The 57,671-nt window shown below is 55.0% G+C and carries 52 protein-coding genes and 1 rRNA gene (1 of these 53 running past the window's edge); 19 read left to right on the top strand and 34 right to left on the bottom strand.

Features of this window, described 5'->3' with window-relative positions:
- The 4 genes in view from gyrB to dnaA are tightly spaced (at most 28 nt apart) and all read right to left on the bottom strand, a layout consistent with a single transcriptional unit that may run on beyond the window.
- On the bottom strand, window positions 1-2,181 hold the 5' portion of the coding sequence (gyrB, locus tag ACOTXT_RS08850) for a DNA topoisomerase (ATP-hydrolyzing) subunit B (RefSeq protein ID WP_008500168.1). It extends 231 nt beyond the left edge of the window; the window shows 2,181 of its 2,412 coding nt (coding positions 1-2,181); its start codon is at window positions 2,179-2,181; its stop codon lies off the left edge, out of view.
- A 28-nt stretch (window positions 2,182-2,209) separates the two neighbouring features.
- Window positions 2,210-3,283, bottom strand: coding sequence for a DNA replication/repair protein RecF (gene recF / locus ACOTXT_RS08845; protein ID WP_008500169.1), 1,074 nt, complete (start codon window positions 3,281-3,283; stop codon window positions 2,210-2,212).
- Entirely contained in the window at window positions 3,283-4,383 is a 1,101-nt protein-coding gene (gene dnaN / locus ACOTXT_RS08840) for a DNA polymerase III subunit beta (protein ID WP_008500170.1), read from the bottom strand. The genes recF and dnaN overlap by 1 nt, the downstream gene beginning before the upstream one ends.
- 4 nt (window positions 4,384-4,387) lie before the next feature.
- Window positions 4,388-5,782, bottom strand: a complete 1,395-nt coding sequence (dnaA, locus tag ACOTXT_RS08835) for a chromosomal replication initiator protein DnaA (RefSeq protein ID WP_010426558.1) — start codon at window positions 5,780-5,782, stop codon at window positions 4,388-4,390.
- A 599-nt stretch (window positions 5,783-6,381) separates the two neighbouring features.
- Here dnaA and rpmH point away from each other — a divergent pair.
- The 9 genes from rpmH to ACOTXT_RS08790 all read left to right on the top strand — a co-directional run bounded on the left by rpmH (window position 6,382) and on the right by ACOTXT_RS08790 (window position 13,901).
- Complete coding sequence (gene rpmH / locus ACOTXT_RS08830) at window positions 6,382-6,522, top strand: 50S ribosomal protein L34 (protein WP_000831330.1); 141 nt, start codon at window positions 6,382-6,384, stop codon at window positions 6,520-6,522.
- Window positions 6,523-6,538: 16 nt separating this feature from the next.
- Window positions 6,539-6,898 carry a ribonuclease P protein component gene (gene rnpA / locus ACOTXT_RS08825; protein WP_021242673.1) on the top strand — a complete coding sequence of 120 codons (360 nt, stop codon included), beginning with the start codon at window positions 6,539-6,541 and terminating at the stop codon, window positions 6,896-6,898.
- Window positions 6,862-7,119 carry a membrane protein insertion efficiency factor YidD gene (yidD, locus tag ACOTXT_RS08820; protein ID WP_001307474.1) on the top strand — a complete coding sequence of 86 codons (258 nt, stop codon included), beginning with the start codon at window positions 6,862-6,864 and terminating at the stop codon, window positions 7,117-7,119. The genes rnpA and yidD overlap by 37 nt, the downstream gene beginning before the upstream one ends.
- A 2-nt stretch (window positions 7,120-7,121) precedes the next feature.
- Window positions 7,122-8,765 (top strand): membrane protein insertase YidC, encoded by a 1,644-nt coding sequence (yidC, locus tag ACOTXT_RS08815; protein ID WP_008500173.1) that lies wholly within the window; start codon window positions 7,122-7,124, stop codon window positions 8,763-8,765.
- 72 nt (window positions 8,766-8,837) lie between these two features.
- Window positions 8,838-10,202, top strand: coding sequence for a tRNA uridine-5-carboxymethylaminomethyl(34) synthesis GTPase MnmE (gene mnmE / locus ACOTXT_RS08810; RefSeq protein WP_248275410.1), 1,365 nt, complete (start codon window positions 8,838-8,840; stop codon window positions 10,200-10,202).
- Between the two features lie 111 nt (window positions 10,203-10,313).
- Entirely contained in the window at window positions 10,314-11,489 is a 1,176-nt protein-coding gene (locus ACOTXT_RS08805) for an MFS transporter (RefSeq protein ID WP_139962862.1), read from the top strand.
- Window positions 11,458-12,429 carry an HTH-type transcriptional regulator YidZ gene (gene yidZ, locus ACOTXT_RS08800; protein ID WP_044597420.1) on the top strand — a complete coding sequence of 324 codons (972 nt, stop codon included), beginning with the start codon at window positions 11,458-11,460 and terminating at the stop codon, window positions 12,427-12,429. Before ACOTXT_RS08805 ends, yidZ begins: the two co-directional genes overlap by 32 nt.
- Window positions 12,430-12,551: 122 nt before the next feature.
- Window positions 12,552-13,298, top strand: coding sequence for a 4'-phosphopantetheinyl transferase family protein (locus ACOTXT_RS08795; protein WP_023326370.1), 747 nt, complete (start codon window positions 12,552-12,554; stop codon window positions 13,296-13,298).
- 36 nt (window positions 13,299-13,334) lie between these two features.
- A complete protein-coding gene (locus ACOTXT_RS08790; RefSeq protein WP_045372098.1) occupies window positions 13,335-13,901 on the top strand; it encodes an NADPH-dependent FMN reductase in 567 nt (188 codons plus the stop codon).
- 91 nt (window positions 13,902-13,992) lie between these two features.
- Here the strand turns inward: ACOTXT_RS08790 and adeP are convergent, their stop codons facing one another.
- Entirely contained in the window at window positions 13,993-15,330 is a 1,338-nt protein-coding gene (adeP, locus tag ACOTXT_RS08785) for an adenine permease AdeP (protein WP_139152656.1), read from the bottom strand.
- Window positions 15,331-15,495: 165 nt separating this feature from the next.
- Between adeP and yieH the strand changes: the two genes are divergently transcribed.
- Window positions 15,496-16,161 carry a 6-phosphogluconate phosphatase gene (gene yieH, locus ACOTXT_RS08780; RefSeq protein ID WP_039267121.1) on the top strand — a complete coding sequence of 222 codons (666 nt, stop codon included), beginning with the start codon at window positions 15,496-15,498 and terminating at the stop codon, window positions 16,159-16,161.
- Between the two features lie 31 nt (window positions 16,162-16,192).
- Here yieH and ACOTXT_RS08775 read toward each other — a convergent pair whose 3' ends face one another.
- From ACOTXT_RS08775 to asnC, 25 genes are all read right to left on the bottom strand, one after another.
- Entirely contained in the window at window positions 16,193-17,341 is a 1,149-nt protein-coding gene (locus ACOTXT_RS08775; protein WP_087450469.1) for an esterase, read from the bottom strand.
- A 160-nt stretch (window positions 17,342-17,501) separates the two neighbouring features.
- Window positions 17,502-18,227, bottom strand: a complete 726-nt coding sequence (phoU, locus tag ACOTXT_RS08770; RefSeq protein ID WP_008500182.1) for a phosphate signaling complex protein PhoU — start codon at window positions 18,225-18,227, stop codon at window positions 17,502-17,504.
- Between the two features lie 26 nt (window positions 18,228-18,253).
- Window positions 18,254-19,027, bottom strand: a complete 774-nt coding sequence (pstB, locus tag ACOTXT_RS08765; protein WP_008500183.1) for a phosphate ABC transporter ATP-binding protein PstB — start codon at window positions 19,025-19,027, stop codon at window positions 18,254-18,256.
- Between the two features lie 47 nt (window positions 19,028-19,074).
- Complete coding sequence (gene pstA / locus ACOTXT_RS08760) at window positions 19,075-19,965, bottom strand: phosphate ABC transporter permease PstA (RefSeq protein WP_421625302.1); 891 nt, start codon at window positions 19,963-19,965, stop codon at window positions 19,075-19,077.
- The gene (gene pstC, locus ACOTXT_RS08755) at window positions 19,965-20,924 is read right to left on the bottom strand and encodes a phosphate ABC transporter permease PstC (RefSeq protein ID WP_421625301.1); all 960 of its coding nucleotides are present in this window, start codon (window positions 20,922-20,924) and stop codon (window positions 19,965-19,967) included. The genes pstA and pstC overlap by 1 nt, the downstream gene beginning before the upstream one ends.
- Window positions 20,925-21,052: 128 nt before the next feature.
- Entirely contained in the window at window positions 21,053-22,093 is a 1,041-nt protein-coding gene (gene pstS / locus ACOTXT_RS08750) for a phosphate ABC transporter substrate-binding protein PstS (protein ID WP_008500186.1), read from the bottom strand.
- 245 nt (window positions 22,094-22,338) lie between these two features.
- The gene (stgD, locus tag ACOTXT_RS08745; RefSeq protein WP_023326365.1) at window positions 22,339-23,415 is read right to left on the bottom strand and encodes a fimbrial protein StgD; all 1,077 of its coding nucleotides are present in this window, start codon (window positions 23,413-23,415) and stop codon (window positions 22,339-22,341) included.
- A gap of 9 nt (window positions 23,416-23,424) precedes the next feature.
- Complete coding sequence (locus tag ACOTXT_RS08740; RefSeq protein ID WP_055321070.1) at window positions 23,425-25,944, bottom strand: fimbria/pilus outer membrane usher protein; 2,520 nt, start codon at window positions 25,942-25,944, stop codon at window positions 23,425-23,427.
- An 18-nt stretch (window positions 25,945-25,962) separates the two neighbouring features.
- Entirely contained in the window at window positions 25,963-26,646 is a 684-nt protein-coding gene (locus ACOTXT_RS08735) for a fimbrial chaperone (RefSeq protein ID WP_023326363.1), read from the bottom strand.
- A gap of 71 nt (window positions 26,647-26,717) precedes the next feature.
- On the bottom strand, window positions 26,718-27,296 hold the full coding sequence (locus ACOTXT_RS08730; protein ID WP_055321069.1) for a chaperone-usher fimbrial major subunit: 579 nt from the start codon (window positions 27,294-27,296) through the stop codon (window positions 26,718-26,720).
- A gap of 428 nt (window positions 27,297-27,724) precedes the next feature.
- Window positions 27,725-29,554, bottom strand: a complete 1,830-nt coding sequence (glmS, locus tag ACOTXT_RS08725; RefSeq protein WP_055321867.1) for a glutamine--fructose-6-phosphate transaminase (isomerizing) — start codon at window positions 29,552-29,554, stop codon at window positions 27,725-27,727.
- A 225-nt stretch (window positions 29,555-29,779) separates the two neighbouring features.
- Window positions 29,780-31,150, bottom strand: a complete 1,371-nt coding sequence (gene glmU, locus ACOTXT_RS08720) for a bifunctional UDP-N-acetylglucosamine diphosphorylase/glucosamine-1-phosphate N-acetyltransferase GlmU (protein ID WP_059363311.1) — start codon at window positions 31,148-31,150, stop codon at window positions 29,780-29,782.
- A 138-nt stretch (window positions 31,151-31,288) separates the two neighbouring features.
- Window positions 31,289-31,708: a F0F1 ATP synthase subunit epsilon gene (locus ACOTXT_RS08715; protein WP_006177560.1), complete on the bottom strand. Its 420-nt coding sequence runs from the start codon at window positions 31,706-31,708 to the stop codon at window positions 31,289-31,291.
- A 20-nt stretch (window positions 31,709-31,728) separates the two neighbouring features.
- Window positions 31,729-33,111, bottom strand: a complete 1,383-nt coding sequence (gene atpD / locus ACOTXT_RS08710; RefSeq protein ID WP_003862362.1) for a F0F1 ATP synthase subunit beta — start codon at window positions 33,109-33,111, stop codon at window positions 31,729-31,731.
- 31 nt (window positions 33,112-33,142) lie between these two features.
- Window positions 33,143-34,006, bottom strand: coding sequence for a F0F1 ATP synthase subunit gamma (gene atpG, locus ACOTXT_RS08705; RefSeq protein WP_008500191.1), 864 nt, complete (start codon window positions 34,004-34,006; stop codon window positions 33,143-33,145).
- A gap of 51 nt (window positions 34,007-34,057) precedes the next feature.
- Window positions 34,058-35,599, bottom strand: a complete 1,542-nt coding sequence (gene atpA, locus ACOTXT_RS08700; RefSeq protein ID WP_003862367.1) for a F0F1 ATP synthase subunit alpha — start codon at window positions 35,597-35,599, stop codon at window positions 34,058-34,060.
- A 12-nt stretch (window positions 35,600-35,611) separates the two neighbouring features.
- Window positions 35,612-36,145: a F0F1 ATP synthase subunit delta gene (atpH, locus tag ACOTXT_RS08695; RefSeq protein ID WP_008500192.1), complete on the bottom strand. Its 534-nt coding sequence runs from the start codon at window positions 36,143-36,145 to the stop codon at window positions 35,612-35,614.
- A gap of 14 nt (window positions 36,146-36,159) precedes the next feature.
- On the bottom strand, window positions 36,160-36,630 hold the full coding sequence (gene atpF, locus ACOTXT_RS08690; RefSeq protein WP_003862370.1) for a F0F1 ATP synthase subunit B: 471 nt from the start codon (window positions 36,628-36,630) through the stop codon (window positions 36,160-36,162).
- Between the two features lie 48 nt (window positions 36,631-36,678).
- Window positions 36,679-36,918: a F0F1 ATP synthase subunit C gene (gene atpE / locus ACOTXT_RS08685; protein ID WP_000429386.1), complete on the bottom strand. Its 240-nt coding sequence runs from the start codon at window positions 36,916-36,918 to the stop codon at window positions 36,679-36,681.
- 49 nt (window positions 36,919-36,967) lie between these two features.
- Entirely contained in the window at window positions 36,968-37,783 is an 816-nt protein-coding gene (atpB, locus tag ACOTXT_RS08680; protein WP_008500193.1) for a F0F1 ATP synthase subunit A, read from the bottom strand.
- 8 nt (window positions 37,784-37,791) lie between these two features.
- Window positions 37,792-38,172: a F0F1 ATP synthase subunit I gene (atpI, locus tag ACOTXT_RS08675; protein ID WP_008500194.1), complete on the bottom strand. Its 381-nt coding sequence runs from the start codon at window positions 38,170-38,172 to the stop codon at window positions 37,792-37,794.
- 616 nt (window positions 38,173-38,788) lie between these two features.
- Window positions 38,789-39,412: a 16S rRNA (guanine(527)-N(7))-methyltransferase RsmG gene (gene rsmG / locus ACOTXT_RS08670; protein WP_008500195.1), complete on the bottom strand. Its 624-nt coding sequence runs from the start codon at window positions 39,410-39,412 to the stop codon at window positions 38,789-38,791.
- A gap of 107 nt (window positions 39,413-39,519) precedes the next feature.
- A complete protein-coding gene (gene mnmG / locus ACOTXT_RS08665; RefSeq protein ID WP_008500196.1) occupies window positions 39,520-41,409 on the bottom strand; it encodes a tRNA uridine-5-carboxymethylaminomethyl(34) synthesis enzyme MnmG in 1,890 nt (629 codons plus the stop codon).
- A gap of 374 nt (window positions 41,410-41,783) precedes the next feature.
- Complete coding sequence (gene mioC, locus ACOTXT_RS08660) at window positions 41,784-42,233, bottom strand: FMN-binding protein MioC (protein WP_008500197.1); 450 nt, start codon at window positions 42,231-42,233, stop codon at window positions 41,784-41,786.
- A 90-nt stretch (window positions 42,234-42,323) separates the two neighbouring features.
- Window positions 42,324-42,782: a transcriptional regulator AsnC gene (gene asnC / locus ACOTXT_RS08655; protein ID WP_008500198.1), complete on the bottom strand. Its 459-nt coding sequence runs from the start codon at window positions 42,780-42,782 to the stop codon at window positions 42,324-42,326.
- 151 nt (window positions 42,783-42,933) lie between these two features.
- Between asnC and asnA the strand changes: the two genes are divergently transcribed.
- Window positions 42,934-43,926, top strand: coding sequence for an aspartate--ammonia ligase (gene asnA, locus ACOTXT_RS08650; RefSeq protein WP_023345140.1), 993 nt, complete (start codon window positions 42,934-42,936; stop codon window positions 43,924-43,926).
- Here asnA and viaA read toward each other — a convergent pair whose 3' ends face one another.
- Both viaA and ravA read right to left on the bottom strand, forming a co-directional pair.
- Window positions 43,927-45,378: an ATPase RavA stimulator ViaA gene (gene viaA, locus ACOTXT_RS08645; RefSeq protein WP_008500200.1), complete on the bottom strand. Its 1,452-nt coding sequence runs from the start codon at window positions 45,376-45,378 to the stop codon at window positions 43,927-43,929.
- Window positions 45,372-46,868, bottom strand: coding sequence for an ATPase RavA (gene ravA / locus ACOTXT_RS08640; RefSeq protein ID WP_055321870.1), 1,497 nt, complete (start codon window positions 46,866-46,868; stop codon window positions 45,372-45,374). Before ravA ends, viaA begins: the two co-directional genes overlap by 7 nt.
- 222 nt (window positions 46,869-47,090) lie before the next feature.
- On the opposite strand from ravA, the gene kup reads away from it, so the two are divergent.
- The 7 genes from kup (at window position 47,091) to rbsR (ending at window position 55,028) form a co-directional block, all read left to right on the top strand.
- Window positions 47,091-48,959 (top strand): low affinity potassium transporter Kup, encoded by a 1,869-nt coding sequence (kup, locus tag ACOTXT_RS08635; RefSeq protein ID WP_021242659.1) that lies wholly within the window; start codon window positions 47,091-47,093, stop codon window positions 48,957-48,959.
- Window positions 48,960-49,175: 216 nt separating this feature from the next.
- Window positions 49,176-49,595 (top strand): D-ribose pyranase, encoded by a 420-nt coding sequence (rbsD, locus tag ACOTXT_RS08630; RefSeq protein ID WP_008503495.1) that lies wholly within the window; start codon window positions 49,176-49,178, stop codon window positions 49,593-49,595.
- Between the two features lie 7 nt (window positions 49,596-49,602).
- Complete coding sequence (gene rbsA / locus ACOTXT_RS08625; RefSeq protein WP_021242658.1) at window positions 49,603-51,108, top strand: ribose ABC transporter ATP-binding protein RbsA; 1,506 nt, start codon at window positions 49,603-49,605, stop codon at window positions 51,106-51,108.
- 4 nt (window positions 51,109-51,112) lie between these two features.
- The gene (gene rbsC, locus ACOTXT_RS08620; RefSeq protein WP_021242657.1) at window positions 51,113-52,078 is read left to right on the top strand and encodes a ribose ABC transporter permease; all 966 of its coding nucleotides are present in this window, start codon (window positions 51,113-51,115) and stop codon (window positions 52,076-52,078) included.
- A gap of 27 nt (window positions 52,079-52,105) precedes the next feature.
- On the top strand, window positions 52,106-52,996 hold the full coding sequence (rbsB, locus tag ACOTXT_RS08615) for a ribose ABC transporter substrate-binding protein RbsB (RefSeq protein WP_008503498.1): 891 nt from the start codon (window positions 52,106-52,108) through the stop codon (window positions 52,994-52,996).
- A 106-nt stretch (window positions 52,997-53,102) separates the two neighbouring features.
- Entirely contained in the window at window positions 53,103-54,032 is a 930-nt protein-coding gene (rbsK, locus tag ACOTXT_RS08610) for a ribokinase (protein ID WP_055321871.1), read from the top strand.
- A 3-nt stretch (window positions 54,033-54,035) separates the two neighbouring features.
- On the top strand, window positions 54,036-55,028 hold the full coding sequence (gene rbsR, locus ACOTXT_RS08605) for a ribose operon transcriptional repressor RbsR (RefSeq protein WP_021242654.1): 993 nt from the start codon (window positions 54,036-54,038) through the stop codon (window positions 55,026-55,028).
- Here the strand turns inward: rbsR and mdtD are convergent.
- A complete protein-coding gene (gene mdtD / locus ACOTXT_RS08600) occupies window positions 54,994-56,427 on the bottom strand; it encodes a multidrug transporter subunit MdtD (RefSeq protein ID WP_021242653.1) in 1,434 nt (477 codons plus the stop codon). The genes rbsR and mdtD overlap by 35 nt on opposite strands.
- Window positions 56,424-57,131 carry a FadR/GntR family transcriptional regulator gene (locus tag ACOTXT_RS08595; RefSeq protein WP_032654257.1) on the bottom strand — a complete coding sequence of 236 codons (708 nt, stop codon included), beginning with the start codon at window positions 57,129-57,131 and terminating at the stop codon, window positions 56,424-56,426. Before ACOTXT_RS08595 ends, mdtD begins: the two co-directional genes overlap by 4 nt.
- 453 nt (window positions 57,132-57,584) lie before the next feature.
- Between ACOTXT_RS08595 and ACOTXT_RS08590 the strand changes: the two genes are divergently transcribed.
- Window positions 57,585-57,671 (top strand): 16S ribosomal RNA (locus ACOTXT_RS08590); the annotation flags it as partial.

Genomic DNA, 57,671 nt, shown 5'->3' with positions numbered 1-57,671 from the left:
TTTCACCAGCCAGTCCAGCGCCTGCTCGAAGCTGGCTACCGGCTGACGACGTTCGCCACGTTCGATGAACGCATCGTCTTCGATCAGGCCGCGCAGCTTCTCGCCGAGCGTGCAGATACGACGGTATTCCGGACCGGTGACAAACTCGTGCTCCAGCGGGTAGTCGGTGTCGACGCCGTGGGTACGCACGCGAACGATCGGCTCGAACTGACCGTCAGCGTTCTGCTGAACATCGCATTTCCACTGGCTGCCGTGCTGCTCTTTTTCGTTCAGATCGGTCACCAGAGCGTTCACCCAGCGGGTGACGGTCTGCTCGCTGCTCAGATCGGCTTCGGTCAGGGTTGGCTGATAAACCAGCTCCTTCAGCAGCGTTTTCGGATAACGACGTTCCATACGCGTAATCATTTTCTGCGTAGCGTTGAACTCGGACACCAGACGCTCCAGCGGCTCACCGGCCAGTGCAGGGGCGTGCGAGTTCGCGTGCAGGGTCGCACCATCAAGCGCGATTGCGATTTGGTACTGATCCATCGCTTCGTCGTCTTTGATGTACTGTTCCTGCTTGCCTTTCTTCACTTTGTACAGCGGCGGCTGGGCAATGTAGACGTGGCCACGCTCAACGATTTCAGGCATCTGACGATAGAAGAAGGTCAACAGCAGCGTACGGATGTGCGAGCCGTCGACGTCCGCATCGGTCATGATGATGATGCTGTGGTAGCGCAGTTTGTCCGGGTTGTACTCGTCACGGCCAATGCCGCAGCCCAGCGCGGTGATGAGCGTCGCCACTTCCTGAGAAGAGAGCATCTTGTCGAAACGGGCTTTCTCAACGTTGAGGATTTTACCCTTCAGCGGCAGAATCGCCTGGTTCTTACGGTTACGGCCCTGCTTCGCAGAACCGCCCGCGGAGTCCCCTTCCACGAGGTACAGTTCGGAGAGCGCCGGATCGCGTTCCTGGCAGTCAGCCAGCTTGCCCGGCAGGCCGGCTAAGTCCAGCGCGCCTTTACGACGGGTCATTTCACGGGCTTTACGCGCCGCTTCACGGGCACGCGCCGCATCAATAATTTTGCCCACCACGATTTTCGCGTCGGACGGGTTTTCCAGCAGGTATTCGCTCAGCAGTTCGTTCATCTGCTGCTCAACCGCCGATTTCACCTCAGAAGAGACCAGCTTGTCTTTGGTCTGTGAGGAGAACTTCGGATCCGGCACCTTCACGGAAACCACGGCAATCAGGCCTTCACGGGCATCGTCACCGGTGGCGCTGACTTTCGCTTTCTTGCTGTAGCCTTCTTTGTCCATGTAGGCGTTCAGGGTACGGGTCATCGCCGCACGGAAGCCTGCAAGGTGGGTACCACCGTCACGCTGTGGAATGTTGTTGGTAAAGCAGTAGATGTTTTCCTGGAAACCGTCGTTCCACTGCAGCGCCACTTCAACGCCGATGCCGTCTTTTTCGGTGGAGAAGTAGAAGATATTCGGGTGAATAGGCGTTTTGTTCTTGTTCAGATACTCAACAAACGCCTTGATACCGCCTTCGTAATGGAAGTGGTCTTCTTTGTTGTCACGCTTGTCGCGCAGGCGAATCGAGACGCCGGAGTTCAGGAACGACAGTTCACGCAGGCGTTTCGCCAGGATGTCGTACTCGAACTCGGTGACGTTGGTGAAGGTTTCGAGGCTCGGCCAGAAACGCACCATGGTACCGGTTTTGTCGGTTTCGCCGGTAACGGCCAGCGGTGCCTGCGGCACGCCGTGCGTGTAAAGCTGACGGTGAATTTTGCCTTCGCGCTGGATAACCAGCTCCAGCTTCTGCGAGAGGGCGTTTACTACCGAAACACCTACGCCGTGCAGGCCGCCGGAAACTTTATAGGAGTTATCGTCGAACTTACCGCCTGCGTGCAGGACGGTCATGATCACTTCCGCCGCGGAGACGCCCTCTTCCGGGTGAATACCGGTTGGGATGCCACGGCCGTCATCGGTGACGGAGACGGAGTTATCCGCATGGATGGTGACCACGATGTCTTTACAGTGACCCGCGAGCGCTTCGTCGATAGCGTTATCTACCACCTCGAATACCATGTGGTGCAGACCGGTGCCGTCATCCGTGTCGCCGATATACATACCCGGGCGCTTACGCACCGCATCCAGCCCTTTCAGGACTTTGATACTGGAGGAGTCATAAGAATTCGACATCAACGTTTCTCGCTCATTTCAACTTGGGTTAATCCGTTATTTTACCCTTTTCCACGGTAAACATCTTCGAATTTTCGTCCGACATGTCCATAACGTGTTCAGCGCTAATGGCGCTGACGAAAACCTGCGACTGCGTGGCTTTTAAGCGGCTGGCAAGCAGCCCGCGCCGCGCGTCGTCAAGTTCCGAGGCAAAATCATCTATCAGGTACAGGCAGCGTCGCCCGCTCTCGCGGGTGAGGAACTCCCCCTGCGCCAGGCGCAACGCACACATCAGGAGCTTGAGCTGCCCGCGCGACAGCGTGTCTTCCACCGGCGCACCGTCGGCACGAATGCGGAAATCCGCCTTGTGCGGGCCGTGCGCGGTGTAGGTCAACATGCGGTCGCGCTCGAAGCTTCTCTCTAACACCTCGGCATAGTCCGTCTCTTTCTCCCAGCCGCGCTGGAAGGAGAAGGTGAGAGAGAACTCGGGTAAAAACTGTTTGCAGGTGTCGGCCATGTCTTCGGCAATACCTGCGCTGTATTCGGCACGCCAGTTGCTGATTTGTTCCGCAAGAGGGATTAACTCCATGTCCCACGGACGCAGCTGGGCGTAGCGCGTCACCTGGCGCAACGCGGCGTTACGCTGCTTGAGCAGACGCTTCAGGTTGCTCCAGGCGTTAAAGAATCCGGCTTCGTTGTGAAAGCATCCCCAGTCGAGGAACGCTCTTCTGTATTTGGGGCCGCCGTTGAGTAAAGTAAACCCCTCGGGCGTGATCAGCTGCATCGGCATCAGCAGTGCCAGCTCGGCCACCTTGTGGCCGTCGGTACCGTCGATGCGCACCTTGCTGTCGCCCTGCTTGTCTTTGGTCAGGCCGATGGCGGTCTCCCGCTCCTCGCCCTGCAAACGCCCGTGCAGAACAAAAGATTCCTGCTCGTGGCGAATCACGCGACCAATCTGCAAACTGCGAAACGCCCGACCGTGGCCGAGCGTATAGATGGCTTCCAGCACGCTGGTTTTGCCGCTGCCGTTCGCGCCAACCAGGAAATTAAAGCCAGGGGATAAAGCGAGATCCGCGCTTTCGATGTTGCGAAAGTCGCGGATCAACAGACGGGTGAGCGACATTACAGTCTCATTGGCATGACAACATAGGCAGCCGACTGTGATGCGGCATCTTCAATCTGTACGCTCGAAACGGAGTCGGTCAGCAGGATGCGCACGTTCTCGCATTTCAGCGCGTTCAGCACATCCAGCACGTAGCTAACGTTGAAGCCGATTTCCATCTCAGCCCCGGCGTAGGTGACGTCCAGAATCTCTTCTGCCTCTTCCTGCTCCGGGTTGTTGGCGGTGATTTTGATCTGGTTTTCACTCACGTACAGGCGCACGCCGCGGAATTTCTCGTTAGAGAGAATAGCCGCACGCGCAAACGCCTGCTTGAGGCTATCGCAACCGGCTTCCAGCGTTTTGTCCGGGTTCTTCGGCAATACGCGGCGATAATCCGGAAAACGACCGTCAACCAGCTTCGATGTGAAGACAAAGTCGCCCACGTGAGCGCGGATGTTATTGCTGCCGATCTGCACGCGCAGCGGCGTGTCGCCACCGTCGAGCATACGCATCAGCTCAATCACCCCTTTACGCGGCACGATCACCGAATGGTTTGGCAGCGAGTCGCCAATCGGCATGGAACAGACCGCCAGACGGTGGCCGTCGGTCGCCACGGTACGCAGCTCTTCACCTTCGGTTTCGAACAGCATGCCGTTTAAGTAGTAACGCACGTCCTGATGCGCCATGGAGAACTGGGTGGCTTCAATCAGACGCTTCATCGTCGCCTGCGGCAGGGTGAATTCCACTTCGCTCTGCCAGTCGTCCAGGTTCGGGAAGTCCGCTGCAGGCAGCGTGGAGAGCGAGAAACGGCTGCGGCCAGAGCGCACCAGCATACGGTCGCCTTCCAGCTGCACGGCGATTTCAGCGCCTTCCGGCAGCCCGCGGCAGATATCAAAGAATTTACGTGCCGGAACCGTGGTCGCGCCCGCGTCGTGCGGCTGCGTCAGCGTAACGCGCGCGATCATTTCCATTTCCAGATCTGTACCGGTCAGCGACAGCGTACCGTCCGCGACCTGAAGCAGCAGGTTTCCGAGAATAGGCAGCGTTGGGCGGCCGCCTAATGGGCCACTCACCTGTTGCAGCGGTTTTAATAAATGTTCACGTTCAACGGTAAATTTCATAGCGTCACGATGATAATGTTCTGATTAGATTGGAAAAATCTTCTTTTATGTCGTGGCTTTCTTCGCGTAACTGCTCAATCTTGCGACAGGCGTGCAGCACGGTCGTATGGTCACGGCCACCAAACGCATCGCCGATTTCCGGCAGACTGTGGTTGGTTAACTCCTTTGCCAGCGCCATCGCCATCTGACGCGGGCGCGCCACCGAGCGGGAACGACGTTTAGACAGTAAATCTGCCACTTTGATCTTGTAGTACTCAGCCACCGTCTTTTGAATATTGTCGATAGTGACCAGTTTTTCCTGCAATGCCAGCAAATCACGCAGCGCTTCACGCACAAAATCGATGGTGATCGCACGACCGGTAAAGTTGGCATTGGCGATAACGCGGTTCAGTGCCCCTTCGAGCTCACGCACGTTGGAGCGCAGACGCTTGGCAATGAAGAACGCCACTTCACCCGGCAGGCGAATGTCGTTTTCATCGGCTTTCTTCATCAGGATCGCGACGCGGGTTTCCAGCTCCGGTGGCTCGATCGCCACGGTCAGGCCCCAGCCGAAGCGGGATTTCAGACGATCTTCAACGCCGTTGATCTCTTTTGGATAACGATCCGAGGTCAAAATGATCTGCTGATTGCCTTCCAGCAGGGCATTGAAGGTGTGGAAAAATTCTTCCTGCGATCGTTCTTTATTGGCAAAGAACTGAATGTCATCGATCAGCAGCGCGTCAACGGAACGGTAGTAGCGTTTAAACTCTTCGATCGCATTGTTTTGCAGGGCTTTAACCATGTCCTGAACGAAGCGTTCGGAGTGCATATACACCACTTTGGCATTGGGCTTGCGCGCCATAATGCCGTTGCCCACCGCGTGCAGCAGGTGCGTTTTACCGAGACCCGTGCCGCCATACAGGAACAGCGGGTTGTAGGCCCCACCTGGGTTATCAGCAACCTGGCGAGCCGCCGCGCGCGCCAGCTGGTTCGACTTACCTTCAACGAAGTTATCGAACGTGTGTTTGACGTTTACGTTAGAGCGGTAGGTTGGCTCAGCCGGTGCAGGAACATTATCCCAACCCTGACGAGCAGGAGCGACGCGAGGAGCCGGCGCGGGTGCGGCCTGAGCAGGCGCAGCCACATTCACGGTTTCACGTACGGTTTGGGTGACCGGCTTTGTGCCCACTTCAAAGCGCAGCTGTGGGGCATCTGACCCGCAGAAATCGTTCAGCAGTCCATTGATGTTATTAAGGTACTTGTCCCTTACCCAATCGAGCACAAAACGGTTTGGCGCGTACAAAGCCAGCGTGTTATCGCTCAGTTCCGCCTGCAACGGGCGGATCCACATACTGAATTCTGTGGCTGGTAACTCATCCTGCAATCGGGCAAGACACTGCTGCCAAAGCGAAAGTGACACGGCGGACTCCACTCGAACAATAAAAGAAAACTATTGAATATTCATGATTGTTGGCGCACATCGGCATGACCCTGTGTAAAGGGGGACGTGCGAATTGCTATCTGCAATTTATCCTGACCAGGATCCTGGGATCCCGATCGGGACCGCGGATCATAGCCTAAACTGAGCCAGAGATCTTCTGTTTCTCACAGATTCTTCCCGATTTATCCACAGGAAGATCAGAAACCGGTTAAGTGTAAACGATCCTGGCGCGAGTGCCCCACGATTTAGCCCGCATATTGGAAAAATTAATGAGCACAGCCAATTTATTGCTTAAATGATCTAACGAAGATCCGGGACGATCCTTGCGCTTTATCGGTGAGCCCGTATAATCCTCGACCCGGCGCGTGATGCTCATCTTCCTGCGTCGTCCGTTGCTCATTTTCCACGCGAAAACGTGCGGAAATACGCGGGAAATAAGGAAAGAGAATTGACTCCGGAGTGTACAATTATTACAATCCGGCCTCTTTAATCACCCACGCTGAGGCGTTAGTCGTTCGAAACTCGTTCGGGTATACGCAAAAGTCAGTGAATTTATTCAAGTTTAGGTAGAAATCGCCATGAAACGCACTTTTCAACCGTCTGTACTGAAGCGCAACCGTTCTCACGGCTTCCGTGCTCGTATGGCTACTAAAAATGGTCGTCAGGTTCTGGCACGTCGTCGTGCTAAAGGCCGCGCTCGTCTGACCGTTTCCAAGTAATAAAGCTAACCCCTGAGTGGTTAAGCTAGCATTTCCCAGGGAGTTACGTTTGTTAACTCCCGCTCATTTCACTTTCGTCTTCCAGCAGCCACAACGGGCTGGCACGCCGCAAATCACCATCCTCGGCCGCCAAAATTCGCTGGGGCATCCCCGCATCGGTCTCACAGTCGCCAAGAAAAATGTTAAGCGTGCGCATGAACGCAATCGGATTAAACGTCTGACGCGTGAAAGCTTCCGTTTACGTCAGCACGAACTGCCTTCAATGGATTTCGTGGTGGTGGCGAAGAAAGGGGTTGCCGACCTCGATAACCGTGCTCTCTCGGAAGCGTTGGAAAAATTATGGCGCCGCCACTGTCGCCTGGCTCCCGGGTCCTGATAGCCCTCATTCGGGTCTATCAACGCCTGATTAGTCCGCTACTCGGGCCGCACTGCCGTTTCACACCAACATGCTCAAGCTACGGAATTGAGGCATTGCGCAGGTTTGGAGTGATAAAAGGCAGTTGGTTGACGGTGAAACGCGTATTAAAATGCCACCCTTTACACCCCGGTGGAGACGACCCCGTCCCCCCAGGACCCTTTGATACCAGAGAACACTAACGATGGATTCGCAACGCAATCTTCTTATCATCGCTTTGTTGTTCGTGTCTTTCATGATCTGGCAGGCATGGGAGCAGGATAAAAATCCTCAACCCCAGCAGCAGACCACGCAGACTACGACCACCGCAGCGGGTAGCGCCGCCGACCAGGGCGTACCGGCCAGTGGCCAGGGGAAACAGATTACGGTTAAGACCGATGTGCTTGAGCTGACAATCAACACCCGTGGTGGTGATGTTGAGCAGGCGCTGCTGTTGACCTACCCGAAAGAGCTGAAGTCTAACGAACCGTTCCAGTTACTGGAAACCACGCCTGAGTTTATCTACCAGGCGCAGAGCGGCCTGACCGGTCGTGATGGCCCGGATAACCCGGCTAACGGTGCGCGTCCACTGTATAACGTCGAGAACGACACCTTTGTGCTGGCTGATGGCCAGAACGAACTCGTTATCCCGATGACCTATACCGACGCCGCAGGCAACACCTTCACCAAAACCTTCACCCTGAAGCGCGGTGAGTATGCGGTGAACGTGGGCTACAGCGTACAGAACGCCAGTGCGAAACCGCTGGAGCTGTCGACCTTTGGCCAGCTGAAGCAGTCCATCAATCTGCCGTCTCACCGTGACACCGGAAGCAGCAACTTTGCGCTGCACACCTTCCGTGGCGCGGCGTACTCCACGCCTGACGCGAAGTACGAGAAATACAAATTCGACACCATTGCCGATAACGAAAACCTGAACGTCAGCGCTAAAGGCGGTTGGGTGGCGATGCTGCAGCAGTATTTCGCGACGGCGTGGGTGCCAAATAACGACGGTACCAACAACTTCTATACCGCGAACCTGGGTAACGGCCTTGCAGCCATCGGCTACAAATCTCAGCCGGTTCTGGTACAGCCGGGTCAAACCGGTAAGCTAGCCAGCACCCTGTGGGTTGGCCCGGAAATTCAGGACAAAATGGCCGCTGTTGCGCCGCACCTGGATCTGACCGTGGATTACGGTTGGTTGTGGTTCATCTCTCAGCCGCTGTTTAAGCTGCTGAAGTTCATCCACAGCTTCCTGGGTAACTGGGGCTTCTCCATCATCGTTATCACCTTCATCGTTCGTGGCATCATGTACCCGCTGACTAAAGCGCAGTACACCTCCATGGCGAAGATGCGCATGCTGCAGCCGAAGATTCAGGCAATGCGTGAGCGTCTGGGCGATGACAAACAGCGTCAGAGCCAGGAAATGATGGCCCTGTACAAAGCAGAGAAAGTGAACCCACTGGGTGGTTGCTTCCCGCTGCTGATTCAGATGCCAATCTTCCTTGCGCTGTACTACATGCTGATGGGTTCCGTTGAGCTGCGCCACGCGCCGTTCGCACTCTGGATCCATGACCTGTCCGCACAGGACCCGTACTACATCCTGCCGATCCTGATGGGCGTGACGATGTTCTTCATCCAGAAGATGTCGCCGACCACCGTGACCGACCCGATGCAGCAGAAGATCATGACCTTTATGCCGGTCATCTTCACCGTGTTCTTCCTGTGGTTCCCGTCAGGTCTGGTGCTGTACTATATCGTCAGCAACCTGGTGACCATCATCCAGCAGCAGCTGATTTACCGTGGTCTGGAAAAACGTGGCCTGCATAGCCGCGAAAAGAAAAAGTCCTGATCCGATAAGTTAACGCTAAAATAAGGGCGGTCGATTGACCGCCTTTTTTATTTGTATTGAACGAGAGCAACCATGAGCCATAACGACACTATCGTCGCCCAGGCAACCCCACCGGGACGCGGTGGTGTAGGCATTCTGCGTATCTCCGGCCTGAAGGCACGCGAGGTGGCCGAAGCGGTGCTGGGTAAACTGCCAAAGCCGCGCTACGCTGATTACCTGCCGTTTAAAGATACCGACGGCACGCCGCTGGACCAGGGCATTGCGCTGTGGTTCCCCGGCCCGAACTCCTTTACCGGTGAAGACGTGCTGGAGCTTCAGGGCCACGGCGGCCCGGTTATCCTCGACCTGCTGTTAAAACGTATCCTGACCCTGCCGGGCCTGCGCATTGCGAAGCCGGGCGAGTTCTCCGAACGTGCCTTCCTCAACGACAAGCTCGACCTGGCGCAGGCTGAGGCCATTGCTGACCTGATCGACGCCAGTTCTGAACAGGCGGCCCGCTCTGCTCTGAACTCGCTGCAGGGCGCATTCTCCGCGCGTGTGAATCACCTCGTGGAAGCACTTACTCACCTTAGGATCTACGTGGAAGCGGCTATCGACTTCCCGGACGAGGAGATCGACTTCCTCTCTGACGGCAAAATCGAAGCCCAGCTCGACCAGGTGATGGCCGATCTCGACGCCGTTCGTGCAGAAGCGCGCCAGGGCAGCCTGCTGCGTGAAGGGATGAAGGTGGTGATTGCCGGACGCCCGAACGCCGGTAAATCGAGCCTGCTGAACGCCCTGGCGGGCCGTGAAGCGGCAATCGTAACCGACATTGCCGGCACCACTCGCGACGTGCTGCGCGAGCACATCCACATCGACGGCATGCCGCTGCACATCATCGATACCGCCGGTCTGCGCGATGCCAGCGACGAAGTTGAGCGCATCGGTATCGAACGCGCCTGGCAGGAGATCGAGCAGGCCGACCGCGTGCTGTTTATGGTGGACGGCACCACGACCGACGCCGTTGACCCGGCAGAGATCTGGCCGGACTTTATTGCCCGTCTGCCGGCCAAACTGCCGATCACCGTGGTGCGTAACAAAGCGGACGTGACCGGCGAAACCCTCGGTATCAGCGATGTGAATGGTCACTCACTAATTCGCCTGTCGGCGCGGACCGGTGAAGGCGTGGACGACCTGCGTAACCATCTCAAGCAGAGCATGGGCTTTGACACCAGCATGGAAGGCGGCTTCCTGGCGCGTCGCCGTCACCTGCAGGCGCTGGAAGAGGCGGCACGCCATCTTGACCAGGGCAAAGCGCAGCTGATTGGCGCGTGGGCAGGTGAACTGCTGGCGGAAGAGCTGCGTCTGGCGCAGCAGAATCTGAGCGAGATCACCGGGGAGTTTACGTCGGACGATCTGCTGGGACGGATCTTCTCGAGCTTCTGTATCGGTAAGTAATTCCCGCTAATCCATGGTGATTTCCTCCTGGGAAATCACCATTGTCCAAATGGCAACTCGCCTAATCCCTTTTCACCCCCTATCCTGCATGCCTGCATCTATGGGGGGTTTATGGCGCGTTTTCTGTTTTGTAGTTTCGCATTAGTTCTGCTTTATCCGTCCGGTATTGATATGTATCTGGTGGGATTACCGCATATCGCCCGCGATCTGGGCGCCAGCGAAGCGCAGCTGCATATTGCGTTTTCGGCCTACCTCGCGGGGATGGCGTCGTCGATGGTCTTTGCCGGGAAGATCGCGGATAAAGCAGGCCGTCAGCCTGTCGCTATCGCCGGTGCCATCGTTTTTGCCCTGGCATCCCTTCTCTGCTCACAGGCGCAAAACAGCACCGTGTTTCTGGCCGGGCGCTTTATCCAGGGCATCGGTGCGGGCGGTTGCTACGTGGTGGCGTTTGCCATTTTGCGCGACACCCTAAGCGCCCAGCGTCGCGCCAAAGTGCTGTCGATGCTGAACGGCATTACCTGCATCATCCCGGTGCTGGCCCCGGTCGTGGGTTATCTGATCATGCTGAAATTCCCGTGGCAGAGCCTGTTCTGGACCATGGCGGCCATGGGCGCGCTGGTGTTTGTCCTATCGATTGCCGTGCTGAAAGAGACCCACCCGGGCTCGCAGAATACCGGCCATACCGCGACCATTCATCCAGCAGAGAAGCTTCTAAACCGCTTTTTCCTCAGCCGTCTGGCCGTGACCACGCTAAGCGTGGCGGTGATCCTGACCTATGTAAACGTTTCCCCGGTGTTGCTGATGGAGACCATGGGCTTCGATCGCGGTGAGTATTCCACGGTGATGGCATTAACCGCGATGGTCAGTATGGCCGTTTCGTTTTCGACGCCGTTTGCGCTGAATATCTTCCGCCAGCGCACGCTGATGCTGACCTCACAGGTTTTATTCATGGCCGCAGGCGCGATCCTGGCGACCACCAGCTCACATGCGGTGATGCTGGTGGGCATTACGCTCATTTGTGCCGGGTTCTCGGTTGGCTTTGGCGTGGCGATGAGCCAGGCGCTCGGCCCGTTCTCGCTGCGGGCAGGCGTGGCGAGTTCGGTGCTGGGGATCGCGCAGGTCTGCGGCTCGTCGCTGTGGATTTGGCTGGCAGCCGTAGTTGGCCTGAACGCGCTGAATATGCTGATCGGGGTTCTGATTGGCTGTAGCATAGTCTGCATTACCTTACTTATGGTCATCCAGCCCGCGGCGCACTATGAAGAAGCCCATCAGCAGTCTCGATCTTAACCTGTTGCTGTGCCTGCAGCTTTTGCTGCAGGAGCGCAGCGTTACCAAGGCGGCGAAGCGGATGAACGTGACGCCGTCGGCGGTGAGTAAATCACTGGCCAAGCTGCGCGATTGGTTTGACGACCCGCTGTTTGTCAAAACGCCGCTAGGGCTGCTGCCGACGCCGCTGACGGTGAGCCTGGAGCAGGATCTGGCTGACTGGATGCAAATCGGCAACCAGATCCTCGATAAATTCCATCATGATTCTCCGGGCGGGCTGACGTTCGTGCTGGCCGCGGAAACGCCGCTGATGCTGATCCGCTTCAATACCCTGCTGGAGCAGGTGAACCAGCGCTATCCGCAGGCGACGGTGAAAATGCGCCAGTGGGATTACGACTCGCTGGACGCGATTACGCGTGGCGAGGTGGATTTGGGCTTCACCGGGCGTGAAACGCATCCGCGATCCCGCGAGCTGCTTAAGCTGATGCCGTGGTTTATCGACTACGAAATCCTGTTCAGCGACCGCCCCTGCGTCTATCTGCGCGAGGATCATCCGGCGCTTCAGCAAGAATGGAATCTGGAGACCTTCCTGCGCTATCCCCACATCAGCATCTTCTGGGAACGCAGCGATACCTGGGCGCTTGATGAGGTGTTAAAGGAGATGGGACGCGAACGCACTATCGCCATGAGCCTGCCGGGCTTCGAACAGGCGATGTTTATGGCGGCGCAGCCCGGCCATCACTATATCGCCACCGCCCCGCACTACTGTCACCACTACAATGAACTCCACCAGCGTAAGCTGATCGCGCTTCCGATCCCCATTGATGAGGAGCAGGCGGATAAATTGACCGTGCCCTTCACGCTGATCTGGCATAAACGGAACAGCCATAATCCCAAAATTCTCTGGCTGCGGGAGACCATCAAGGCGCTGTACGGTGCGAGCGATCCAATTTTTGCCTAAGAAAATGTAAAGTTCGGTCCTAAGGCTTCTCTTACTTCCATTTACTGATTAAAACAGGAGGCAAGTTAAGCGATAATCATGTAACCGTTTAACCGATTACGACCATTATCAAGGAGCGAAAAATGGCTACGCACTTTGCAAGAGGGATACTTACAGAAGGACGTCTCGTATCGGCAAGAATTTCTTCAGCCTGTCACCGTGAAGCACTCACCCTTCCGGAGCATCGCAGGTCGCGTTTTTTAGCGTCCCGAGCGCTTCTCGCAGAACTGATGTTTATGCTGTACGGCACCAGCGAGCTGCCGGACATCATTACCCAGCCAGAAGGCCGCCCGGTCTTTGCGGACCCGGATCTCCCTCGTTTTTCCATTGCCTACACGGGCAATATCATTGGGGTCGCGCTGACCACCGAAGGGGACTGTGGGCTTGATATGGAGCTTCAGCGCGCGACGCGCAGCTTCCACGGTGGTAACGCGCATGAAGACTATCCGCTCTCCAGCAATGAGAAGCTGTGGGTACGCAACCAGAACGATCCTGTTGAAGCCAGAGCTCAGCTCATTACCCTGCGCCAGAGCATTCGCAAGCTCTGCGGATGCGCCTCAGACGACGCCAGCCTGCTGCAGCTGTTGCCTGGTTCCGGACGTCTGCGCGCCGCCCAGGCCACGCTGGTAGAAGCGCTCTGCGACGCGGAGGATGTGCTCATCTGGTCCATCGCGGTGACCCCCGCCATCGAACGCATGAAAATCTGGGAATTTGACAGTCAACAGGGATGGCGTAGCCTTCCTGATGTGCCCGAGCGCGCCAACGAGCCCGCCGCACGTCTGATGCGATTAACCAGTTTACCGGCAGAAAAAGCATTCACCCTTAGCTGATCCAATCAGGGTCATCATGATGAAACAGGAGTAATCATGTCTGATACGTTGAAAATTGTTACGTTACTGGGAAGCCTGCGCAAAGGTTCATTTAACGGGATGGTAGCCCGCACGCTGCCACAGCTGGCACCTGCAGGTATGGAAATTAGCGCCCTGCCGTCTATTGGCGATATTCCGCTTTATGATGCTGACGTACAGCAGGAAGAAGGGTTCCCGCAGAGCGTTGAAGCGCTGGCAGAGCAGATTCGCCAGGCTGACGGCGTGGTCATCGTCACGCCAGAGTACAACTACTCTGTACCTGGTGGTCTAAAGAATGCCATCGACTGGCTGTCCCGTTTACCTGAGCAGCCGCTGTCAGGCAAACCGGTGTTGATCCAGACCAGCTCCATGGGCGCGATTGGCGGCGCGCGCTGCCAGTATCACCTGCGTCAGATCCTGGTCTTCCTCGATGCGATGGTGATGAACAAGCCGGAATTTATGGGCGGAGTGATTCAGAACAAGGTCGACCCGCAAACGGGTGAGGTGGTGGATCAGAGCACGCGCGATCATCTGTCTGGCCAGCTGACGGCGTTCGGGGATTACATTAAGCGGGTTAAAGCCTGATAAAAAAGCCCGGTGGCGCTAGCGCTTACCGGGCCTACACTCGTCAGTAGGTCAGGTAAGCGAAGCGCCACCTGACACCACAAACCACACCTTAGTGCGCGTCAATAAACACAATCTTCAGTACAAACAGCAGCGCCACAACGATGACGCACGGACTGAGGTCGCGGAAGCGGCCGGTACCGATCTTCATTACGCAGTAAGAGATAAAGCCCAGCGCGATACCTTCGGTAATCGAGAAGCTGAACGGCATCATCACGGCGGTAATAAACGCCGGCACCGCTTCGGTTAAATCATCCCACTTCACGCGCGACAGGCTGGAGGTCATCAGCACACCCACGTAGATCAGCGCACCCGCTGCAGCGTACGGAGGCACCATGCCCGCCAGCGGAGAGAGGAAGATCACCAGCAGGAACAGAATACCCACGACAACCGCCGTCAGACCGGTACGGCCGCCCACGGAGACGCCGGAAGAGGATTCAATGTAAGCGGTCACAGACGAGGTCCCGATAAATGAGCCGGTCACAGAGGAGATACTGTCCACAAACAGCGCCTGCTTCATGCGCGGGAATTTGCCTTTCTCATCTGCCAGACCCGCTTTGTCGGTCACGCCGATCAGCGTACCGGAGGAGTCGAACAGGTTCACCAGCATGAAGGAGAAAATCACGCCCGCCAGGCCCAGGTTCAGGGAACCCGCCAGATCAACATGACCAACAACGGTAGAGACGCTCGGTGGCGCGGAAACGATGCCGTTATAGTGAACGTCGCCCAGCATCCAGCCCAGCAGCGTGGTCACCACGATGGAGACCAGCACCGCCGCATGAATATTGCGGGAAGCCAGGATGGCGATGATAAAGAAGCCCAGCACGCCCAGCAGCACGTTATGCGAGGTCAGGTGACCGATGCTCACCAGCGTATCCGGGTTCGCCACGATCACGCCGGCGTTTTTCAGCCCCATCATCCCGATAAACAGACCGATACCGCTGGTGATGCCCACGCGCAGGCTCACGGGAATGTTCGCAATCATCCAGTAACGCACGCGGAAAATGGTCAGCAGCAGCAGGCCAATCGCACCCCAGAAGATGGCGCCCATACCCACCTGCCACGGCAGCCCCATCGCCTGAACCACCACGAAGGCAAAGAACGCATTCAGACCCATCGCCGGGGCCAGCGCGACCGGCAGGTTAGCGAACACACCCATCAGAATGCTGCCGAGGGCCGCGATCAGACAGGTAGTCACGAAGACGGCGCTGGTATCCATGCCAGCAACGCCCAGAATTTGAGGGTTAACAAAAACGATATAGACCATCGTCAGGAAGGTGGTGAAACCGGCGATCACTTCGGTGCGTGCCGTCGTGCCGTGCTCGCGCAGTTTAAACACGCGCTCAAGCAGACCCTGACCAGATGTCTGGGTAGTGTGTTGTTGACTCATCATCAATTTCCGAACAAGGAGGGAAAATTCGTCGCTATCCTATACCAAAATGCGACAATAGTGGCGGTTACATGATACTTTTTTCATTGAATTTGCTTATACGGCAACGATTGCGTTCCGGTGAACTGCCGTACGTAAACGTTAAACTGGTTAAAAGGGAAAGGCATGTCCGGAATTGAAGCGGTATTTTTCGACTGCGACGGTACGCTGGTCGACAGTGAGGTCATTTGTTCCCGCGCGTATGTGGCCATGTTCCAGGAATTTGGCATTACGCTGGAACTCGACGAGGTGTTTAAGCGCTTTAAGGGCGTGAAGCTCTACGAGATCATCGACATCATTAACGAAGAACACGGCGTCGTTCTGGATAAAGCGGCTCTGGAACCGGTGTACCGCGCCGAGGTTGCGCGCCTGTTCGATTCGGAGCTGGAGGTGATTCCGGGCGCAAACGCGCTGCTGGATGCCATGACGGTGCCGATCTGCGTGGTCTCCAACGGGCCGGTCAGCAAAATGCAGCACTCGCTCGGCAAGCTTGAGATGCTGCACCACTTCCCGGAAAAACTGTTCAGCGGCTACGATATCCAGCGCTGGAAGCCGGACCCGGCACTGATGTTCCATGCGGCAAAGGCGATGAACGTTAACGTAGAGCACTGCATTCTGGTGGATGACTCGTCTGCGGGCGCGCAGTCGGGGATTGATGCGGGAATGGAGGTGTTTTACTTCTGCGCCGACCCGCACAACAAGCCGATCGATCATCCAAAAGTCACAACCTTCACCGATCTGGCGCAGCTACCCGCGCTGTGGAAGGCCCGCGGGTGGAATATTACGCGTTAAGCAGACCCTCCCGGCAGGGAGGGCGACAGGTTTATCTGAAGAGCTTTTGAACAAACTCAGCATAGGCCGGACGCCAGACGTCCATTTCGTGGTTCAGACCGGGGTACATTTTATAGTCGAATTTGATGCCCTGCTTTTCCAGCTCCGCTTTCAGACCAGCGATATCTTTGCCGGTCACCGAATCGCGCTCTCCCACAACGACGGTGAAGTTATGCAACTGCCGGTTAATGGCCTCAGGCTGCTTAAAGCGTGCGGCCACGCCTTCGTCAGGCACGGTTGTCGTGGTAACGCCGCTGAACGTTCCCAGCCAGCCGAAGCTCTCAAGATGATTCATCCCGGAGACCAGCGCCTGATAACCGCCCTGTGACAATCCCGCCAGTGCCCGGCCTGCCGCATCTTTACGCACGTTGAAGCGTGTATCCACCAGCGGAATAATCTCGCTCATCAGTTCACGGTCTGCGGCTTTCGCATTGAGCGGATAGAAAGACTTCCGTCGTTCTGCCGGTGGGAAGTTCTCGGGGATGGCCTCAGTGCTCTCCGTCTCGGTGTCGGGTACCACCACCAGCATCGGTTTGATTTTCCCTTCGGCCATCAGGTTATCCATGATTTGCGGCAAACGGCCCTGGTCGATTGCCGAGAGTCCTGTATCGCCAAAACCATGGTAGAAGTAGAGCACCGGTAAGGGTTCCCCTGTGCCGTTGTAGCCAGGGGGAGTCCATACATAGACGCGGCGCTCTGACTTGAGTGACGGCGAGTGCCAGGTCAAGGTCGTCAGATCGCCATGCGGTACAGGACGATCGTCGAGAATACTGCCCGGAACCAGAATCAGGCTGGTGTTCACCTGCCGCTGGGGTTTTTGATAGCGGCTTCCCGTGTCAACTGAACGGAAACCATCGATGTCGAAATAATATTCGTAGAGATTCGGGGCCATCGGCTCGCTTTTCCATGACCAGACGCCATTTTTCTCTTTCGTCATATCATGGGAAACCTGGCTTTCAGGCATTGACCCCGTCACCACGGAGACTCGCGTTGCGCCGGGTGCAAACAGGCGAAACGTAATGCTTTTATCCGCATTAACCTGGGTCACATAGTGGCTGACCGGGGTAGTCTGGTCAGGTGTGACCGGCAACGGTGCGGCAATCACGTCTGTTCCAGTACCGATCCCGATGCTGATGGCCATCGCCAGGCACGCTAATGAATTTTTCATATACCATCCTTTGCTGTTTTTTCGTCTCACGTTAGCGCGTTTCGAACGTCAGGCAACGGATGAAGGGGAAAATTGTGATTACACTAGAAATAACAACGCCGGTGAGTACCGGCGTTGTTATCAGATGACAGGATTACTCTTTCGGATCTTTACCCGCCAGCAGCTTGTCCAGCTCGTCGCCGCCCACGTGACGGAAGTCCTGACCCTTCACGAAGTAGAAAATGTATTCGCAAATGTTCTGGCAGCGGTCGCCGATACGCTCGATAGAACGCGCGCAGAACAGGGCCGTCAGCACGCTCGGGATCGTGCGGGAATCTTCCATCATGTAGGTCATCAGCTGGCGTACGATGCCTTCATACTCCTGATCGACCTTCTTGTCTTCACGGTAGATACGCACCGCTTCGTCCAGATCCATCCGCGCAAAGGCATCCAGCACGTCGTGCAGCATCTGCACGGTGTGGCGGCCCAGCGACTCCAGGCTGACCAGCAGCGGCTGATGCTGCTGCGAAAACTTCTCCAGCGCGGTGCGGCAGATTTTATCGGCGACGTCACCAATACGTTCCAGCTCGGCGATGGTTTTGATGATCGCCATCACCAGACGCAGGTCGCTCGCCGTCGGCTGACGTTTCGCGATAATGCGCACGCAGGCTTCGTCGATAGCCACTTCCATCATGTTGACGTTTTTATCGCCTTCAATGACGCGCTTCGCCAGCTCGCTGTCCTGGTTGTGCATCGCCGTAATCGCATCAGAAAGCTGCTGCTCGACCATGCCGCCCATGGTCATCACCTGGGTGCGAATGCTTTCCAGCTCTGCGTTGAACTGGCCGGAAATGTGTTTATTAAGATTGAGGTTGTCCATGGTTTCTCCACATGCACTAAGGCAAATCAACCGTAGCGGCCAGTAATATAATCTTCGGTTTGTTTCTTCGCGGGCTTAGTGAACAGATCGTCCGTGTTACTGAACTCAATCAATTCACCCAGGTACATAAACGCCGTGTGATCGGAGCAACGCGCAGCCTGCTGCATGTTGTGGGTCACGATAACCACGGTGTAATCCTGCTTCAGCTCGGTGATCAGTTCTTCAATACGACCGGTTGAAATCGGGTCCAGCGCTGAACACGGCTCATCCAGCAGCAACACTTCCGGGCGAATCGCAATACCGCGCGCAATGCACAGACGCTGCTGCTGACCACCGGAGAGAGAGTACCCGCTCTGGTGCAACTTATCTTTGGTTTCGTTCCATAATGCGGCCTTGGTCAAAGCCCACTGCACGCGCTCATCCATATCGGCACGGGAGAGCTTTTCAAACAGGCGAACGCCAAAGGCGATGTTGTCATAAATGGACATCGGGAACGGCGTGGGTTTCTGAAACACCATCCCCACTTTCGCGCGCAGCAGGGCAATATCCTGAGCCTGGGTCAGAATGTTTTCGCCGTCGAGGATGATTTCCCCTTCAGCGCGCTGCTCCGGATAGAGCGAATACATTTTGTTAAAGGTACGCAGCAGCGTGGATTTCCCACAGCCGGACGGACCGATAAATGCCGTGACCTGGTTCTTCGCGATATCCAGGTTGATGTTCTTCAGGGCATGGAATTTGCCGTAGTAGAAGTTCAAATCACGAACCTGAATCTTACCCGGGGCAGTATCAACCATACTCATTGACTCATTTCCTCATTCGGCGCCGCGAGCTGCCGCGCCGTAAAAAATTAACCGTGTTTCTTCTTCGCGAAAATGACGCGCGCCAGAATGTTCAGCAACAGTACGCAAAGGGTAATGATCAGCACCTCGGCCCAGGCCAGCTGCTGCCATTCCGCGAAGGGGCTCATCGCAAATTTAAAGATCGTCACCGGCAGGTTGGCGATCGGCTGCATCATGTCCGTGCTCCAGAACTGGTTGGAGAGGGACGTAAACAGCAGCGGCGCCGTTTCACCCGCAATACGCGCCACCGCCAGCAGGATACCGGTCATGATCCCGGAGACCGACGCCTTCAGCGTAATCGCAGAGATCATCTTCCATTTTGGCGTACCCAGCGCGTAAGCCGCTTCACGCAGGCTGTCCGGCACCAGTTTCAGCATGTTCTCGGTGGTTCGAATCACAATCGGCACCTGCAGCAGCGCCAGCGCAATCACACCCGCCCAGCCGGAGAAGTGTTCCATCTGCGCCACCACCACGGTGTAAACGAACAGCCCCACGACGATAGACGGGGCTGACAGCAAAATGTCGTTAATGAAACGAATCACTTCCGCCAGCAAGGATTTACGACCGTATTCCGCCAGGTAGATACCCGCCATAATGCCCAGCGGCGTGCCGAAGACCGTGGCCCAGAGGATCAGCAACCCGCTACCCGCCAGGGCATTCGCCAGGCCACCACCCGCCGTGTTCGGCGGCGGCGTCATTTCGGTGAACAGCGAGAGTGACATTCCGTCAATCCCGCGAACGACCGTTGAGAAGAGGATCCAGACAAGCCAGAACAGACCGAATGCCATCGTCGCCATAGAGAGCGTCAGGGCAATGCGGTTTTTCATGCGGCGTCTGGCCTGCATTTTGCGGCGGGATTCCGCCAGTTCAGCAGTAGCTTGCATTTCGAGAGTGGCCATTAGCGTGCTCCCTCATTTTTAGCGAGACGCATAATCATCAGCTTGGAAATCGCCAGAACAATGAAGGTAATAACGAACAGAATCAGACCCAGCTCCATCAGCGCCGCGACGTGCAGACCCGATTCCGCTTCCGCAAACTCATTCGCCAGTGCAGAGGTAATACTGTTACCCGGCATATAAAGCGACGCGCTGTCGAGCTGGTAGGTGTTACCGATGATGAAGGTGACCGCCATGGTTTCACCCAGTGCACGACCCAGGCCCAGCATCATGCCCCCGATCACCCCATTTTTGGTGAACGGAAGAACAATGCGCCAGATCACTTCCCAGGTGGTGCAGCCGATGCCGTAGGCCGACTCTTTCATCATCACCGGCGTTTGTTCGAAGACATCGCGCATGACCGCCGCAATGTACGGAATAATCATGATGGCGAGGATCACACCCGCCGCCAGAATGCCGATACCAAAAGCCGGGCCAGAGAACAGGGCCCCCACAAACGGAATGGCAGAGAGGACGTTACCCACCGGTTCCTGGAAGTACGTGGCGAACAGCGGCGCAAAGATAAACAGGCCCCACATGCCGTAGACGATACTTGGGATGGCCGCCAGCAGTTCGATGGCGATACCCAATGGGCGACGCAGCCAGCCCGGCGCGAGCTCCGTCAGGAACAGGGCGATACCGAAACTTACCGGAACCGCAATCAGCAGGGCGATGAACGAGGTCACCAGCGTGCCGTAAATCGGCACCAGTGCACCGTAGATATCGTTCGGCGCATCCCACTCTTTACTCCACAAGAAGGAGAAACCGAATTTCTGGATGCTCGGCCAGGAGGAGAAAATCAGAGACACGATAATGCCGCCCAGCAGCAATAGCACAATCAGCGCAGCCAGTTTGACCAGCGCGCTGAAAATCATGTCACCTTTTTTACCCGGAGGGTTAAATGCAGGCTTGGTTGCAGCCATAAATTACTCTTCTGTTTGAGACGTTTTTACGAATATGCCCGGTGGCGCTGACGCTTACCGGGCCTACAGAGTAAACCGTAGGGCGGGTAAGCGCAGCGCCACCCGCCATCTTCGTTAAATATATCCTGTTAGTACAGCGCTTTACCGCTGCTGTCTTTCACGTTGGTTTTCCATGCAGCGCGAATCTGCTCAACCACGTTGTCTGGCAGGGTGGCGTAATCCAGAGCGTTAGCCTGTTTGCCGCCGTTTTTGTATGCCCAGTCGAAGAACTTCAGCACTTCAGCGCCCTGTTCAGGTTTCTTCTGCTCTTTGTGCACCAGGATGAAGGTGGTAGAGGTGATTGGCCACGCCCCTTCGCCCTTCTGGTTAGTCAGATCCTGCGCGAAGGATTTGCTCCAGTCAGCGCCTTTGGCGGCATTAGCAAAGTTCTCTTCGGTCGGGCTAACCGGTTTGCCGTCGGCAGACACCAGTTTGGTGTAGGACAGGTTGTTCTGCTTCGCGTACGCATACTCTACGTAGCCGATGGAGCCAGGCAGACGCTGTACGAACGCGGCGATACCGTCATTACCTTTACCGCCCAGACCGGTAGGCCAGTTAACGGTAGAGCCGGAGCCGACTTTAGATTTCCACTCTTCGTTCACTTTCGCCAGGTAGCTGGTGAACACGAAAGAGGTACCAGAACCATCCGCGCGGCGAACCACGGCGATGTTCTGAGAAGGCAGCTTCAGGCCTGGGTTGAGTTTGGCGATCGCTTCGTCATCCCATTTTTTGATTTTGCCCAGGTAGATGTCACCCAGCGTTTTGCCGTCCAGCACCAGCTCACCCGACTTCACGCCCGGCAGGTTGATCGCCAGAACCACGCCACCGATCACGGTAGGGAACTGGAACAGGCCTTCCTGAGCCAGTTTGTCATCAGACAGCGGAGCATCTGATGCGCCGAAATCAACCGTGTTCGCGGTAATTTGTTTTACGCCACCGGAGGAGCCGATACCCTGATAGTTAACCTTGTTACCGGTTTCTTTCTGGTAGGTATCCGCCCATTTGGCATACACCGGCGCAGGGAAGGTTGCACCAGCGCCAGTCAGGCTTGCTTCTGCAAATACAGAGAACGCGCTCAGAGATAAGGTCGCGGCGACAACAGTTGCGACAGTGGTACGCATAACTTTCATAATGTCTCCTGCAAGATTTTCGTAAATCGTTGTTTAGTGGCTACGATGAGCAAAATAGGACAAACAGGTGACAGATAAATGTACGAATTATGACAGTTTTATGACAATGCTGGTGCTAAAAATAAGTCACTGATAATAAATGATATTTATTCAGGATGGCGTCATAGAGTTGTCATACAGAAAGGGATAAGCCTGGTACAAAAGGGGGAAAATGACAACGGCTGTCATAAACAGCCGTCGGATGATTAATGTTCAATTTCCAGCGTGACCGTCGCGTACGCTTCAAACGTTCCAGGTTTTGGCTGAGCCCCCGTTGCGCTTGCAGGCGCAGCGGAAAAGGTAAGCGAATTGTTTTCGGCGCCGTTGTTGTTTTCGCCCCTATCCATGTCCATCCTGCCGCCGTTGACGCTGACCTGACGATCCCACTTGTCGTATACCACAATGCCTACATCATCATTGCCGTTGACTTTCATCATCGTGGCATCGGCGTCAACAGGGTCTCCATGGAAAGTGGAGTAGACAATATTCTCATCCAGCATGCCTGTGCACTGTACCTGAATCGTCTTTTTTACCTTGTGACTCGTCACGGCGGTGCCTTTGGTAGCGGAAAATTCCGGGGCCGGGATTTTGCCAAAATCTATCTCAAGCGTCTGCCCGGGCGCTATCTCGCAGTTTTGCGGCACGACGATATCGCCAGCGATTTTGATCTCTGCCATTTTTTCGGTGCTGGAGGTCGAGGAGGCCGCATCCAGCCCTCCATAAAGATCGGCGACTATCGTACCTGGCACACTCACCCGGCCAATAAACGGCTTGTTAATTAAGAATGATATTTTTATTTGTGAACCGGTATTGAGTGTTGGTTCGCTCCCTTCCTCGCCAGGCGCATAACAATAGGAGCTATGAGACATTACGTTTGGTTCTGCACTGAAAGGTACCGGTATATATTCTCTGCCAAGCACAAGTATCGACGTGGCGATGCTGAGGTTGTTATTAAGGGTAAAATAGGTATACCCGTTCTTTACCACATCTTCACTTAACGGCGATCGTGCGGTGTAGTAGATTTGGCGAAAGCCCGTAGAGTAATGCGTAAGACAGTTGCATTGCGCTTTGTAACTCGTAGATGAACTGAGCGTTTCCAGATCCCTGATCTCTGTACCTGCTTTATTTTTATCCGCCGGGATCGACTGCCCGTTCAAATTAAGGTTATAGATATAAGCGCCACCTTCGGAGTGACAAATCCCGTCGCCCGTGGTGTACGCCTTGCATACTGGCGTCATAAATATTATCAACGCGCTTAAAAACAGAGGTGTCCTGAATTTCATCTTATTTCCCTATTGGCATACTGCCGATATTTGTATCAGTTCAACGCCTTCTGGCGGGGTAAAATGGTAGTTAACCGGGCAGGTCACCGTGTTATCTGCACCCCACTTCAGGACAAACGCCCCCTCTTCCGGCATGCCGGACAGATAAAGCTCGCCATTTTCGCCCACAATGCCGGTTACGCTGCCGCGGGGTAAATCAGCCGAGGCCATTGCGCCAAACGGCACCGGTTTGCCACTCTTCTGCCGCACATTGAACAGGACGCGATAGCCCACGTGAGTGACAAACTCCGCCCGTACCACCGCGCCGCGCGTCGGGATAACGCTGAGGATACTGTTGTCGATTTCGACGTTGGCCTTCGCAAAGTAATCGCTGTCGATCTCCACTCTGTTTTCATCGTAGGCATTGAGCTGCGTCTGTACCGTATAGCCGCGCCAGTCCGTCGCCTTACCCGTACCATTCTCCAGCGCCAGGCCGGAAGCTCCCGGGGCTTTAACCAGCGCGACGGTTTCCCCCAGCTCCTGAGAGAAAGTTATGCCATCGCTGTGGGCCAGAATCCCGCCCTTCATTCCATAGTTGAGGCGCTGGTTGTCCTGGGTATAGTCGTAACTGGCGTTTACCGAACCATATGTGCCGTCATAGCCCACCCCTGCGCTGTTGTTGTAATCTTCGTTATCCGCATCGTAAGACTGCTGAACGTTCCAGGAGAGGTTGTGCGCATCCAGCGCGTTACCGCTCAGCCCCACCTGGTGCATCCCTTTTCCATGGTTGTTTTGGGTGTACCCATAGTTGACGTAGCTATCATGCAGCCAGCCTGACAACGGTATGGAGAGAGAGAGCATAAAAATCTGTTCGCTGCCCTGGCTGTCGCCGATGTCAGTGTCGGTGCTATTTTGGGCCGAGGTGAGTGAATCGGTGTAGTTCCAGGAGACGTTCCAGGAAATAGAGCGCCAGCTATTGCTGTAGCCCAGCTGCACCAGCCGCTCGACTTCATTCGTCTTCCAGTACTGCTGGCGGCTAAGGGTAAGATAAATATTTCCCATCCCGTCGCCAAAGGTCTGCGTCCATGTTCCCTCCAGACGGCTACGGCGGTTACCTGTCGTCCAGAAGTCGCTCTCGTTATTCTGCCGGGACGCCCATTCGTTCAGGGTGTAGTAGCCCTCTGTGGAGTAGCGGTAGCCCACCAGCCGAAACGTTGTGTTAGTTTCATCAAAACGTTTGGAATAGAGAAAACGGTAAGATTGCCCGCTTTCGTCATCGTTCTCAAACCGCGCGCGGGCATGCGTTACGTCCAGCGAAATGGCGCCCAGCGAACCCATATCTTTCCCCACGCCAAGCGCGGCGGAGGTGTAATCGCTGGTTCCCTGCACGCCCCCGTAGAGGGTAATACCCGCAGGAAAACCGTGTAACACCTGCGCCTGAAAAACGGTCGGCTGAAAATCGTTTTGATCGCGCAGTTCACCCGCGCTGATATCGACATCGGTTTGGTCTTCACGCTTCAGGATCGCCAGTGAGGCGTAAGGCTGGGTAAAATGTTGCTCGCTGCCATCCTCTTCTTTGATGGTAACATCCAGATCGCCACCCGAATTGGTAGTGTTTAAATCCTTGAGCGCAAACGCTCCCTGCGGTACGGCAGACTGGTAAATGATGTAACCGTTTTGCCGCACAATCACGGTCGCATTGCTTTTCGCCACGCCGCGAACCACTGGCGCAAACCCCGTCAGGCTCGAAGGCAGCATGTCATCATCCGTATAGAGACGCATACCACGCAGTTGCGTGCTGTCAAACACGTCGCTTGCGGTCCACGTATCCCCCAGCATGATTTGGCTGCGTAACGCGGCGATATCGCGCTGTAAATAGGTATTGATCGAATGATACGAAGACTCGCCATCGGCCACGTTTAGCGTACTGTAGTTACGTAAACGCCATGCCCCCAGGTTGGCACCGTTGCGCAGGTTCAGATAATAAAAATCGTCGTTAACATCCTCGTTCGAATGCACCGTGCTGGAGCCGGAAAAATCGTAGTTCACCATAAGCGCATTGATGCCCTCATCCCAGCGTGAGGGACTGATATAGCCGCGCGCCGATACATCAATATAGATTTGCGGCAACGTGACGTTAAGCTGGAGTTTATCCGTATCAAACGTCCAGGTTGAGCCGGGAACGAGCGGCGCGGGGTTCAGACAGGCTTTGTCATCTATGTCGTTAAGGGCCTTGATAGCCGCCACTTTTACCCCAAGCTCAGCGAGCACGGTTTTGACGTCTGAGAAGCAAGGATGAAGGTTGCTGGTGGCAGTATCTTCGACAAAGGTTACCTCCCGGCGGTCAACATATTCGCCGTTAACATGAATACTGACCTTATAGTTCCCGGCAGGTAGATTGTTCGCGCGGTTAAACTGGTGGATATCAACGTCCACAGGATGATCGATTTCAAGCAACGCAGGGTTAAACATATCCCTCGCGGCCGCCTCGCCGGATAAACCAAGCACCATCCCGGAAGCAAGCGCGATGAAAATACGGGAACACTCCATAAATAAACCATCCTTTGCTTAAAGCGCAGCTTTTAAATCCTGACTAATCGCACCGAAATCATTCACATACCGCCACACCAGCGCATGGCCATTCACGCCTTCCGGTAAGGGTAAACGCAGGGTTTCAAAGGGATGGACGATATTGAGCGGCACATCTTTGCCGTCCACTGTCACATTCATAACGTTGATATTTAGCGGCGTGGGATTTTCAACTACCAACTGCCGATTTTCTCTGTGCCACTTCACCTGCGTGGCGGCGCGCTCCGGGGTGATGTTCAACGAGGCCGGACGCCAGATCAGCTTGATACGTGTCTTGATGGCGATTTCCATCGCGTTCGGCTTATTGCTCGCCGGGGGAATATTTTTGATGTTCAGCCAGAACACCGACTCCCGATCCTGCGGTAAATTGCCCTCGGTTTTCATAATGCGCAGAATTTTTTCCTGCCCAGCCTCCAGACGAGATACCGGTGGAATGACGGTAAACGGTGGTTTTTTCGCGGTTCCTGTATTACTGAAGGGGTCAACCCATGTTTGAATAAGATAAGGGATAGCCGCTTCGTTATTTTTGACAGTAATGGTTGCGTCGGATTTATCACTCGAATAAATCACTCGTGTGCCACCGATAACCACACCTGCCGATGCCAGTGTAGAAATACCCGTAAGACAACACGCTAATAATACATTCACTATACGCCCTGGCATAATCCAATGTCCTTATATATAAAGGAGCCTGTTAATAAATTCTTAACAGGCTCCGAATCCATAACCGCTGATTATTTCAGGTATTCAATAGTAAACTGAGAGTCAGCATTCGCAGTACCCGGCGTCACTGTTGCCAGAGTCTGGACGAATTTCGCCTTGAATCCCATATCCGCTTTACCATCTGCAATGGCAACGTATTTAGAATTGTTATACAACGGGATCGCGGTATCATCGCTCAGGTTGAACAGTTTAATCGCCACGCCCGTCGCGGCAATGGCGTCGCCGCTGCCAGTGAACTCGCCGTCCGTACCGTCTTCGTTCACCGGCGTACCGATTGAGAGATAACCTTTACCGATGGTATCTTTATCTTCCGTCCCGTCAAAGCGTACCGCCGCCTGAGTATAGGTTGCCGGGCAGCCTTCCAGACGGATGTGGAAATCTTTAACAGACGCGGTGGAATCAATACCCGCGAAGGTTTTTACCGATATACGACCAATATTAACAGTCTGATTACTGGTATCAGTCGTGACTGTACAAGTAGAATCAATCACCTCGCCACGGAAATGAACAGTACCGTCAGCCGCTAATGTCGCACCTGAAAACAGGGCGGAAGATAAAACCAGCGAAGTGGCTATAACGTTTAATTTCATGAAACTCTCCATAATTTATATTATTTGTATGCGTTTCATTTACACATTCAAATAAAACACACCATCCTTTAAAGCGTGGCGATAGTACAATTCATTCCTGCCCTAAGACAAACACGTTTTCTCTCATGAAATATCTTTAAAATAAAATAATAAAAACGAAAAATAAAAAACCCCTTACAAATAAGAATAAAAAATAATTAATAAATGCTATTGATGTCTCTTTTCTGTTTTTTTGAGAATTTATCAATATCTTTTCTTTGCCACCGCTAAATATGATTATTTTTTAAGCAGAAATCGGCGAGACAATCAGATGACGCAATAATGTAAGGAAACATGAAAAAAGAAACAGGCTGCGATAAAAAGAAGTAATCGCTGAGGGGAGGACTATGAGGCTGCCAGAATACTGGCAGCCTCGGGTAGGCTGGAGATTATTCTACGGTAACGGACTTCGCCAGGTTACGCGGCTGGTCAACGTCGGTGCCTTTGATCAGCGCCACGTGATAGGCCAGCAGCTGCAACGGAACGGTGTAGAAGATCGGCGCAATCACCTCTTCCACATGCGGCATCTCGATGATGTGCATGTTGTCGCTGCTGGCGAAACCGGCATCTTTATCAGCAAAGACGTACAACACGCCGCCACGGGCGCGGACTTCTTCGATGTTGGACTTCAGTTTTTCCAGCAGTTCGTTGTTCGGTGCCACGACGATAACCGGCATATCCGCGTCAATCAGCGCCAACGGACCGTGTTTCAGCTCGCCTGCCGCATAGGCTTCAGCGTGAATGTAAGAGATCTCTTTCAGCTTCAGCGCGCCTTCCAGCGCAATCGGATACTGATCGCCACGGCCCAGGAACAGGGCGTGATGTTTGTCAGAGAAATCTTCCGCCAGAGCTTCAATGCGTTTGTCCTGGGAGAGCATCTGCTCAATACGGCTCGGCAGCGCCTGCAGACCGTGAACGATGTCATGCTCAACAGAGGCATCTTCACCTTTCAGACGCGCCAGTTTCGCCACCAGCATCAGCAGAACCGTCAGCTGAGTGGTAAACGCCTTGGTGGAGGCCACGCCGATTTCGGTACCCGCTTTGGTCATCAGCGCCAGATCGGATTCACGCACCAGCGATGAGCCCGGCACGTTACAGATGGCCAGAGAACCCAGATAACCCAGCTCTTTAGAGAGACGCAGCGCCGCCAGGGTATCTGCCGTTTCACCTGACTGGGAAAGGGTGATCATCAGGCTGTTACGACGCACGGCAGATTTGCGATAGCGGAACTCAGACGCAATTTCTACGTCGCACGGCACGCCCGCCAGAGATTCAAACCAGTAGCGAGAGACCATACCGGAGTTGTAGGAGGTGCCGCAGGCCACGATCTGAATATGCTCAACCTTGCTGAGCAGTTCGTTCGCGTTTGCGCCCAACTCGCTCAGATCCACTTCACCATGGCTGATGCGCCCGGTCAGGGTGTTTTTGATGGCGTTTGGCTGCTCGTAAATCTCTTTCTGCATGTAGTGACGGTAAGCGCCTTTGTCGCCCGCGTCGTACTGCAGATTCGATTCGATCTCCTGACGTTTCACCTGCTCGCCTTTGGTATCGAACACGGTCACGCTACGGCGAGTCACTTCGGCGATATCCCCCTCTTCGAGGAAGATAAAGCGACGGGTGACCGGCAGAAGTGCCAGCTGATCGGAAGCGATAAAGTTTTCACCCATGCCCAGACCGATAACCATCGGGCTACCGGAACGCGCGGCCAGCAGCGTGGACGGGTCGCGGGAATCCATGATCACCGTACCGTACGCACCGCGCAGCTGAGGAATAGCACGCAGCACCGCATCACGCAGCGTACCGCCCTGCTCAAGTTCCCAGTGCACCAGGTGAGCAATCACTTCGGTGTCAGTTTCAGAGACGAAGGTGTAGCCGCGCGCTTTCAGTGCTTCACGCAGCGGTTCGTGGTTTTCGATAATGCCATTGTGCACGACCACGATGTGTTCAGACACATGCGGGTGCGCGTTGCCTTCAGACGGTTCGCCGTGCGTCGCCCAGCGGGTGTGCGCAATACCGGTTCCCCCGCGCAGCGGATGTTCTTCCGCGGCCTGGGCCAGCATCTGCACTTTACCGAGACGGCGCAGACGGGTCATATGACCTTCTGCATCGACGACAGCCAGACCGGCAGAGTCGTAACCACGGTATTCCAGACGACGTAAACCTTCGAGAAGGATTTCAGCAATATCACGCTGCGCAACTGCGCCAACAATTCCACACATAATTTTAGATTCCGAATTTAGGCATAATGCCTGCGTTGTCGCTGACCTGTATTTGCCCTTTCCGGGCGCCCCGAGCCTTGTAGAGAGTGGGGTTATTTTTATGGGTACTGCTTGTGGGGGGAGATATATATTTATCTCCTCACCCGGGTTTGCCTGATGACGGCTACGCCTTATCAGGCCTACTCAATCTTAGGGCGGGTAAGCGTAGCGCCACCCGCCTTGTTGTTACTTCTTCTTCACAGGACGTTTCCAGCCCTGCTTGTGCACCTGCGGCACACGGCTTAATACCAGTTCGTTATCGGCGATATCGCGCGTAACGGTTGTCCCGGCGGCAATCGTTACGCCGTTACCCACGGTAACAGGCGCCACCAGCTGGGTGTCGGAACCGACAAACACATCATCACCGATGATGGTTTTAAACTTATTGGCGCCGTCATAGTTACAGGTGATTGTGCCTGCGCCAATGTTGACGTTGTCACCAATTTCCGCGTCGCCCAGATAGGTTAAATGACCGGCTTTTGAGCCTTTACCCAGACGCGCTTTTTTCATCTCAACGAAGTTGCCCACGTGAGCGCCTTCCAGCAGCTCAGCGCCCGGGCGCAAACGCGCAAACGGACCGATGGTACAGGCCACATCCAGACGGGCATTTTCCACCACGCTGTACGGGCTGATTTCACAGTCGTCACCAATGACGCTGTTTTTGATCACGCAGCCAGCGCCAATTTTGACGCGGTTGCCCAGCGTCACGTTACCCTCGAGGATGACGTTAGTATCAATTTCAACGTCGCGCCCGTGCGCTAACGTTCCACGCAGATCGAAACGCGCCGGATCGCGCAGCATCACGCCAGCCAGAAGGAGTTTCTCGGCCTGTTCGGACTGATAAACGCGCTCAAGACGGGAGAGTTGAAGGCGGTTGTTCACCCCTTCGGTTTCGCTGATGCGCGCCGGATGGACCGCCGCAATCTCGCGCCCTTCCAGGTATGCCATCGCAATAATGTCGGTGATGTAGTATTCACCCTGGGCGTTATTGTTATTGAGCTTCGACAGCCAGCGCTTCATATCCGCACCATTGGCAATCAGGATACCGGTGTTGATCTCCTGAATCTGACGCTGCGCCTCGCTGGCATCTTTATGCTCAACAATACCCGTAACGTTGCCGTTTTCACGGGTGATACGGCCATAACCGGTTGGATCGTCCAGCACGACGGTTAATAAACCGATGCCGCCCTGCGGTTTGGCTTCACGCAGGCGAGTCAGCGTTTCAACGGAGATCAGCGGGACATCGCCGTAGAGCATCAAAATGTCTTCGTCATCCGCAAAGAAGGGCGCTGCCTGCTGCATGGCATGGCCTGTACCCAACTGCTCGGCCTGAAGCACCCAGTTGAGCTTGTCGTCGCTCAGCGTCTTTTTAAGCAGATCGCCACCGTGGCCGTAGACCAGGTGGACCTGACTGGCACCCAATTCATTCGCTGCATCAATGACGTGCTGCACCATTGGCTTTCCTGCAAGCGTGTGAAGCACTTTAGGCAGGTCGGAATACATGCGGGTCCCTTTGCCTGCGGCAAGGATCACCACGCTCATCGCACTGTTTGACATACGCATCCTGACGGTTGTTTGAGTGAGAAGTAAAAACGTTTGATGCTTAAAATTCTACATCTTTTTCATCATGAATTAAGGCCGAAAAAAAAAGCCAGCCTGGTATCCAGACTGGCTTTTGTGCTTTTCAAGCCGGTGTTACATCGCTTTTTTGGTCAACTCGATAACGCGCAGTTTCGCGATCGCTTTGGCCAGCTCCGCAGACGCCTGAGCGTAATCCACGTCGCCATGAGAGCTGCTAATGTGCTCTTCAGCCTTACGCTTCGACTCCAGGGCTCGCGCTTCGTCGAGATCCTGGCCACGAATAGCGGTATCGGCCAGAACGGTCACACTGCCTGGCTGCACTTCAAGAATGCCGCCGGACAGATAGATAAACTCTTCGTGACCGAACTGTTTAACGATGCGGATCATACCAGGCTTAATGGCGGTGAGCAGCGGTGCGTGACCCGGGAAAATACCCAGCTCACCTTCACTACCCGTTACCTGGATTTTCTCGACCAGACCAGAGAACATTTGTTGCTCTGCGCTGACGACGTCCAGGTGGTAAGTCATTGCCATATCACCCTCCGATTAAGGCGTTAAAGTTTTTTGGCTTTTTCCACAGCTTCTTCGATGGAACCAACCATGTAGAACGCCTGCTCTGGCAGGTGATCGTATTCGCCTTCCATGATGCCTTTAAAGCCACGGATGGTGTCTTTCAGGGAAACGTATTTACCCGGAGAACCGGTGAATACTTCCGCAACGAAGAACGGCTGGGACAGGAAGCGCTGGATCTTACGCGCACGTGCTACCACCAGTTTGTCTTCTTCAGACAGTTCATCCATACCCAGGATGGCGATGATGTCTTTCAGTTCCTGGTAACGCTGCAGCAGGGACTGTACGCCACGCGCGGTGTCGTAGTGCTCCTGACCAACAACCAGTGGATCCAGCTGACGGCTGGTGGAGTCCAGCGGGTCAACGGCTGGGTAGATACCCAGAGACGCGATCTGACGGCTCAGTACCACGGTTGCATCTAAGTGCGCAAAGGTGGTGGCTGGAGATGGGTCAGTCAAGTCATCCGCAGGTACGTATACCGCCTGAACGGAGGTGATAGAACCGGTTTTGGTAGAGGTGATACGTTCCTGAAGAACACCCATCTCTTCCGCCAGCGTTGGCTGGTAACCTACCGCTGAAGGCATACGACCCAGCAGTGCAGATACTTCAGTACCGGCCAGGGTGTAACGATAGATGTTATCAACGAACAGCAGAACGTCACGGCCTTCGTCACGGAACTTCTCAGCCATCGTCAGGCCGGTCAGCGCAACGCGCAGACGGTTTCCAGGTGGCTCGTTCATCTGGCCGTAAACCAGGGATACTTTGTCCAGAACGTTGGAGTCGGTCATTTCGTGGTAGAAGTCGTTACCCTCACGAGTACGTTCACCTACGCCCGCAAATACGGAGTAACCGGAGTGCTCGATCGCGATGTTACGGATCAGCTCCATCATGTTTACGGTTTTACCTACACCCGCACCACCGAACAGACCCACTTTACCGCCCTTCGCAAACGGACACATCAGGTCGATAACTTTGATACCGGTTTCCAGCAGTTCCTGAGAGCTGGACAGCTCTTCGTAGGAAGGTGCCGCGCGGTGGATAGCCCAACGCTCTTCTTCACCGATGTCGCCTTTCATGTCGATTGGCTGACCCAATACGTTCATGATACGACCCAGTGTTGCTTTACCTACCGGGACTTCGATCGGGTGCTCAAGGTCTTTTACTTCCAGACCACGACGCAGACCGTCGGAAGAACCCATCGCGATGGTACGCACGATACCGCCGCCGAGCTGCTGCTGAACTTCCAGCACCAGGCTCTCGTTACCATTCTGTACCTCAAGCGCGTCGTACACGCGTGGTACGGCGTCCTGAGGGAACTCGACGTCCACCACGGCGCCGATTACCTGGACAATCTTTCCAGTAGCCATCTTGAATCCTCTACGTAATTCGTAAACCTGGTTAAACCGCGGCGGCCCCCGAGACGATCTCGGTGAGTTCCTGAGTAATGCTGGCCTGACGAGCTTTGTTGTAAACCAACTGCAGCTCTTTAATCAGGCTGCCGCCATTATCGGTCGCGGCTTTCATCGCCACCATTCGTGCGGCCTGCTCGCTGGCCAGGTTTTCTACAACGCCCTGATAAACCTGAGATTCAACGTAACGACGCAGCAGGGTATCCAGCAGCGGTTTCGGATCGGGTTCATACAGGTAATCCCAGGCTTTTTGCTTCAGCTCGTCATCTTCTGATGCCGGTAACGGCAGCATCTGAGTGAGCGTTGGAACCTGAGACATGGTGTTAATGAATTTGTTGCTGACAACGTACAGTCTGTCCAGACGGCCTTCATCATAGGCCTGCAACATAACTTTAACCGGGCCAATCAGTTCGGACAGGGACGGGTTATCACCCATACCGGTCACCTGAGCGACAATGTTGCCACCAACGGAGTTAAAGAAAGAGACGCCTTTAGAGCCGATCATTGCGATATCGCACTGAACGCCTTTTTCAGACCATGCTTTCATATCCGCCAGCAGTTTTTTGAACAGGTTAATGTTCAAGCCGCCACACAGACCACGGTCGGTCGACACCACCAGGTAGCCCACGCGCTTAACGTCGCGTTCTTCCAGGTAAGGGTGCTTATATTCCAGATTACCGTTTGCAAGGTGACCAATCACTTTGCGCATGGTTTCTGCATAAGGACGGCTGGCCGCCATGCGATCCTGCGATTTACGCATTTTGGAAGCGGCGACCATCTCCATCGCTTTAGTGATCTTTTGCGTGTTCTGGACGCTTGCGATCTTACTACGTATCTCTTTTGCGCCGGCCATGAGCTTCTCCTCAATGCCAGGCGGCTTGTCCTGAGACAAGCCGCCGGACGATTACCAGGATTGGGTTGCTTTGAAGGAATCGAGGATAGCTTTCAGCTTGCCTTCGATTTCGTCGTTATAGCCACCGGTCTGGTTGATCTCTTGCATCAGCGGAGCGTGATCACGGTCGACGTAAGCCAGCAGAGCGGCTTCGAAGCTACCGATTTTCGCCAGTTCCACATCTTCGAGGTAACCGCGTTCAGCCGCGAACAGTACCAGGCCCTGCTGAGCAACAGACATTGGTGCGTACTGTTTCTGCTTCAGCAGTTCGGTCACTTTCTGACCGTGGCTCAGCTGTTTACGGGTTGCTTCGTCCAGATCGGATGCGAACTGAGAGAACGCAGCCAGTTCGCGATACTGTGCCAGCGCGGTACGGATACCACCGGACAGTTTCTTGATGATCTTGGTCTGAGCAGCACCACCAACACGGGATACGGAGATACCCGGGTTAACCGCCGGACGAATACCGGAGTTAAACAGGTTGGTTTCCAGGAAGATCTGACCATCGGTAATGGAGATTACGTTGGTCGGAACGAACGCAGAAACGTCACCCGCCTGGGTTTCAATGATCGGCAGCGCGGTCAGAGAGCCCGTTTTACCCTTCACTTCACCTTTGGTGAAGTTCTCGACGTATTCCGCGTTAACGCGGGAAGCACGCTCCAGCAGACGAGAGTGGAGGTAGAATACGTCGCCAGGGAACGCTTCACGTCCAGGTGGACGACGGAGCAGCAGGGAAACCTGACGATAAGCAACAGCCTGTTTAGACAGGTCATCGTATACGATCAGCGCATCTTCACCGCGGTCACGGAAGTATTCGCCCATTGCGCAACCGGCGTATGGTGCCAGGTATTGCAGTGCAGCAGATTCAGAAGCGGTCGCCACAACAACAATGGTGTTAGACAGCGCGCCGTGCTCTTCCAGTTTACGAACCACGTTAGAAATGGTGGACGCTTTCTGGCCGATAGCCACGTACACACATTTGATGCCGGAATCACGCTGGTTGATGATGGCGTCGATTGCCATCGCGGTTTTACCGGTCTGACGGTCACCGATGATCAGTTCACGCTGACCACGACCGATTGGGATCATGGCGTCAACGGACTTATAACCTGTCTGAACAGGCTGATCTACGGACTGACGGTCGATAACGCCTGGTGCGATAACTTCGATTGGGGAGAAGCCATCGTGCTCAACCGGACCTTTACCGTCGATTGGCGCACCCAGGGTGTTAACAACGCGACCCAGCAGGCCACGGCCAACCGGTACTTCCAGAATACGGCCAGTACACTTAACCTTCATGCCTTCGGCGAGGTCAGCGTATGGACCCATCACAACTGCACCAACGGAGTCGCGCTCCAGGTTCAGTGCGATAGCGTAACGGTTACCCGGCAGGGAAATCATCTCACCCTGCATACAATCGGCCAGGCCGTGGATGCGGATAACACCGTCACTTACAGAAACAATAGTACCTTCGTTGTGAGCTTCACTCACAACATTGAACTGAGCAATGCGCTGCTTGATCAGTTCGCTGATTTCGGTGGAATTCAGTTGCATGCTCCAGTCCCCTTAAGACTGCAAGACGTCTGCAAGGCGCTCAAGACGGCCGCGTACGCTGCCATCAATGACCATATCACCCGAGCGGATGATTACGCCTGCCATTACAGACTTATCGATTTTGCAATTCAGCTTAACTTTGCGTGACAGACGTTTTTCCATCGCGGCGGTAATTTTCGCAAGCTGTTCGTCACTCAGTTCAGTCGCAGAAGTCACTTCGACTTCAGCGGTAGCTTCACTAAGGGCACGTAAGTGCTCAAACTGCTCGAGAACATCCGGGAGCACACGGAGACGACCATTCTCTGCCATCACCTTAATCAGGTTCTGGCCGTTGGCATCCAGTTGCTCTCCGCACACGGCGATAAACGACGCGGCGAGGGTTTCAGGTGCTAACGCACCGGAAAGCAACTCGGCCATTTGTTCGTTTTTCGTCACCTCAGCGGCAAACGCCAGCATATTCTGCCAGCGATCGACATTTTGGTGTTCGATAGCAAAGTCAAAAGCTGCTTTGGCGTAGGGGCGAGCTACCGTAACAAATTCAGACATCAGCCCCTCCCTCCTTACAGTTCAGCGACAAGTTTGTCCACGATGTCGCTGTTAGCAGCTTCATCCACGGAACGTTCGATGATCTTCTCGGCGCCAGCAACAGCCAGAATCGCAACCTGCTTACGCAGTTCTTCACGAGCACGTTTACGCTCAGCTTCAATTTCAGCCTGAGCCTGTGTCACGATCTTAGTACGTTCCTGTTCTGCTTCAGCTTTCGCTTCGTCCAGGATCTGCGAACGGCGTTTGTTAGCCTGTTCGATGATAACCTGAGCTTCCGCTTTCGCTTTTTTCAGCTGGTCTGTCGCGTTGGCCTGTGCAAGGTCCAAATCTTTCTTAGCGCGTTCTGCAGAAGCCAGACCGTCAGCAATTTCTTTCTGACGTTTTTCGATGGCTGCCATTAAAGGCGGCCATACATACTTCATGCAGAACCAGACAAAGAGAATAAACGCGATGGCCTGGCCGAGGATTGTTGCGTTCATGTTCACAGCACAATACCTCTTTAATATCTGTGGCTTAGGGTTTTAAAACTACTACTACGCGACAGCAAACATCACGTACAGACCCAGACCTACAGCGATCATTGGGATAGCATCCACCAGACCCATAACGATAAAGAACTGAGTACGCAGCAGAGGAATCAGATCAGGTTGACGCGCAGCGCCTTCCAGGAATTTGCCCCCGAGGATGCCGATACCGATCGCAGCACCGATAGCCGCCAGACCCATCATCACAGCGGCAGCCATGTACAGCAGATCCATATTCAGGTTTTCCATGACAGTCTCCAGTTTGTTTCAATTAAAACGTAGTAGTGTTGGTAAAAAATCAGTGCTCTTCAGACGCCATCGACAGATAGACGATCGTCAGAACCATGAAGATAAAGGCTTGCAGCGTAATGATCAGGATGTGGAAAATGGCCCACGGCACATTCAGAACCCACTGTGACCACCACGGCAGAAGACCCGCGATCAGAATGAAAATCAGCTCACCCGCATACATGTTGCCGAACAGTCGCAGACCCAGTGAAACAGGTTTGGACAGCAGGCTAACGCCTTCCAGGATCAGGTTGACCGGAATAAACGCCCAGTGGTTGAACGGCTGCAAGGTAAGCTCTTTCACAAAGCCGCTTACGCCTTTCATTTTGATGCTGTAGAAAAGAATCAGGATAAACACGCCCAGCGCCATCGACAGGGTGATGTTCACGTCCGCAGACGGTACAACACGCAGTGCAGGCAGGCCGAAGATGTGCTCGCCAATAAACGGCAGCAGATCGATTGGCAGCAGGTCCATCAGGTTCATCAGGAAGACCCAAACGAACACGGTCAGCGCCAGCGGAGCAATCAGCTTGCTCTTGCCATGGTACATGTCTTTGACGCTGCCATGGACGAAGCCGATGATCATTTCGATGAAGGTCTGGAATTTCCCTGGTACACCGCTGGTCGCTCGTTTAGCAACACCGCGGAACATGGCCAGGAACAGAAGACCCAAAACCACCGAGAAGAACATGGAGTCGATGTTGATCGTCCAGAAGGTGGCCGGGGGGTTATGTGGATCCACCAGCGAGAATGTACGCAGGTCCAGCTGAAGGTTATTCAGATGGTGACCTATGTAATCCTGCGGCGTCATATTTTCTGAAGCCATGATGCCTTTTACCCTTTGTTATTGATTACAGCTGGAGCCAGAACTTGTACCACCAGCACCAAAACCCACGTTGCTATCAGCGGCATGAAGACCACTTTCAAAACCGCCAGCGCCATCACCAGTAGAGCAAAGGTCAGCAACACCTTACACACTTCGCCGAGGGCGAAGGACCAGGCCACGCGGCCTTTGGCAGGTGTATGCGCCTGATGACGCCAGGCAAAAATCATAAACAACACGTTTGGCAGCACAACCGCCAAACCCCCGCACACGGCGGAGATGCCCCAGAAGGGGTCTTTGAGGCTAAACAGCAGTCCACTTGCTATCACAGCCAGAAACTGAATGAACAGAAGCTTACGAGCAACGTTTCTACTCAAGAGCGACACAGACATCACGTTTTTACTCCTGCTCCCTTCGAGGTATGCCGCGTGTCGTATAAAACGTCCTTTAAGGCTCAGAGTCAAGCATCAAAAAGCGGTCAAATTATACGGTGCGCACCCGTGATTTCAAACATTAAGTAGCGAAAAGGTGAATAAATGTTTAAATATTTTTCCCCACCGCTATTTTTTAACTTTCGCTGAAAGCGTCAACCTTCGACCAAAACTGCAAACAGCGCGAAAACGTTGTCGATAAAGCGTGCACGAGATCACAAAACACACATTTGCGATAAGGTTGTATTTATCAAAGGCGCAAATCGCAGAAATTTATCTTTATGAAATTAAACGCAAAATGTCGCAACTATTTTCAAAACAGCCCAGTACACAATAAAAACCTTTTATTGACATTCTTAATAAATAATTAACATTGCGTTCTGGTTACTGCCTTCCACTTTTAGCAGACTTATATTTTCAAGGATGACTATCTTCTCGGTGAATAACGATTGCTTCGTTAACCGGAAGAAAAACCTTAGTGAAGCAGAGGTTAAAAGCTCCTCGGTAAATCCCCGGTAGTTGTGCTGTTTTTTAACATGATAAGAACAGCACGAATTCCACATTTTTTATTAATTTTTTAAAAATTGTTTGGCTTAATTATCACCAGGTGACGTTCGCCTTCGAGCTGAGGAATCTGTAATTTCTCAATAGACTCGACAGCAAAACCGTCCGGAAGCTGTTCAATCTCATCGCCTGGCAACTGCCCTTTCAGCGCATAAAAGCGGCCATTCTCCGCAGGTAAGTGCTTGCACCAGCTCACCATATCGTTGAGCGACGCAAATGCGCGGCTGATAACCCCGTCAAACGGCGGCTCTGCCGGGAACTCCTCTACCCTGCTCTGCACGGGCGTGATGTTTTCAAGCTTCAGCTCATGCTGTACCTGGCGTAAAAAGCGCACGCGTTTGCCAAGACTATCCAGCAGCGTGAAATGGCTCTCAGGGCGAACAATCGACAGCGGAATACCCGGCAGACCAGGGCCCGTCCCCACGTCGATAAAGCGTTCACCTTTCAGCCAGGGAGCAACCACGATGCTGTCGAGAATGTGGCGAACGAGCATCTCGTTGGGGTCGCGAACAGACGTCAGGTTGTACGCTTTGTTCCATTTGTTCAGCATATCGACATAGGCCACCAGCTGATTTTTCTGGTGATCGGTGAGCGAAATACCTGCCTGATCCAGCAGACGAGAGAGTTTGTTGAGCACAGTGAATACCTGTTGAGAGTTTTTTTGCCCGGTGGCGCTGCCGCTTACCGGGCCTACGAATAAGTAGGGCGGGTCAGCGAAGCGCCACCCGCCAAAAGCAATGTCAATTACGCGCTACGGCGCAACATGCCCTGCTTTTTCAGCCACACCAGCAGGATCGAAATCGCCGCCGGGGTCACGCCCGAGATGCGGGATGCCTGACCGATCGACACCGGTTTGTGATCGTTCAGCTTGGCGATCACTTCGTTGGAAAGGCCCGTCACCTGGCGGTAGTCCAGCATTTCCGGCAGCAGCGTGTTTTCGTTACGCTGCTGTTTTTCGATCTCATCCTGCTGACGGGCGATGTAACCTTCGTACTTCACCTGGATCTCGACCTGCTCTGCCGCTTCAGCGTCTTCCAGGCCCGGCGCGAACGCGGTCAGTTTGACCAGGTTCTCGTAGGTGACTTCTGGACGGCGCAGCAGATCTTCACCGCTGGCTTCGCGCGACAGCGGCGCGGTTAAGTGAGCGTTCACTTCAGCAGCGGTTTCCGCCTGCGGATTAACCCATGTGGTTTTCAGACGCTGACGTTCCTGCTCAATGCGCTCCAGCTTCTCGTTGAAGCGCGCCCAGCGCTCGTCATCGACCAGACCCAGCTCGCGGCCCATTTCGGTCAGACGCAGGTCGGCGTTATCTTCACGCAGCATCAGGCGATATTCCGCGCGAGAGGTAAACATACGGTACGGTTCTTTGGTACCCAGCGTGCAGAGATCGTCAACCAGCACGCCCAGATAAGCCTGAGAACGCGCCGGAGCCCAGCCCTCTTTCTCAGCAGAGAAGCGCGCGGCGTTCAGACCGGCAAGCAGGCCCTGTGCAGCCGCTTCTTCGTAGCCGGTGGTGCCGTTAATCTGACCCGCGAAGAACAGACCGTGGATGAATTTGCTCTCCAGGGTCGGCTTCAGGTCACGCGGATCGAAGAAATCGTACTCAATAGCGTAGCCAGGGCGAACGATTTTTGCGTTCTCCATACCCTGCATTGAGCGAACAATTTGCATCTGTACGTCGAACGGCAGGCTGGTGGAGATGCCGTTCGGGTAAATTTCGTTTGAGGTCAACCCTTCCGGCTCCAGGAAGATCTGGTGCTGGTTGCGATCGGCAAAGCGCATCACTTTGTCTTCGATCGACGGGCAGTAGCGTGGACCGATCCCTTCGATCACGCCGGCGTACATCGGGCTGCGATCGAGGTTATTGCGGATCACGTCATGGGTTTTCTCGTTGGTGTGCGTGATGTAGCACGGCACCTGCTGCGGATGCTGTGCCGCATTGCCCATAAACGAGAAGACCGGCATTGGGTTATCACCGTGCTGTTGCGCCAGCACGCTGAAATCAATGGTGCGCGCATCAATACGCGGCGGCGTACCGGTTTTCAGGCGGCTGACGCGCAGCGGCAGCTCGCGCAGACGGCGAGACAATGGGATAGACGGCGGATCGCCTGCACGGCCGCCGCTGTAGTTATCCAGACCAATATGAATTTTACCGTCAAGGAAGGTACCCACGGTCAACACCACGGCTTTAGCGCGGAATTTGAGGCCCATCTGGGTCACGGCGCCCACGACGCGATCGTTCTCAACGATAAGATCTTCAACCGCCTGCTGGAAGATCATCAGGTTCGGCTGGTTCTCCAGCGCGGTACGTACCGCCTGCCGATATAGTACGCGGTCTGCCTGAGCACGGGTCGCACGTACAGCGGGGCCTTTACTGGCGTTTAGTATCCTAAACTGAATGCCTGCGTGATCGATCGCCTTCGCCATCAGGCCGCCAAGTGCATCCACTTCTTTTACCAGGTGTCCTTTCCCAATGCCGCCAATCGCCGGATTACAGGACATTTGTCCCAGCGTGTCGATATTGTGTGTCAAAAGCAGGGTCTGCTGACCCATTCGCGCTGCGGCCATTGCGGCCTCAGTGCCTGCGTGACCCCCGCCAATGATGATGACGTCAAAAGGATCCTGATAAAACATGGTGGTCTGCCTCGCGTAAAGCGGTATGAAAATGGATTGAAGCCCGGGCCGTGGATTCTACTCAACTTTAGTCTTTCGAGAAAGCATTGGGATCCTGGGCTATTAAAAAGAAGATCTTTTTATTTAGAGATCTGTTCTATTGTGATCTCTTATTAGGATCGCGAACCCGTGTGGATAAGTCCGATCTCATAAAGAAGATCATGCAGTTAGAAAGGATCGTTTGCTGTGAATGATCGGTGATCCTGGACCGTATAAGCTGGGATCAGATCGCGACTTTATACACAGGCCAAAAACGGCGCTACGGTTGTTCTTTGGATAACTACGGGTTAATACGAGCTTTTAACCAGACTTATCCACATCTGTTCGCGCGATCTTTAATCGTTTTTGAGTAAATTTTTCCATTCCGCGAGCCAGATCTCGGCTGGATCCTCCGGAATGTCATGATCGAGGATGTTGATCTTGAGTGTTTCGCCCAGCTGTTTTGCTCCGCAGGAGGTCACAGCGGCTTCGACTTTCTCTATTGCCCCGCAAAAGGTGTCATATTCACGACTGCCGATCCCCACTGCGCCAAAACGGACGTTTGACAGGTCGGGCTGCTGTTCCAGCAGTTCGTCATATAAAGGTTGCAGGTTGTCCGGCAGATCGCCCGCGCCGTGCGTGGAGGTGATCAGCAGCCAGACCCCGTCAGTCGGGAGATCTTCCAGCAACGGGCCGTGCAGGGTTTCCGTAGAAAAGCCCGCCTCTTCCAGCTTTTCAGCCAGATGTTCCGCTACGTATTCCGCACCGCCAAGGGTGCTGCCGCTGATAAGGGTAATGTCCGCCATTGATCGCTCGCTCAGATAAAGAGACGGCCATTGTACGCTGTGAACGAGCTGGGATCTACCTGTGGAAAATGTGGGAATGAATTTGCCCGATCACGGGCGGATGGTACGCATGATCGGGTTTTGCAGGGAGATCAGGGTCTCGGTGGACTGAATTTCATCGATTGTTTGGATCTTGTTGATAAGTACCTGCTGGAGGGCGTCGATGGATCGGCACATGACCTTAATAAAGATGCTGTAGTGCCCGGTGGTGTAGTACGCCTCGGTGACTTCATCCAGCGCGTTTAGCTTCGCCAGGGCGGAGGGGTAGTCTTTGGCGCTTTTTAGAATGATGCCGATGAAGCAGCAGACGTCGTAACCCAGCTGCTTCGGGCTGACGTCAATGCGCGCGCCGGTAATGATCCCCGCCTGCTTCATCTTCTCTACGCGAACGTGGATGGTGCCCGGGCTGACGCCAAACTGTTTCGCCAGTTCGGCGTAGGCGGTACGGGCATTGGCCATTAACGCCTCCAGAATGCCGCGGTCGAGATTGTCGATCTGATAATTTTCCATAGCTTTTTCTTATGAAGATTAATGAATCACTCTATTCTAGCGCCTTATTTTATCGAATCAAAAGTGAAGGCGGCTTTTTGCTGATGGGTTATTGAATAAGGTGTCATTTCTGTTGCTTAATCAATATCAACAGGACGCAGGAGTATAAATAATGAAAACCGCTTACATCGCAAAACAACGCCAGATCAGTTTCGTAAAATCCCATTTTTCCCGCCAGCTTGAAGAGAAGCTTGGGCTGATTGAAGTCCAGGCCCCGATCCTCAGCCGCGTGGGTGACGGGACGCAGGATAACCTCTCTGGATGCGAAAAAGCGGTACAGGTAAAAGTGAAAACGCTGCCAGACGCCCAGTTCGAAGTGGTTCATTCACTGGCGAAGTGGAAGCGTCAGACCCTGGGACAACATGACTTCAGCGCGGGCGAAGGGCTCTACACGCACATGAAAGCCCTTCGCCCCGATGAAGACCGCCTGTCTCCCATTCATTCCGTTTACGTTGACCAGTGGGACTGGGAGCGCGTGATGGGCGATGGTGAGCGCCACGTTGGCACGCTGAAGTCTACCGTTGAGGCGATCTACGCCGGGATCAAAGCGACCGAAGCGGCCGTAAGCAAAGCGTTTGGTCTGGCACCGTTCCTGCCTGAAACGATCCACTTTGTACACAGCCAGGAATTGCTGACCCGTTTCCCGGATCTGGATGCCAAAGGCCGCGAGCGGGCGATCGCCAAAGAGCTCGGGGCGGTGTTCCTGATTGGGATCGGCGGCAAGCTGTCTGATGGCAAACGCCACGACGTTCGTGCGCCGGATTATGATGACTGGAGCACCACCGGTGAGGGGGAATTTGCCGGGCTGAACGGCGATATTCTGGTCTGGAACCCGGTGCTGGAAGACGCATTCGAGCTTTCTTCTATGGGGATCCGCGTGGATGCTGAGGCGCTGAAGCGCCAGCTGGCGGTGACCGGAGATGAAGATCGTCTCAAACTGGAGTGGCACCAGGCGCTGCTGCGTGGGGAAATGCCGCAGACGATTGGCGGCGGTATCGGCCAGTCCCGTCTGACCATGCTGCTGCTTCAGTTGCCCCATATTGGTCAGGTGCAGTGTGGCGTCTGGCCGCAGCAGGTACGTGAAAGCGTCGGTTCTCTTCTGTAATTAACGCTGCCAGCGTCTGAGCAGGCGGCTACGCAACCCGGTATCAAAGCGCCAGATATGATCGAAGATGCGCATGATGCCGGGTTTTCCATGGGCGGACATCGCCACCGCATGAAAACGGTGCTGATGCACACGCTGTAATTCCTTCACTTTATTGACCACGTCATCCGGCAGCCGCTGGGCAATAAAATCGGATATCACTACCGCGTCAGCGTCATACCAGTCGCCGCCCTGCATCCGCTCTACGATGCTGCGAAAACAGCTGGCCAGATCGGTTCCGCCGCGAAAGCGCTGGCTCAGGAAGCGGATTGCCTGCTCGATCCCCTGCTGGTTCGTCAGCTCATAGCCCACGACTTCGCTGGAGAACAGCATAATGAAGCAGCGACGGCGATCGGCGAGCGCCACGCGCATCAGCGCCAGACAGAACGCCTTTGCACACTGCTCGTTAAACCCGCCCATGGAGCCGGACGTATCCACGCAGACAATAAATGGCCCGCGCGGCTGCTCGTCAAAATCCTGATGAATGACCGGCCGCTGGCTGACTTTCTCGCGCCAGGCTTCACCGTGCAGCCGGTAGGTGAGGAGCTGTTTTTCCACCAGCCGACGGTAAAACTCGTACTCCAGCTCGGTCATCCCGAGCGTGCTCAGCTCCGTGGGCAGCAGGCGCAGAATATCATCGCTCTGCTGGAGCCCGTCGACCTGCTCTGGAACGGTGGCCGGCTCACGCACCAGGGTGCGGAAGGTTTCCATCGGGGCGTCTTTCTTTGGAACCGACTTTGCCTCCCTTGAACGTCCCAGCTGTTCTGCAAGCTTCATCAGCTCGGGCTGCTGCGCCAGAAAATCGCCGTACTTGACGATCAACTGATAGTCCCCGCGCCGGAGCTGGCCGGCGCTCATATCCCAGAGACGCCCTGCGGCGTTCTCATTTTCCACCAGCACCTGCTCAAGCTGGCCGCTTAAGGTCATGCGTTCCTGAACTTCACTGAGCAGCTGTTCGCGCTCTTCATCCAGCAGCTGCTGGTTTAGCGTCGTGGCCTGCACCACCAGGCTGAGACGCCAGCGCTGTAAGAAGAGGGTGTGCAGTGCGGGAGTGAACGTGGCGTTGTCCGTGACCAGCCCCCGGGCCTGGCTGGCAAACGGGGAGTGGACCTTGTCGAGCAACGTCAGGGTTTGCGGAAGCTGGACGATAAACTGCGACGTGGAAAGTCGCTGGCACTGCTGATAGCAGGCCACTTCTTCCGTTAACTCAGGGGGGACTTCGGTCTCTTTAAACCGTTGACGCAGGTTATCCCGCCAGCGCGGAAGATCGTCGGTCATCGCCTTTTTGAGCTTCGGAAATTTTTCAAAGAAGGCCGCCAGCTGCGGTGAAGCCAGAAGGGTGATCACCACTTCTTCGATCAACCCTTCCTCGCTGACGGCCAGCATGACGTTAAGCGTATCCAGGGTTAGCATTGACGCGCCTGTTTGATCTGCGCGCTGACGTCCTGCAGGCTGGCTTCGATGCGGCCTAACCAGTCGCTATGGATAAAGAGGCATTTTTGCTGCTCGCTAAAGCGGGTGTGCTGCTGGTGCCATTCGGTGTCCAGCGCGTCCAGCTGCTGCTTAATCTCTTCGGGGACGCTCTCAGAGGCGGTTCCCGGAAGCGCAAGACGCGAGCCCTGCAGGCTGACGTCGCGGATCACCAGGTGCTGGCTGCTGTCCACTTCCATGGTCAGCGGCTGCGCGAAACCGATGCCGTTGAGCTTTCCGCGGATCTCTCCGCCCTTATCCAGCCACTGCGCCAGCGTCTCGCGCTCAATCGTCACGTGCACCACCTGCATATCATGCAGCTTGAGCGGCTGCTGAAGCAGCAGGGTCAGCGTCGGGCTGGTGAGTTCGGCGGGTAATTCATAGTGCGGTTTGCGGGCGAACATCCCCCCCAGGCGATTCACTTTCAGCGCGGTTTTATCACTTTGCTGCTGCTGAAGCTGGATGCGCCGCTGGGCAATCGCCCCCAGCTGATTGAGCATCGCCTGCTGTCCCCAGGCGTGTCCGGTCATCAAAACGTCGAGCTGCTGCTGCATCAGATTCATGCCTTCCGCGTCGTGCCAGAGGCAGTCTTTCAGCAGGATCAGATCGATGGGCGCAACGGCATCGCGACCGCTGAACAGGGCGCTGGCCTGCAGCAGGCGGATCGCTTTTTTCCAGCGGCGATCGGAGACATAGGGGGCAGAGGGCAGTAAATCAAGCTGCTGGCGCAGCATGAAAATCAGCTCGAAGACGGAATCAGGCAGCTTAATTTTACCGATCTCTTCCTGCCACTGGTAATACTCCTCGTCTGATACCTGCAATGACGCTGCTACCGGGTTCTCGTTCTCATCCTGCTGGCTGACCAGCATGGAACGGAAGTTGGACTTATCCTGCACTTTGTCCAGCCACAGGCGGATCAGCATACGGTCATACAGCGCTTCCAGGCTGCTGTCGGCTTCAGGCAGTTCGTTTGAGGCGGCCACCAGCAGGCGCATCGGGATTTTCTCTTCACTGGCGCCGTTGCGGAACCGACGTTCGTTTATCGCCGTGAGCAGGGTGTTCAGAATGGCCGGGCCGGCTTTCCAGATCTCATCAAGGAAGACAATTTCTGCCTCAGGCAGATACCCCGCTGTCAGGCGCTCGTAGCGCCCTTCATCTTTCAGCGCCTGAATGGAAAGGGGGCCAAACACCTCTTCCGGGGTGGAAAAGCGGGTCATCAGGTATTCAAACGCGCGGGCGTTCTTAAAAGCAAACTTAAGCCTGCGGGCAATCAGGCTTTTGGCGATGCCCGGCGGCCCAAGCAGAAACACGCTTTCACCGCTCAATGCTGCCAGTAAACAGAGGCGAATGGCGTGGCTACGCTCGAAAAGGCCTTTCTCCAGCGCGCTGCTGAGGCGGGAAATTCTTTCTGCTAATAAATGTGAGTGAGCCATAATAGTTTTGCATCCTTTCGCCGTCGTGGCGGCCAATTGAAGCGAGTATAGACGTTTCAGTCAGGGCTGGTAATAGGCTGAAGTGCGGCGCAATTTTCTTTGCGCTACATTAATGCGGTTGCATTTAGGGGTACGATTTTGCAATGAATCGTGCATACTGTGCGCTTTTTGTGGGCCAAGGGACCAGGAACACATTTGTTATTTAAACGAAAAGACTAGTCTATGAGCACTGATAATAAGCAATCATTACCCGCAATTACGCTTGCGGCGATCGGGGTTGTCTACGGTGATATTGGCACCAGCCCGCTTTATACGCTTCGTGAATGTTTGTCCGGCCAGTTTGGCTTTGGTGTTGAGCGCGATGCCGTGTTTGGCTTCCTGTCCCTCATCTTCTGGCTGCTGATTCTGGTCGTTTCCGTTAAGTATCTCTCCTTCGTTATGCGCGCTGATAACGCGGGCGAAGGCGGTATCCTGACCCTGATGTCCCTTGCAGGGCGCAACACCTCCGCCAGAATGACCTCCGTGCTGGTGATTATCGGCCTGATTGGCGGCAGCTTCTTCTACGGAGAGGTGGTTATCACGCCCGCGATTTCGGTCCTCTCGGCGATAGAGGGGCTGGAGATCATCGCGCCACAGCTTGATACGTGGGTGGTCCCGCTGGCGATAATCGTGTTGACGCTGCTGTTTGTGATCCAGAAGCACGGTACCGGGCTGGTGGGAAAACTGTTTGCGCCGATTATGCTGGCCTGGTTCCTGATCCTGGCGGCGCTCGGTTTACGCAGCATTATCGCGAACCCGGAAGTGCTGCATGCGCTGAACCCATACTGGGCCGTGCATTTCTTCCTCGAATACAAAGTAGTTTCCTTCGTGGCGCTGGGGGCGGTCGTGCTCTCCATCACCGGTGTGGAAGCGCTGTATGCGGATATGGGTCACTTCGGAAAGCTGCCTATCCGCGTGGCCTGGTTTTTGGTTGTGCTGCCGTCGCTGGTGCTCAACTACTTCGGCCAGGGCGCGCTGTTGCTCAAAAACCCGGAGGCGATCAAGAACCCGTTCTTCCTGCTGGCGCCTGACTGGGCGCTGGTGCCGATGCTGATTCTGGCGACGCTGGCGACCGTCATTGCTTCTCAGGCGGTGATTTCCGGCGTGTTTTCTCTGACGCGCCAGGCCGTGCGTCTGGGGTATCTCTCACCGATGCGCATCATTCATACCTCAGAGATGGAGTCGGGCCAGATCTACATCCCGTTCGTTAACTGGCTGCTCTACTTCGCTGTTGTGATTGTGATTGTCAGCTTCGAGCACTCCAGCAACCTGGCGGCGGCGTACGGTATTGCGGTAACCGGCACCATGGTGCTGACATCGCTTCTCTCCACCACGGTGGCGTACCGTAACTGGCACTGGAATAAATTCCTCGTGGCGATGATTCTGGTGGGCTTCCTGTGTATTGACGTGCCGCTGTTCTCTGCGAACCTCGACAAGATTGTCTCCGGCGGCTGGCTGCCGCTGACGCTGGGGCTGGTGATGTTCATTGTCATGACCACGTGGAAAAGCGAGCGCTTCCGCCTGCTGCGCCGTATGCATGAGCACGGGAATTCTCTGGAGGCGATGATCGCTTCGCTGGAGAAATCCCCGCCGGTCCGCGTGCCCGGCACCGCGGTGTACATGTCTCGTGCCCTGAACGTGATCCCGTTCGCGCTGATGCATAACCTCAAGCACAACAAAGTGCTGCACGAGCGCGTGATCCTGCTGACGCTGCGTACCGAAGATGCGCCATATGTTCACAACGTACGCCGCGTGCAGATTGAGCAGCTCTCCCCGACCTTCTGGCGCGTGGTGGCAAGCTACGGCTGGCGCGAAACGCCGAACGTGGAAGAGGTGTTCCACCGCTGCGGTCTGGAAGGCTTAAGCTGCCGCATGATGGAGACGTCGTTCTTTATGTCCCACGAGTCGCTGATCATCGGTAAGCGCCCGTGGTACCTGCGCCTGCGCGGTAAGCTGTATCTCATCCTGCAACGTAACGCCCTGCGTGCGCCTGACCAGTTTGAGATCCCGCCTAACCGCGTGATAGAGCTGGGTACGCAGGTCGAGATTTAAGTCCTTTCCAAAATGCCGGGTGGCGCTGCGCTTACCCGGCCTACCAAACCCGTAGGCCCGTGCAAGCGAAGCGCCGCAGGGCAATTTCTCCCATCAATATTTCACTTAGCGAAACGTTTCGACGTCGATCACAAATCTGTTACGTCATGGTGGTTTTCTGAACATTTCTGAGGCTACACTTCTTTTAGCGAAACGTTTCGCTAGTGGAGCAAAAAAATGAAGAAAGGCACTGTACTCAACTCAGAAATCTCGTCGGTGATTTCCCGTCTTGGGCATACCGATACGCTGGTGGTTTGCGATGCAGGCTTACCGGTTCCGCGCAGCACAACCCGTATTGATATGGCGTTAACGCAGGGCGTACCTTCGTTTATGCAGGTACTGGACGTGGTGACCGCGGAGATGCAGGTTGAGGCGGCCATTCTCGCGGCGGAAATCAAACAACATAATCCGCAGCTCCACGAAACGTTGCTCAGCCATCTTGAGCAGCTGCAACAACACCAGGGAAACACCATCGAAATTCGTTACACAACGCACGAACAATTCAAACAACAAACCGCAGACAGTCAGGCGGTGATTCGCAGCGGGGAGTGTTCCCCGTATGCGAATATCATTCTCTGTGCTGGCGTCACCTTCTGAGGCCATCATGGACGCATTACTGCAACTCAAAGGGATCGATAAGTCGTTCCCGGGCGTAAAAGCCCTCTCCGGCGCGGCGCTGAACGTTTACCCCGGGCGCGTAATGGCGCTGGTGGGCGAAAACGGCGCCGGCAAATCCACCATGATGAAAGTGCTGACCGGTATCTATCAACGCGATGCCGGTTCACTCCTCTGGCTGGGTAAAGAAACCACCTTCACTGGCCCGAAATCTTCTCAGGAAGCGGGTATCGGCATTATTCACCAGGAGCTGAACCTGATCCCGCAGCTCACCATTGCGGAGAACATCTTCCTCGGCCGTGAGTTCGTGAATCGCTTCGGTAAGATCGACTGGAAAACCATGTACGCCGAAGCCGACAAGCTGCTGGCGAAGCTGAACCTGCGCTTTAAGAGCGACCGGCTGGTCGGCGATCTCTCCATCGGCGATCAGCAGATGGTGGAAATCGCGAAGGTGCTGAGCTTTGAGTCGAAGGTCATCATTATGGATGAACCGACCGACGCCCTGACCGATACCGAAACCGAATCCCTGTTCCGCGTTATCCGCGAGCTGAAATCGCAGGGGCGCGGGATTGTCTATATCTCTCACCGCATGAAAGAGATCTTTGAAATCTGCGATGACGTCACCGTTTTCCGCGACGGGCAGTTTATTGCCGAGCGCGAAGTGGCCACGCTGACGGAAGATACGCTCATTGAAATGATGGTGGGACGCAAGCTTGAAGATCAGTATCCGCATCTGGATAAAGCGCCGGGTGAGATCCGCCTGAAGGTGGATAACCTCTGCGGCCCGGGTGTGAACGACGTCACCTTTACCCTGCGCCAGGGCGAGATCCTGGGCGTGGCGGGCCTGATGGGCGCGGGACGAACCGAGCTGATGAAAGTGTTGTACGGCGCACTGCCGCGCACCAGCGGTTATGTCACCCTCGACGGCCATGAAGTGGTCACCCGCTCCCCGCAGGATGGTCTGGCGAACGGCATCGTCTATATCTCCGAAGACCGCAAACGCGACGGCTTAGTGCTGGGCATGTCGGTAAAAGAGAACATGTCCCTGACCGCGCTGCGCTATTTCAGCCACAGCGGCGGCAGCCTGAAGCATAAAGACGAGCAGCAGGCGGTCAGCGATTTTATCCGTCTCTTTAATGTTAAAACGCCGTCGATGGAGCAGGCGATTGGCCTGTTGTCCGGCGGGAATCAGCAGAAAGTGGCAATTGCGCGCGGGCTGATGACGCGCCCGAAAGTGTTGATCCTCGACGAGCCAACCCGCGGCGTAGACGTGGGGGCGAAGAAAGAGATCTATCAGCTGATTAACCAGTTTAAGGCCGACGGTCTGAGCATCATTCTGGTCTCTTCCGAGATGCCAGAAGTATTGGGCATGAGCGATCGCATTATCGTCATGCATGAAGGGCATCTCGGCGGTGAATTCACTCGCGAGCAGGCCACCCAGGAAGTTCTGATGGCTGCCGCTGTGGGCAAGCTTAATCGCGTGAATCAGGAGTAAGAAGATGACTACCCAGGCTGTTTCTGGTCGCCGCTATTTCACAAAGGCGTGGCTGATGGAACAAAAATCGCTCATTGCCCTGCTGGTGCTGATCGCGATTGTGTCGACCATGAGCCCGAATTTCTTCACCGTAAATAACCTGTTCAACATTCTGCAGCAGACGTCGGTGAACGCCATTATGGCGGTCGGCATGACGCTGGTGATTTTGACCTCAGGGATCGATCTGTCCGTCGGTTCCCTGCTGGCCCTCACCGGTGCGATCGCCGCTTCGCTTGTCGGGATTGAAGTCAACGCGCTGGTGGCCGTGGCCGCAGCTCTGGCGGCAGGCGCGGCGATTGGCGCCGTCACCGGCGTGATTGTGGCAAAAGGCCGCGTTCAGGCGTTCATCGCGACGCTGGTGATGATGCTGCTGCTGCGCGGGGTGACCATGGTTTATACCAACGGCAGCCCGGTCAATACCGGCTTCACCGATAACGCCGATCTGTTTGGCTGGTTCGGTATCGGTCGCCCGCTGGGTGTCCCGACGCCGGTCTGGATCATGGCTATCGTCTTCCTGGCGGCGTGGTACATGCTGCACCATACCCGTCTGGGCCGTTATATCTATGCGCTGGGCGGTAACGAAGCGGCAACGCGCCTGTCCGGTATCAGCGTTAATAAAGTCAAAGTTATCGTGTATTCCCTGTGTGGTCTGCTGGCGTCACTGGCGGGCATCATCGAAGTGGCGCGCCTCTCTTCCGCGCAGCCGACGGCGGGTACGGGGTATGAGCTGGATGCTATCGCGGCAGTGGTTCTGGGCGGTACGAGTCTGGCGGGCGGTAAAGGTCGCATTGTTGGGACATTGATCGGCGCACTGATTCTCGGTTTCCTGAATAATGGTTTGAATTTGTTAGGTGTTTCCTCCTATTACCAGATGATCGTTAAGGCAGTGGTGATTTTGCTGGCGGTACTGGTAGACAACAAAAAACAGTAACTGACGACACTACAGGACATCTTAGATATGAATATGAAAAAACTGGCTACCCTGGTTTCTGCTGTCGCGCTGAGCGCAACCGTAAGTGCTAACGCCATGGCGAAAGATACCATCGCGCTGGTTGTCTCTACGCTGAACAACCCGTTCTTCGTCTCCCTGAAGGACGGTGCGCAGAAAGAAGCGGATAAACTGGGCTACAACCTGGTGGTACTGGATTCACAGAACAACCCGGCGAAAGAGCTGGCTAACGTTCAGGACTTAACCGTTCGTGGTACCAAAATTCTGCTGATCAACCCAACCGATTCCGATGCCGTAGGCAACGCCGTGAAGATGGCAAACCAGGCGAAGATCCCGGTGATCACTCTGGACCGTCAGGCAACGAAAGGCGACGTGGTGAGCCACATTGCGTCTGACAACGTGCTGGGCGGCAAAATTGCGGGTGACTACATTGCGAAGAAAGCCGGTGAAGGCGCTAAAGTCATCGAACTGCAGGGGATTGCCGGTACGTCTGCCGCCCGCGAGCGTGGCGAAGGCTTCCAGCAGGCGGTTGCAGCGCACAAATTCAACGTACTGGCTAGCCAGCCGGCAGACTTCGACCGTACTAAAGGTCTGAACGTCATGCAGAACCTGCTGACCGCACATCCTGACGTGCAGGCGGTATTCGCGCAGAACGACGAAATGGCGCTGGGTGCGCTGCGCGCTCTGCAGACTGCAGGTAAATCTGATGTGATGGTTGTCGGATTTGACGGCACGCCGGATGGTGAAAAAGCAGTAAACGATGGCAAACTGGCTGCGACCATCGCTCAGCTGCCTGAGCAGATTGGCGCGACTGGCGTTGAAACTGCCGACAAAGTGCTGAAGGGCGAAAAAGTTCAGGCTAAATACCCTGTTGACCTGAAACTGGTTATCAAGCAGTAAAAGGCGAATCAGGCCGTCACTGGCGGCCTGAGGGACACCAATAAAGAAAAGTGTGGCATACGCCACCGGGTAACACCGGTGGCGCTCTCAGATGGACAACCCAACCATGAAAACCGCAGGCAACCTCGTCGTCCTTGGCAGTATCAATGCCGATCACATTCTTAACCTTGAATCGTTCCCTGCACCGGGCGAAACCGTCACGGGTAACCAGTATCAGGTCGCATTCGGCGGTAAAGGGGCAAACCAGGCCGTCGCTGCCGGTCGCAGCGGGGCGAATATTGCGTTTATCGCCTGCACGGGTGATGACGATACCGGCGAGCGCGTACGCAAGCAGCTGGCGAGCGACAACATCGATATCGCACCGGTCAGCGTTGTTGCAGGGGAATCTACCGGCGTGGCGCTGATTTTCGTCAACGCAGAAGGTGAGAATGTCATCGGTATTCATGCTGGCGCTAACGCAGCGCTGACGACGGAGCGCGTGGAAGCGCAACGTGCAATCATTGGCGGCGCCGAGGCCCTGCTGATGCAGCTGGAGTCGCCGGTTGAAAGCGTGCTGGCCGCGGCCAAAATTGCGCATGAAAATCATACCACTGTCGTACTTAACCCGGCCCCAGCCCGTGTATTATCAGACGAGCTGCTGGCGCTGGTGGATATCATCACGCCGAACGAAACCGAAGCCGAAAAGCTGACGGGCATTCGCGTAGAAAACGATGACGATGCCGCGAGAGCCGCGCGTGCGCTGCACGACAAAGGCATCAGAACCGTGATCATCACCCTGGGCAGCCGTGGGGTATGGGCAAGCGTAAACGGTGAAGGCCGTCGCGTGCCGGGCTTTAAGGTGAAGGCGATTGATACCATCGCAGCGGGAGACACCTTCAATGGTGCGCTGGTGACCGCGCTGCTGGAAGGCAAGAAAATGGATGATGCGATCCGCTTCGCGCATGCCGCTGCCGCGATTGCGGTGACGCGCAAGGGCGCTCAGCCTTCCGTTCCGTGGCGTAAAGAGATCGATGAATTCTTAAGTCAGCAGGGGTAACGCTTGGCCACAATGAAAGATGTCGCCCGCCTGGCGGGCGTTTCTACCTCGACGGTGTCTCACGTCATTAATAACGATCGCTTCGTCAGCGAGGCGATTCGGGAAAAAGTCGAAGCGGCAGTAAAAGATCTCAACTATGCGCCGTCTGCACTGGCGCGCAGCCTTAAGCTCAACCAGACGCGTACGATCGGTATGCTGATCACCGCCAGTACCAACCCCTTTTATTCTGAGCTGGTTCGCGGCGTGGAGCGCAGCTGCTTCGAGCGTGGCTACAGCCTGGTGCTGTGCAATACCGAAGGGGACGAGCAGCGCATGAACCGTAACCTGGAAACGCTGATGCAAAAACGCGTCGACGGGCTACTGCTGCTGTGTACCGAAACGCACCAGCCGTCGAAAGAGATTATCCAGCGCTATCCCTCCATTCCCACGGTGATGATGGACTGGGCGCCGTTCGACGGCACCAGCGACCTCATTCAGGATAACTCTCTGCTGGGGGGCGATATGGCCACCCAGTATTTGATCGATAAAGGCTATACCCGCATTGCCTGTATTACCGGTCCGCTGGACAAAACCCCGGCGCGTTTGCGTCTGGAAGGATATCTCGCCGCGATGGCGCGGGCGGGACTTTCCGTGCCGGAAGGGTACCGTATTACCGGTGATTTTGAGTTTCACGGTGGTTTTGAAGCGATGCAGACGCTGCTGGCGCAACCGCAGCGTCCGCAGGCGGTGTTTATCGGCAACGACGCCATGGCGTTTGGCGCCTATCAGGCGTTATATCAGGCCGGTTTGCGCGTTCCCCATGATATGGCGGTAATCGGCTACGATGATATCGAGCTGGCCAGCTATATGACGCCGCCGCTCACCACCATTCATCAGCCAAAAGATGAACTGGGCGAGCTGGCCATCGATGTGTTGATCCACCGAATGGCTCAGCCCACGCTGCAGCAGCAGCGCCTGCAGCTTACTCCTGTTCTGATGGAACGCGGTTCGGTTTAGCTTTCTCTTTGTGACGCTCTTTAATCAGGTTTCGGCCGTCTTTCGGTTTTAACAGCATAAAGACCAGCGCTGAAACGACGGTGAGTGCGCCCATGGTGATAAAGGTATAGTGGAACTGCTCGACGGTGTTCGCGCTGTCGAAACCTTCATAAAACCGCAGTACCGCCGCGCTCACTGCAACCCCTAAACTGATCGACAGCTGCTGTGTGACTGCCAGCACGCTGTTGCCGCTACTGGCGTTCTCGTCGGTCAGATCCGCAAGGGTGATGGTGTTCATCGATGTGAACTGCGTCGACATCGCCATGCCCAGCACAAACAGCGGCAGGATCAGCATCCAGACGGGAAGCGAGGCGGACTGCAGCGAGAACTGCGCAATCATCAGACCGATAAAGACCGTCACGCCAACCAGCGTTTTGCGATAGCCAAACCAGCGTAGCACCTGCGTCACGGTCGATTTTGCCAGAATCGAGCCCATCGCCGTGGGCGCCATCATGCAGCCGGCAATCAGTGCCGGATAGCCGAAACCAACCTGCAGCATCAGCGGCATCAGGAACGGTACGCAGCCCGTCCCCAGACGCGAGGCAATGTTTCCCGCGATCCCGACGGAAAACGTTCGGGTGTTGAAGAGCCCAAGAGAGATTAACGGCGTCGGATGGCGGCGCGCGTGACGTATATAAAGAAGGAAAAGCAGAATCCCGGCGAGGATAACGGAGAGCGCCATCCACGTCGCGACGATCTTCTCGCCAAACAGCTCCATCCCGCTGGAGAAGAGCACCAGGCTCAGGCCAAACAGGAAGAAGCCGCCCATATCGAAGCTGCGCCTTGGCGTGGTGAAGTTCGGCATATATTTGCGGGCATACAGCAGCCCCGCAACGCCAATCGGAATATTAATCAGGAAGATCCAGTGCCAGCTTGCCCAGGTGACAAACACGCCACCGAGTACCGGGCCAAGTATCGGGCCGACCAGTCCCGGCATGGTGACGAAGTTGAGCACGGGAAGCAGTTCGCTTCGCGGGTAGGCTCGCAGCAGGGCAAGACGCGCCACGGGCATCATCATCGCACCGCCGATGCCCTGTAATACGCGGAAGATAACCAGCTCCGTTAAGGACGAGGAGAGCGCACAGGCCAGCGAACCGAGCGTAAAGAGCGTTACGGCCAGCATGAAAACTCTGCGGGTGCCGAAGCGGTCGGCCAGCCAGCCGCTAACAGGGATCAGCATCGCGACCGTCAGGGTATAGCTGATGATGGCGGACTGCATCGCCAGCGGGGAACGGTTGAGGCTTTGCGCAATAGCGGGAAGCGCGGTGTTGAGGATGGTGGCATCCAGTGCCTGCATAAAAAACGCCATGGCTGCAATCCACGGCAATCCGGCCATGCTGCGCGCTTTTTTCTTTGTCATTTACTTACCTGCTGGTGGGTTGGCGCTGCCAGCAATGCCTGGCACGCACTCAGGGCTCGCTGCCCGTCGCTTTCCTGAATGGCATCCACTATCGCCTGGTGCCATTCCAGTTTTACCACGTCGTCTTGTGTAATAGAGGTAAAGTAAGTGTGGTACACCGAATGGAATAAAGAGGCAAAAGAGGTGAGGAACGGATTGGCGCTCATCATATAGATATGTTCATGCCAGGCCATATCGACCTCAACCCAGCGTTCGCGGTTGAAGTGTTTTTTCAGGAACACCATCTCTTCCATCAACGCGTTAAGCTGCGCTTTCTGCTCTGCTGTTCCAAGCGTGGCAGCAAGCAGACATGCCTGAGGCTCAAGGCTACTGCGCATTACCAGAAAGTGATCGATCACCTGATGAAAGTTGTCTTCCGTCATCCACCAGGAGAGCAGCTCCTGATCGAGAAAATTCCAGTTACTCTGTGGCATCACGCGTGTGCCAATACGAGGACGCGGAAGCACCATTCCTTTCGCCGTCAGGGTTTTCACCGCTTCGCGCACGGCGGTACGGCTCACCCCAAACTGCTCACCCAGCTCCATTTCACCCGGCAGGATGCTTCCCGGGGCATATTTACCCGCTAAAATCCGCTGAGCCAGCTTTTCGGCCAGCACATAAGACAGGTTTTTTTGGGCGGCCAGCTGTTGCGCGCTTAATGGCATCGCTTTTATTCCTTAAAGATTCATGCTGATAATTATGCCACCGTGAATGTGATTGTGGTTGCAGATACATCAAATAGAACAATTTGTAGCTTGATTTCACCTCTGTTGGTGAAAAAAAACGCGGATGGAAACTTTTTTTAAATTTCCTCTTGTCACATCAGAATAACTCCCTATAATGCGCCTCCACTGACACGGAACAACGGCACACACGCCGCCGGGTCAGCAGAGAATAGCGAAAATAAACGCTTGACTCTGAAGCGGGAAAGCGTAATATGCACACCCCGCGCCGCAGCGAAAACGAAGCGGCACTGCTCTTTAACAATTTATCAGACAATCTGTGTGGGCACTCAAAGTGACATGGATTCTTAATGTCTTCGGACAATAAATGAATACCAAGTCTCTGAGTGAACATACGTAATTCATTACGAAGTTTAATTCACGAGCATCAAACTTAAATTGAAGAGTTTGATCATGGCTCAGATTGAACGCTGGCGGCAGGCCTAACACATGCAAGTCGAGCGGCAGCGGAAAGTAGCTTGC

Source organism: Enterobacter cloacae complex sp. IR5422 (assembly GCF_049238165.1).
GTDB classification, from domain to species: Bacteria; Pseudomonadota; Gammaproteobacteria; order Enterobacterales; family Enterobacteriaceae; genus Enterobacter; species Enterobacter roggenkampii.
The sequence above is the reverse complement of the archived record's forward strand: the minus strand, read 5'-3'. Positions and strand labels throughout refer to the sequence as shown.

Excerpts from the sequence above, each read along its gene's own strand:
- pstS (WP_008500186.1), bottom strand. The coding sequence starts at position 22,093 with ATGAAAGTTATGCGTACCACTGTCGCAACTGTTGTCGCCGCGACCTTA.
- ACOTXT_RS08775 (WP_087450469.1), bottom strand. The coding sequence starts at position 17,341 with ATGGCCATCAGCATCGGGATCGGTACTGGAACAGACGTGATTGCCGCA.
- dnaN (WP_008500170.1), bottom strand. The coding sequence starts at position 4,383 with ATGAAATTTACCGTTGAACGTGAACATTTATTAAAACCGCTGCAACAG.
- asnC (WP_008500198.1), bottom strand. The coding sequence starts at position 42,782 with ATGGAAAATTATCAGATCGACAATCTCGACCGCGGCATTCTGGAGGCG.
- stgD (WP_023326365.1), bottom strand. The coding sequence starts at position 23,415 with ATGAAATTCAGGACACCTCTGTTTTTAAGCGCGTTGATAATATTTATG.
- atpB (WP_008500193.1), bottom strand. The coding sequence starts at position 37,783 with ATGGCTTCAGAAAATATGACGCCGCAGGATTACATAGGTCACCATCTG.
- mnmE (WP_248275410.1), top strand. The coding sequence starts at position 8,838 with ATGAGCCATAACGACACTATCGTCGCCCAGGCAACCCCACCGGGACGC.
- ACOTXT_RS08595 (WP_032654257.1), bottom strand. The coding sequence starts at position 57,131 with ATGCCATTAAGCGCGCAACAGCTGGCCGCCCAAAAAAACCTGTCTTAT.
- mioC (WP_008500197.1), bottom strand. The coding sequence starts at position 42,233 with ATGGCGGACATTACCCTTATCAGCGGCAGCACCCTTGGCGGTGCGGAA.
- kup (WP_021242659.1), top strand. The coding sequence starts at position 47,091 with ATGAGCACTGATAATAAGCAATCATTACCCGCAATTACGCTTGCGGCG.
- yieH (WP_039267121.1), top strand. The coding sequence starts at position 15,496 with ATGTCCGGAATTGAAGCGGTATTTTTCGACTGCGACGGTACGCTGGTC.
- atpI (WP_008500194.1), bottom strand. The coding sequence starts at position 38,172 with ATGTCTGTGTCGCTCTTGAGTAGAAACGTTGCTCGTAAGCTTCTGTTC.
- mnmG (WP_008500196.1), bottom strand. The coding sequence starts at position 41,409 with ATGTTTTATCAGGATCCTTTTGACGTCATCATCATTGGCGGGGGTCAC.
- yidC (WP_008500173.1), top strand. The coding sequence starts at position 7,122 with ATGGATTCGCAACGCAATCTTCTTATCATCGCTTTGTTGTTCGTGTCT.
- ACOTXT_RS08715 (WP_006177560.1), bottom strand. The coding sequence starts at position 31,708 with ATGGCAATGACTTACCACCTGGACGTCGTCAGCGCAGAGCAACAAATG.
- mdtD (WP_021242653.1), bottom strand. The coding sequence starts at position 56,427 with ATGACAAAGAAAAAAGCGCGCAGCATGGCCGGATTGCCGTGGATTGCA.
- atpG (WP_008500191.1), bottom strand. The coding sequence starts at position 34,006 with ATGGCCGGCGCAAAAGAGATACGTAGTAAGATCGCAAGCGTCCAGAAC.
- rpmH (WP_000831330.1), top strand. The coding sequence starts at position 6,382 with ATGAAACGCACTTTTCAACCGTCTGTACTGAAGCGCAACCGTTCTCAC.
- ACOTXT_RS08735 (WP_023326363.1), bottom strand. The coding sequence starts at position 26,646 with ATGCCAGGGCGTATAGTGAATGTATTATTAGCGTGTTGTCTTACGGGT.
- ACOTXT_RS08795 (WP_023326370.1), top strand. The coding sequence starts at position 12,552 with ATGGCTACGCACTTTGCAAGAGGGATACTTACAGAAGGACGTCTCGTA.
- phoU (WP_008500182.1), bottom strand. The coding sequence starts at position 18,227 with ATGGACAACCTCAATCTTAATAAACACATTTCCGGCCAGTTCAACGCA.
- ACOTXT_RS08740 (WP_055321070.1), bottom strand. The coding sequence starts at position 25,944 with ATGGAGTGTTCCCGTATTTTCATCGCGCTTGCTTCCGGGATGGTGCTT.
- atpD (WP_003862362.1), bottom strand. The coding sequence starts at position 33,111 with ATGGCTACTGGAAAGATTGTCCAGGTAATCGGCGCCGTGGTGGACGTC.
- ACOTXT_RS08805 (WP_139962862.1), top strand. The coding sequence starts at position 10,314 with ATGGCGCGTTTTCTGTTTTGTAGTTTCGCATTAGTTCTGCTTTATCCG.
- ACOTXT_RS08790 (WP_045372098.1), top strand. The coding sequence starts at position 13,335 with ATGTCTGATACGTTGAAAATTGTTACGTTACTGGGAAGCCTGCGCAAA.
- yidZ (WP_044597420.1), top strand. The coding sequence starts at position 11,458 with ATGAAGAAGCCCATCAGCAGTCTCGATCTTAACCTGTTGCTGTGCCTG.
- atpE (WP_000429386.1), bottom strand. The coding sequence starts at position 36,918 with ATGGAAAACCTGAATATGGATCTGCTGTACATGGCTGCCGCTGTGATG.
- rbsK (WP_055321871.1), top strand. The coding sequence starts at position 53,103 with ATGAAAACCGCAGGCAACCTCGTCGTCCTTGGCAGTATCAATGCCGAT.
- rbsA (WP_021242658.1), top strand. The coding sequence starts at position 49,603 with ATGGACGCATTACTGCAACTCAAAGGGATCGATAAGTCGTTCCCGGGC.
- atpH (WP_008500192.1), bottom strand. The coding sequence starts at position 36,145 with ATGTCTGAATTTGTTACGGTAGCTCGCCCCTACGCCAAAGCAGCTTTT.
- ravA (WP_055321870.1), bottom strand. The coding sequence starts at position 46,868 with ATGGCTCACTCACATTTATTAGCAGAAAGAATTTCCCGCCTCAGCAGC.
- adeP (WP_139152656.1), bottom strand. The coding sequence starts at position 15,330 with ATGAGTCAACAACACACTACCCAGACATCTGGTCAGGGTCTGCTTGAG.
- pstC (WP_421625301.1), bottom strand. The coding sequence starts at position 20,924 with ATGGCTGCAACCAAGCCTGCATTTAACCCTCCGGGTAAAAAAGGTGAC.
- viaA (WP_008500200.1), bottom strand. The coding sequence starts at position 45,378 with ATGCTAACCCTGGATACGCTTAACGTCATGCTGGCCGTCAGCGAGGAA.
- glmU (WP_059363311.1), bottom strand. The coding sequence starts at position 31,150 with ATGTCAAACAGTGCGATGAGCGTGGTGATCCTTGCCGCAGGCAAAGGG.
- rbsB (WP_008503498.1), top strand. The coding sequence starts at position 52,106 with ATGAATATGAAAAAACTGGCTACCCTGGTTTCTGCTGTCGCGCTGAGC.
- pstA (WP_421625302.1), bottom strand. The coding sequence starts at position 19,965 with ATGGCCACTCTCGAAATGCAAGCTACTGCTGAACTGGCGGAATCCCGC.
- asnA (WP_023345140.1), top strand. The coding sequence starts at position 42,934 with ATGAAAACCGCTTACATCGCAAAACAACGCCAGATCAGTTTCGTAAAA.
- glmS (WP_055321867.1), bottom strand. The coding sequence starts at position 29,554 with ATGTGTGGAATTGTTGGCGCAGTTGCGCAGCGTGATATTGCTGAAATC.
- rbsC (WP_021242657.1), top strand. The coding sequence starts at position 51,113 with ATGACTACCCAGGCTGTTTCTGGTCGCCGCTATTTCACAAAGGCGTGG.
- recF (WP_008500169.1), bottom strand. The coding sequence starts at position 3,283 with ATGTCGCTCACCCGTCTGTTGATCCGCGACTTTCGCAACATCGAAAGC.
- rbsD (WP_008503495.1), top strand. The coding sequence starts at position 49,176 with ATGAAGAAAGGCACTGTACTCAACTCAGAAATCTCGTCGGTGATTTCC.
- pstB (WP_008500183.1), bottom strand. The coding sequence starts at position 19,027 with ATGAGTATGGTTGATACTGCCCCGGGTAAGATTCAGGTTCGTGATTTG.
- yidD (WP_001307474.1), top strand. The coding sequence starts at position 6,862 with ATGGCGCCGCCACTGTCGCCTGGCTCCCGGGTCCTGATAGCCCTCATT.
- ACOTXT_RS08730 (WP_055321069.1), bottom strand. The coding sequence starts at position 27,296 with ATGAAATTAAACGTTATAGCCACTTCGCTGGTTTTATCTTCCGCCCTG.
- atpA (WP_003862367.1), bottom strand. The coding sequence starts at position 35,599 with ATGCAACTGAATTCCACCGAAATCAGCGAACTGATCAAGCAGCGCATT.